Source organism: uncultured Tenacibaculum sp., from assembly GCF_947499065.1.
Lineage (GTDB): Bacteria > Bacteroidota > Bacteroidia > Flavobacteriales > Flavobacteriaceae > Polaribacter.
This window is the reverse complement of the sequence record NZ_CANMMT010000004.1, coordinates 115,344-173,014: the sequence shown is the minus strand read 5'-3', so window position 1 is coordinate 173,014 and position 57,671 is coordinate 115,344. Positions and strand designations below refer to the sequence as shown.

40 protein-coding genes (2 of these 40 cut by a window edge) are annotated in these 57,671 nt (G+C 31.2%); 19 read left to right on the top strand and 21 right to left on the bottom strand.

The window, feature by feature from the left end; genetic code table 11:
• From Q0958_RS10420 to Q0958_RS10400, 5 genes are all read right to left on the bottom strand, one after another.
• On the bottom strand, window positions 1-109 hold the 5' end (the start) of the coding sequence (locus tag Q0958_RS10420) for a MoxR family ATPase (RefSeq protein WP_299122719.1). 845 nt of this gene lie to the left of the window's left edge; the window shows 109 of its 954 coding nt (coding positions 1-109); the start codon lies at window positions 107-109; its stop codon lies off the left edge, out of view.
• Window positions 110-213: 104 nt separating this feature from the next.
• Entirely contained in the window at window positions 214-1,596 is a 1,383-nt protein-coding gene (locus Q0958_RS10415) for a peptidylprolyl isomerase (RefSeq protein WP_299122718.1), read from the bottom strand.
• Window positions 1,559-2,416, bottom strand: a complete 858-nt coding sequence (locus tag Q0958_RS10410) for a hypothetical protein (protein ID WP_299122716.1) — start codon at window positions 2,414-2,416, stop codon at window positions 1,559-1,561. Before Q0958_RS10410 ends, Q0958_RS10415 begins: the two co-directional genes overlap by 38 nt.
• 3 nt (window positions 2,417-2,419) lie before the next feature.
• Window positions 2,420-4,027, bottom strand: coding sequence for a peptidylprolyl isomerase (locus Q0958_RS10405; protein ID WP_299122713.1), 1,608 nt, complete (start codon window positions 4,025-4,027; stop codon window positions 2,420-2,422).
• 1 nt (window position 4,028) lies between these two features.
• Complete coding sequence (locus Q0958_RS10400; RefSeq protein WP_150901153.1) at window positions 4,029-4,310, bottom strand: DUF493 family protein; 282 nt, start codon at window positions 4,308-4,310, stop codon at window positions 4,029-4,031.
• Window positions 4,311-4,418: 108 nt separating this feature from the next.
• Here Q0958_RS10400 and Q0958_RS10395 point away from each other — a divergent pair, with 108 nt between their 5' ends.
• The 5 genes from Q0958_RS10395 (at window position 4,419) to Q0958_RS10375 (ending at window position 9,142) form a co-directional block, all read left to right on the top strand.
• Window positions 4,419-4,961, top strand: a complete 543-nt coding sequence (locus Q0958_RS10395) for an ATP-binding protein (RefSeq protein ID WP_299122711.1) — start codon at window positions 4,419-4,421, stop codon at window positions 4,959-4,961.
• Complete coding sequence (locus Q0958_RS10390; protein WP_299122709.1) at window positions 4,954-6,840, top strand: ATP-dependent DNA helicase RecQ; 1,887 nt, start codon at window positions 4,954-4,956, stop codon at window positions 6,838-6,840. The genes Q0958_RS10395 and Q0958_RS10390 overlap by 8 nt, the downstream gene beginning before the upstream one ends.
• Before the next feature lies 1 nt (window position 6,841).
• Window positions 6,842-7,786 (top strand): methionyl-tRNA formyltransferase, encoded by a 945-nt coding sequence (fmt, locus tag Q0958_RS10385; RefSeq protein ID WP_299122708.1) that lies wholly within the window; start codon window positions 6,842-6,844, stop codon window positions 7,784-7,786.
• 186 nt (window positions 7,787-7,972) lie between these two features.
• Window positions 7,973-8,245, top strand: coding sequence for an HU family DNA-binding protein (locus Q0958_RS10380; RefSeq protein ID WP_150901150.1), 273 nt, complete (start codon window positions 7,973-7,975; stop codon window positions 8,243-8,245).
• A 123-nt stretch (window positions 8,246-8,368) separates the two neighbouring features.
• Window positions 8,369-9,142 carry a pentapeptide repeat-containing protein gene (locus Q0958_RS10375; RefSeq protein WP_299122707.1) on the top strand — a complete coding sequence of 258 codons (774 nt, stop codon included), beginning with the start codon at window positions 8,369-8,371 and terminating at the stop codon, window positions 9,140-9,142.
• Window positions 9,143-9,189: 47 nt separating this feature from the next.
• Here Q0958_RS10375 and Q0958_RS10370 read toward each other — a convergent pair whose 3' ends face one another.
• Complete coding sequence (locus Q0958_RS10370) at window positions 9,190-10,362, bottom strand: class I SAM-dependent RNA methyltransferase (protein WP_299122705.1); 1,173 nt, start codon at window positions 10,360-10,362, stop codon at window positions 9,190-9,192.
• A 111-nt stretch (window positions 10,363-10,473) separates the two neighbouring features.
• On the opposite strand from Q0958_RS10370, the gene Q0958_RS10365 reads away from it, so the two are divergent.
• The 5 genes from Q0958_RS10365 (at window position 10,474) to Q0958_RS10345 (ending at window position 15,233) form a co-directional block, all read left to right on the top strand.
• A complete protein-coding gene (locus tag Q0958_RS10365) occupies window positions 10,474-11,199 on the top strand; it encodes a class I SAM-dependent methyltransferase (RefSeq protein WP_299122704.1) in 726 nt (241 codons plus the stop codon).
• On the top strand, window positions 11,196-11,873 hold the full coding sequence (locus Q0958_RS10360; protein WP_299122703.1) for a ZIP family metal transporter: 678 nt from the start codon (window positions 11,196-11,198) through the stop codon (window positions 11,871-11,873). The genes Q0958_RS10365 and Q0958_RS10360 overlap by 4 nt, the downstream gene beginning before the upstream one ends.
• 107 nt (window positions 11,874-11,980) lie before the next feature.
• The gene (locus tag Q0958_RS10355) at window positions 11,981-12,544 is read left to right on the top strand and encodes a hypothetical protein (protein ID WP_299122702.1); all 564 of its coding nucleotides are present in this window, start codon (window positions 11,981-11,983) and stop codon (window positions 12,542-12,544) included.
• Window positions 12,545-12,584: 40 nt separating this feature from the next.
• Complete coding sequence (locus tag Q0958_RS10350; RefSeq protein WP_299122701.1) at window positions 12,585-14,528, top strand: sensor histidine kinase; 1,944 nt, start codon at window positions 12,585-12,587, stop codon at window positions 14,526-14,528.
• Between the two features lie 63 nt (window positions 14,529-14,591).
• On the top strand, window positions 14,592-15,233 hold the full coding sequence (locus Q0958_RS10345; RefSeq protein WP_299122700.1) for a response regulator transcription factor: 642 nt from the start codon (window positions 14,592-14,594) through the stop codon (window positions 15,231-15,233).
• Here the strand turns inward: Q0958_RS10345 and Q0958_RS10340 are convergent.
• The 3 genes from Q0958_RS10340 to Q0958_RS10330 are packed head-to-tail and all read right to left on the bottom strand — an operon-like array spanning window position 15,230 to window position 17,776.
• Window positions 15,230-15,598: a cupin domain-containing protein gene (locus Q0958_RS10340; protein WP_299122699.1), complete on the bottom strand. Its 369-nt coding sequence runs from the start codon at window positions 15,596-15,598 to the stop codon at window positions 15,230-15,232. The two genes, Q0958_RS10345 and Q0958_RS10340, sit on opposite strands and share 4 nt — an antisense overlap.
• Before the next feature lie 50 nt (window positions 15,599-15,648).
• Complete coding sequence (locus Q0958_RS10335; protein ID WP_299122697.1) at window positions 15,649-16,209, bottom strand: hypothetical protein; 561 nt, start codon at window positions 16,207-16,209, stop codon at window positions 15,649-15,651.
• Between the two features lie 43 nt (window positions 16,210-16,252).
• Window positions 16,253-17,776: a helicase HerA-like domain-containing protein gene (locus Q0958_RS10330; protein ID WP_299122694.1), complete on the bottom strand. Its 1,524-nt coding sequence runs from the start codon at window positions 17,774-17,776 to the stop codon at window positions 16,253-16,255.
• 116 nt (window positions 17,777-17,892) lie between these two features.
• Between Q0958_RS10330 and Q0958_RS10325 the strand changes: the two genes are divergently transcribed.
• Complete coding sequence (locus Q0958_RS10325) at window positions 17,893-18,372, top strand: Rid family detoxifying hydrolase (RefSeq protein ID WP_299122692.1); 480 nt, start codon at window positions 17,893-17,895, stop codon at window positions 18,370-18,372.
• Window positions 18,344-18,973, top strand: a complete 630-nt coding sequence (locus Q0958_RS10320) for a 7-carboxy-7-deazaguanine synthase QueE (RefSeq protein WP_235274620.1) — start codon at window positions 18,344-18,346, stop codon at window positions 18,971-18,973. The genes Q0958_RS10325 and Q0958_RS10320 overlap by 29 nt, the downstream gene beginning before the upstream one ends.
• 128 nt (window positions 18,974-19,101) lie before the next feature.
• On the opposite strand, the gene Q0958_RS10315 is transcribed toward Q0958_RS10320, so the two are convergent.
• The 9 genes from Q0958_RS10315 to Q0958_RS10275 form a co-directional block, all read right to left on the bottom strand.
• Complete coding sequence (locus Q0958_RS10315) at window positions 19,102-20,055, bottom strand: acetyl-CoA carboxylase carboxyltransferase subunit alpha (RefSeq protein WP_150901136.1); 954 nt, start codon at window positions 20,053-20,055, stop codon at window positions 19,102-19,104.
• 100 nt (window positions 20,056-20,155) lie between these two features.
• Complete coding sequence (locus Q0958_RS10310; RefSeq protein WP_299122687.1) at window positions 20,156-21,055, bottom strand: EamA family transporter; 900 nt, start codon at window positions 21,053-21,055, stop codon at window positions 20,156-20,158.
• Entirely contained in the window at window positions 21,042-22,127 is a 1,086-nt protein-coding gene (locus Q0958_RS10305) for an LptF/LptG family permease (protein ID WP_299122685.1), read from the bottom strand. The genes Q0958_RS10310 and Q0958_RS10305 overlap by 14 nt, the downstream gene beginning before the upstream one ends.
• Before the next feature lie 15 nt (window positions 22,128-22,142).
• The gene (gene tgt / locus Q0958_RS10300) at window positions 22,143-23,273 is read right to left on the bottom strand and encodes a tRNA guanosine(34) transglycosylase Tgt (RefSeq protein ID WP_299122683.1); all 1,131 of its coding nucleotides are present in this window, start codon (window positions 23,271-23,273) and stop codon (window positions 22,143-22,145) included.
• Between the two features lie 56 nt (window positions 23,274-23,329).
• Window positions 23,330-24,217: a 23S rRNA pseudouridine(2604) synthase RluF gene (rluF, locus tag Q0958_RS10295; RefSeq protein ID WP_299122681.1), complete on the bottom strand. Its 888-nt coding sequence runs from the start codon at window positions 24,215-24,217 to the stop codon at window positions 23,330-23,332.
• A gap of 66 nt (window positions 24,218-24,283) precedes the next feature.
• Window positions 24,284-25,231 carry a type IX secretion system membrane protein PorP/SprF gene (locus Q0958_RS10290; RefSeq protein ID WP_299122678.1) on the bottom strand — a complete coding sequence of 316 codons (948 nt, stop codon included), beginning with the start codon at window positions 25,229-25,231 and terminating at the stop codon, window positions 24,284-24,286.
• A gap of 2 nt (window positions 25,232-25,233) precedes the next feature.
• Window positions 25,234-43,191 (bottom strand): T9SS type B sorting domain-containing protein, encoded by a 17,958-nt coding sequence (locus Q0958_RS10285; protein ID WP_299122675.1) that lies wholly within the window; start codon window positions 43,189-43,191, stop codon window positions 25,234-25,236.
• Between the two features lie 49 nt (window positions 43,192-43,240).
• A complete protein-coding gene (locus Q0958_RS10280; protein WP_299122673.1) occupies window positions 43,241-45,070 on the bottom strand; it encodes a PorP/SprF family type IX secretion system membrane protein in 1,830 nt (609 codons plus the stop codon).
• A gap of 11 nt (window positions 45,071-45,081) precedes the next feature.
• Window positions 45,082-47,352 carry a gliding motility-associated C-terminal domain-containing protein gene (locus Q0958_RS10275; protein ID WP_299122671.1) on the bottom strand — a complete coding sequence of 757 codons (2,271 nt, stop codon included), beginning with the start codon at window positions 47,350-47,352 and terminating at the stop codon, window positions 45,082-45,084.
• Between the two features lie 236 nt (window positions 47,353-47,588).
• Here Q0958_RS10275 and cmk point away from each other — a divergent pair, with 236 nt between their 5' ends.
• Window positions 47,589-48,278: a (d)CMP kinase gene (gene cmk, locus Q0958_RS10270; protein ID WP_299122669.1), complete on the top strand. Its 690-nt coding sequence runs from the start codon at window positions 47,589-47,591 to the stop codon at window positions 48,276-48,278.
• A gap of 66 nt (window positions 48,279-48,344) precedes the next feature.
• Here the strand turns inward: cmk and Q0958_RS10265 are convergent, their stop codons facing one another.
• Together Q0958_RS10265 and Q0958_RS10260 are read right to left on the bottom strand one after the other, a co-directional pair.
• A complete protein-coding gene (locus Q0958_RS10265; protein ID WP_299122667.1) occupies window positions 48,345-49,382 on the bottom strand; it encodes an RluA family pseudouridine synthase in 1,038 nt (345 codons plus the stop codon).
• Window positions 49,383-49,398: 16 nt separating this feature from the next.
• Entirely contained in the window at window positions 49,399-49,980 is a 582-nt protein-coding gene (locus tag Q0958_RS10260; RefSeq protein WP_299122665.1) for a PASTA domain-containing protein, read from the bottom strand.
• Between the two features lie 153 nt (window positions 49,981-50,133).
• On the opposite strand from Q0958_RS10260, the gene Q0958_RS10255 reads away from it, so the two are divergent.
• From Q0958_RS10255 to Q0958_RS10230, 6 genes are all read left to right on the top strand, one after another.
• The gene (locus tag Q0958_RS10255; protein WP_299122663.1) at window positions 50,134-51,111 is read left to right on the top strand and encodes a D-alanine--D-alanine ligase; all 978 of its coding nucleotides are present in this window, start codon (window positions 50,134-50,136) and stop codon (window positions 51,109-51,111) included.
• A gap of 4 nt (window positions 51,112-51,115) precedes the next feature.
• Window positions 51,116-51,568, top strand: a complete 453-nt coding sequence (coaD, locus tag Q0958_RS10250; RefSeq protein ID WP_150901402.1) for a pantetheine-phosphate adenylyltransferase — start codon at window positions 51,116-51,118, stop codon at window positions 51,566-51,568.
• Window positions 51,569-51,572: 4 nt separating this feature from the next.
• Window positions 51,573-53,318 carry a M14 family metallopeptidase gene (locus Q0958_RS10245; RefSeq protein ID WP_299122659.1) on the top strand — a complete coding sequence of 582 codons (1,746 nt, stop codon included), beginning with the start codon at window positions 51,573-51,575 and terminating at the stop codon, window positions 53,316-53,318.
• A gap of 68 nt (window positions 53,319-53,386) precedes the next feature.
• Window positions 53,387-53,905, top strand: coding sequence for an RNA polymerase sigma factor (locus tag Q0958_RS10240; protein WP_299122657.1), 519 nt, complete (start codon window positions 53,387-53,389; stop codon window positions 53,903-53,905).
• Window positions 53,906-53,975: 70 nt separating this feature from the next.
• The gene (locus Q0958_RS10235; protein WP_299122655.1) at window positions 53,976-54,902 is read left to right on the top strand and encodes a FecR family protein; all 927 of its coding nucleotides are present in this window, start codon (window positions 53,976-53,978) and stop codon (window positions 54,900-54,902) included.
• A 38-nt stretch (window positions 54,903-54,940) separates the two neighbouring features.
• Window positions 54,941-57,280, top strand: a complete 2,340-nt coding sequence (locus tag Q0958_RS10230) for a TonB-dependent receptor plug domain-containing protein (RefSeq protein WP_299122653.1) — start codon at window positions 54,941-54,943, stop codon at window positions 57,278-57,280.
• A 33-nt stretch (window positions 57,281-57,313) separates the two neighbouring features.
• Here the strand turns inward: Q0958_RS10230 and Q0958_RS10225 are convergent, their stop codons facing one another.
• Window positions 57,314-57,671, bottom strand: partial view of a GlmU family protein gene (locus Q0958_RS10225; protein WP_299122651.1) — the 3' end only. It continues 818 nt past the right edge of the window; the window shows 358 of its 1,176 coding nt (coding positions 819-1,176); the start codon falls outside the window, past its right edge; its stop codon occupies window positions 57,314-57,316.

Here is a 57,671-nt window from a genome sequence, read left to right as displayed (position 1 = left end):
ATAAAGTATAATCAACGGCTTCTTGTTGTCCTATTATTACTTTTCCTATTTCTTGTTGCAATTGAGAATATTTTTGAACCAAATTGTTTACCGCAGTTACATCAGACATAAATTATCTTTTATTTTTAATACAATATTTTTTACAAACTTTTATAAAATGAGATTCCCGCTTTCGCGGGAATGACAATATAAGTATAATAAAATTATTATTTTTTATTTATTTCCTTTTTTCCAATCTTTTTTAAAGGTACAAGACTTATAATTATTTCCTAATTTTATATAAGTTTCTTGGATTTTATCTTTAGACCATTTAACAACCTCTTCTTCTTTCTTTTTTGCTAAAGCAAACTGTTGCATTCTTACATAATCTTTTACAAGATCAGCTTTATGTGTTTCAGTTTTATTCTTTAAAAAGATTAACTTATACATCTTTTCACCTTCACGTGTTTCATCATAAAATATATCTGAAAGATCTCCTTTTTTAAGCTCACTAATTCTTCCAAATAAATCTGGTGGCATTCTTGTTAATTCAAAAGTAGACTCGTTTGTATAAGGGTTAATTATTAAACCACCATTGTTCTTCGTATCTTTATCTTCAGAATATTTTTTGACAGCTTCTTCAAAAGTTATTTTTTCTTCTTCTAAATCTTTTTTAATTTTTTCTATTTGCTCCTTAGTTTCTTTTAATTTTTCATCAGCAATTTCTGGTTGCAATAAAATATGAGAAACATCTCTTCCTTTTCCTTTTATTTTATTTAGTAAAATAATATGAAATCCAAAAGGAGATACAAATGGTTCTGAAACTTCTCCCTCTTCTAAAGAAAAAGCAACTTCTTTAAATTCTTTAACAAAGTTTGTTTCTTTAGTAATAACTCCCATATTACCTCCATTTTGAGCAACACTAGGATCATCAGAATTAATAATAGCTTTTAATTTAAAGCTTGCTCCTCCTTCTACCTGCTTTTTAATTTCATTAAGCTTTTTTATGATACGCTCGTTTTCCTCTTTTGTAGGCTCTGCTTTTAATACTAATTGAGCTATTTCTACTTCAGCTGGTATTTCTGGCAACTCATTTTTATCTTTTAAACCTTTAAAATAAACACGAACTTCTTCTGGAGTTACATCTACTTTTTCAGTTATTTTTTGTTGCTCTTTCTCAATTAATGCATTTTCTTTTTGGACTCTCCCTAACTCTCTCTTAAAATCTTGCAAATCGTTAAATCCATAAGCTTTATAAGCTTTTTCTTCATCTCCATATTGATTAACAAAAAAAGCCACACTCCTTTGAACTCTAGAGTCAATATCTGCCTGTGAAACTACAACACTATCTATTACTGCATGATGGGCTAATAATTTTTGCTGCATTAATTCCTCTAGCATTTCGCAATCGGAAAATTTCACTTTCCCTTCGCTTCTTGCTTCAACTTCTTGTTTGAATTTATCTATATCAGAATCTAAAACAATATTTTTACCTATTACTACAGCTACTCCATCAATTTTTTTAGCTTGTTGAGCATTTACAACTCCTAAACTAGCTAAAAAAAAGGTGAATAAAATACTAGTATTCTTTAAAGTTTTTGTTTTGAATTGCATCATTTATCAGCGTTTTTTCTATCTCTCTTATTAATTCTAATTTTCTTTTGTGTAAAATAATTTGCTTAATCCTTGAACTAACAAACGTTAAAGGGGCCGTAGCATTTCTTGGTAACATATTTTTTACAGCGACCAAATATACTCCTAAACTATCTTCTTTTTGTATGAATTTGGATATTTTTAACAAATTTTCCTTAGATTCTTTCTGAAAAGGAGCAATACTTTTCTTTAGATAATCAATTGTAACCCAAGTTGAGTCTTGTAATCGGTAGGATTTAAAGTTTAATAAATAACTTTCCAAATCTTCTTTATCTTCTTCTTTATTGGACTTAAACTTTTTTACCGTTTCATCCTTATCTAAAAAATCTTTACCAAAATGAATATATTCAAACTGTAATAACTCTTCGTTTAGCTTGAAGTTTTCTTTATTTTTCTGATAATACGAATCTATTTCTTCTTCTGTTACAATGGTATCTAATTGCTGCTTTATAAGACGTTCTTTATAACCATTGATATATAGACTTTTTTTGTAATCGTTTACTAAGCTTTCTATTTTCTCACTATTTACTTCAGAAATATTTTCTTCCGCTTTAGCTAATAATAATTGCTGTTTTGCCCATGAATTTATTAAACCTTTTACAATAACTAAACTATCTTTTGCTGTTATTCCCTTTGGTAATAAATCCTCTATATCTTTTTTGTATAAATTTTTATTATATACAGTTGCAATAGGCTTGTCCTCCCTAAATTTTTCCCTCTTAATACTAATTAAATCACAAGAGACTATAAGTAGTAATGTTATAAAAAAGAATCCCCTCTTCATTTTTTATTGATTAAATATTTTTTTAAACTTCTTTAACTCCCTTTCTTTTACTATAATTTTATTATTTTCTCTTAAATTTTCAACCCATTCTTTTTCTAGCTTCTTTTGATAGTCATTCATAATATGACCTCTAACTTCTTCAAACTTTTTATTCTTATATTTCGTTTTATTTAACTCATACATCTTCTTTAGCTCTAAGGTATCTTTAGATGCTCTATTCCAAATCTTTTTCTGCATTAAATCAAACAATAACAATCCTTCTTTATACTCTAACAATACATTTCTGTATTCTGGTTCTTTATGAACTAAATCATCTTTAAAATAGGTTATAATTTCAGCATCTTTAAATTTTTCATACAAATCTTTCACATTATGACTATGCCTATGACCAATGAAGTTCATAAAATCCTTTTGTAAAATCTTTTTATCCTTATTTATTGTAAATAAAACCTCTTTTAAATCTTGAGTTTCTAAAACATGTGTATTAGTATTTAAAAAAACTTTTAAAGCATTTTTATTCTCTTTTATTTTATACTCTCTTTTAAGTTTATTTAATACCGCTTGTTTTGATAAACCTGCTCTATTGGATTTTTTCATTTTTCTAGTCAATTCACTTTTAATCTCTTCAAATGAACCCACCGGATATTTTTTCAATAATTTTACAATATGCCATCCATATCTAGTTTTGAATGGTTTACTATAACTTCCTTCTTCATTTAGTCCTCTTACTGCATTCTCAAAACTTTCTACCATCTTTCCTGTACCGAACTTTGGTAGTTTTCCTCCTAAAGTTGCTGTTCCTTTATCTTCTGAATACTTTTCAGCTACATTCTCAAAAGACTCTCCTGATTTTAACTTTTTATAAATTGAGTTAATTTTCTCCTTGTCTCCTTCAGAAGCTTTTATTAAAATATGAGCAACTTCAAATTCTCCTTTGGATTCTCTCTTTCCTGTAGTTTTTAAAATATGATATCCAAACCTTGTTTTAAACGGTTTAGAAACTTCTCCTACTTTTGTTTTATAAGCAGTTTCTTCAAAAGGGTATACCATAGTAAAAGCTTTAAAATATCCCAAATCTCCACCATTAATTTTGGCAGAAGGATCTTCAGATACTTCCTTCGCCACTTTTTCAAAAGATTCACCAGACAAAATTCTATTTCTTATGTCTGATATCTTCTTGTAAAGAACTAGTGAATCTTTTTCTTCCATCTTCTTTGGATACTTAATTAAAATATGACTAGCTCTTACTTCATTCTTAGTTCTATCGTAAGCTTCTTTTATTAATTTTTTTAAATAATCATTATCCTGTAAATAAGGAGCTATTAATTGGTTTTTGTAACCTTCTAACTCTCTTTTATAAGTCTTTAAAGTATCTAATTTTAATTTATAAGCTTCTTTTACTTTTAATTTATAATTTATGTACAGTTCAAGATAGTTATCAATATCTTTAGATGCTTCATCTTCTAAAACAGCTAAATTTTTCTCATATACTTGTTTAAATTCCGAAACCATAACTGGTTCATTATTTATTCTAAATAGCTCTTTATCTTTTTGAGCAAAAGACATTGAACTTACAAAACATACAAAAAAATATAAAAACTGTTTTCTCATCTTATAACGATATTATTCCTTTAATAGCTTCGGCTTTTTTATAGTACGATATTACTTCATCAGCCCCTTTCACCTTAATATGTATAGAAACACTAACATACTTTCCCGTTCTTGATTTTTTGGTATCAATAACAGCTCCTCCTGCATTAAATAACTCTTTTACTTCCTCTACTTGATTACCATCTGTTGGCACTATAAATTTATATAAATATTTGGCTGGAAACTTGGTAGTATCCTCTAATTGTGCTTTTAACTTAATATAAAACGCTTCTCTATCTGACATATTTTTATTCTTTTAAAAATTTTCCATCATAAATTGTCTTAAAAAATGATGGAGAACAAAATTACACTATTTATTACATTTATAAATTGAAACTTTTATTTTTGCAAAATGCAACAAAAAATAGTAATTATAGGAGGTCCAGGTACTGGAAAGTCTTCAATTTTAAGAGAGCTTATAAAACGTGGTTACGAATGTATGCCAGAAATATCAAGAGAAGTAACCCTAAAAGCTCAAAAAGAAGGTATAGATCAATTATTCTTAGAACAACCTTTATTATTTAGTCAACTATTATTAGAAGGAAGAGAACAACAATATTTAGATGCTCAAAAAAGTGATAGTTCAATTATCTTTTTTGATAGAGGAATTCCTGATGTTCATGCGTATATGAATTATTTAGGTAACGACTACCCTCCTATTTATAAAGAAAAAAGTAATAAACACTTATACAACAAGGTGTATATGTGCGCTCCTTGGGAAGCCATATACAAATCTGACAATGAACGCTACGAAACCTATGAGCAATCTGTAAAAATTGATACTTTTTTAAAGGAAGCTTATGAAGAAATAGGTTACGAAATTATCAACGTTCCTTTTGGAACTGTAAATGAACGATGCGATTTTATTTTACACTCGTTAAAAAACGATGTATGATGAAGCTTTAAAAATATTAAAACATTATTGGGGATATTCTTCTTTTAGAACTCCCCAACAAGAAATAATTTCTTCTGTTTTAGAAGGCAAAGATACTATTGCTTTATTACCTACTGGTGGTGGTAAATCTATTTGTTTTCAAATACCAGCCTTATTAAAAGAAGGTGTTTGTATAGTGATTTCTCCATTGGTTGCTTTAATGCAAGATCAGGTAAGCAATTTAAATGATAAAGGTATAAAAGCTACTATTATTCCTTCTGGAAGTTCTCAAGACGATATTATTACTTTGTTTGATAATATTAAATTTGGAAGAACCAAGTTTTTATATCTATCACCTGAAAGACTTCAGTCCCGTTTTATTCAAGAAAAAATTAAGCAACTTCATGTTAACTTAATTGCTATAGATGAAGCTCATTGTATTTCTGAATGGGGGCACGATTTTCGGCCTTCATATCAAAACATTAAAGTACTAAAAGAACTACAGCCTGAAACTAATATCATAGCCTTAACAGCTACTGCTACTAACAAGGTTATTAATGATATTATTACTTCTCTTGCAATAGAATCTTCACAAGTATTTAAAAAATCTTTTTATAGAGAAAATTTAGCATATCAAATTTTTAAAACTGATGATAAGCTTGGAAAGCTTCGTAAAATTTTTACTAAAACAAAAGCGCCCGCTATTGTTTATGTAAATTCAAGAGCAAAAACTAAAGAGATTAGTGCTTATTTAAATGCAAATAACTTTAAAAGTTCTTTTTATCATGGAGGTTTAACAGCTCTCGAGAAAAAGATAGCTTTTGATAATTGGATGAGTGAAAAAACTCCAATTATTGTAGCTACAAATGCCTTTGGAATGGGAATAGACAAACCAAATGTACGCGTAGTTATACATTTGAATTTACCTTCTTCTATAGAAAATTATATTCAGGAAGCTGGACGTGGTGGAAGAAACGGAAACAAAGCTTTTTCTGTAGTATTAACTAATGAAAGTGATATAAAACTTAGTAAAGAGTTATTAAAAAAATCTTTACCAACTATTGATGATATTAAAATCGTTCATCAAAAACTATATCAACATTTTCAAATAGCTAAAGGAGAACTTATAGAAACTAGTTTTAACTTTAATCTTTTAGAGTTTTCTAATAAATATAAATTAGCTCCTAACAAAACATATAATGCGTTACAAATTCTAAATAGTAATGGGATTATTGAATTAAATAATAATTTTAATCAAAAATCTACTGTTCAATTTATTGTTTCGAATAATCAAGTATTATTGCATTATAAACAAAATTCTACTTCCAAAAATTTTATACAAAGTTTATTACGATTGTATGGTGGTATTTTTGAAACTCAAATAAAAATTGATGAGTTTTATATTGCAAAAAAAACAGGCGTTACTTCTTGGTTTGTTATTCAAGAATTAGAACGTATGGCTGAGAATGGTTTTATTGAATACAATAAAGCTACCAACGATTCCGAATTATTTTTTCTTCATCCTAGGGAAGATGATAGGACAATTAATAATGTATCAAAAAGTATTAAGATTTATTTAGCTCAGAAAGAACAAAAAATTAAAGACTTAATTTTCTTTATCAAAAACAATACTATTTGTAGAAGTCAACAATTACTATCTTATTTTGGTGAAGACTTTGGTACAGAATGTGGTATTTGTGATGTTTGTTTAAACAAAAACAATAAAATTTCTATAATAACAAATGAAATTATTGCTTTACTAAAGAAGAAAAAAGAACTAACCGTTCAGGAAATGTCTTTATTGTTAAATCAAAAAGAAGCAAACATTTTAATACTTTTGCGCGAATTGTTATCGGAAGAAAAAATTAGTAGTTCAAACAATAAATATTTTTTAATATAAAATGAAAGATTTACGCATCGTTTTTATGGGTACGCCAGAGTTTGCTGTTACCATATTAAAGCACTTAGTTGAAAATGATTATAATGTAGTTGGAGTAATTACTGCGGTTGATAAACCAGCTGGTAGAGGTCGTAAACTAAATCAATCGGCAGTAAAAAAGTATGCTCTTTCACAAAACCTACCTATTCTTCAACCTAAAAACTTGAAAAGTGAAGAATTCCAAGAAGAATTAAAAAAGTGGAATGCTAATTTACAAGTTGTAGTAGCCTTTAGAATGCTTCCTAAAGCCGTTTGGGCTATGCCAACTTACGGAACGTTTAACTTACATGCTTCATTACTTCCTGAATATCGAGGTGCAGCTCCGATTAATTGGGCTATTATGAATGGAGAAACTAAAACAGGAGTTACAACTTTCTTTATAGATGATAAAATAGATACTGGAGAAATCATCTTACAAAAAGAAGTTTCAATTGAAAATGATGAAATTTTAGGTCAGTTACATGATAAACTAATGTATTTAGGAGCTGGTTTAGTAGCAGAAACTGTTGATTTAATTGCTAAAGGTGATGTAAACACCACAAAACAACCAGAATTGGAAGAAAAATCAGCACCAAAACTTTATCCGCATAATTGTAAAATTGATTGGTCTAAATCTTTAGATGAAATATACAATCATATACGTGGATTAAATCCGTATCCTGCTGCTTGGACAACTATATTAAATGGAGAAGATGAAATTTCGGCTAAAATATATGGTATTTCTAAAGAAATTGTTGCTCATGAAGTAGAATATGGTACAATTGTTACTTCAAAAAAAGAACTAAAAGTAGCAACGAAAGATGGTTACCTTATTATAGATCAAATAAAAATTTCAGGTAAAAAATTAATGGATTCTAAGAGTTTATTAAACGGTTTTCAGTTTGAAGAAAATTCAAAAGCGCTGTAGCCCTTTATTTATAGGCTTTTAGCTTTTTCGGTAAAAAACAACTGGGGTTATTAACAATTACCCCCTATTTATTAACAAAACTTTGTTTTTTTGGTATGATTTCTTGCACAATCCCGCATTCCGTCTATATTTGTTGAGCTATTAAGCAATAAAACATTAATTAATTTTTTAAAACTTATTAAAATTATGAACAAATCAGATTTAATCGATGCTATGGCTGCTGACGCAGGAATTTCAAAAGCTGCTGCTAAAGCTGCATTAGATTCTTTAACTTCTAACGTAACTAAGTCTTTAAAGGAAGGAAACAAAGTTGCATTAGTAGGATGGGGAACTTGGTCTGTTTCTGAGAGAGCTGCTAGAACTGGTAGAAACCCTCAAACTGGAAAAGAAATTCAAATCGCTGCTAAAAATGTAGTTAAGTTTAAAGCTGGAGCTGGTTTAGCTGACTCTGTAAACTAAGACTTATTTCTAAACATATTAAAAACAGCATTTAGGTAACTAAATGCTGTTTTTCTATATAAAAGTGTCACAAAATAGTTTTAACTGTTGTCTATTAGGTATAAACATAAAAAAACTCTTAAAATGAAAAATATAATAACGTTAGTCGCTTTTCTATTTTGCTTAACAAGTTTTGCTCAAACAAAAATAAATGCTTCAGATATTATTAGAGATGTAAAAAATGGTAAAGCAGTTAATATTTCAAACGCAACTATTACAGGTGTTTTAGACTTTACTTTTATGAATGAAGCCTTACCTAAATTACCTAAAAGAAAACGTTGGTGGAATAACGGTGGTTCTAATACCATTGAAAAACAAATTACTAATAAAGTTTCTTTTGTTAACTGTACTTTTACTGATGATGTATTGGCATATATTCCTCACGAAAAAAGCGGATACACTTTTATTGCAAACTTTGAAGATGTGGTAACTTTTAGAGATTGTGTTTTTAAACAAAAAGCAATGTTTAAATACTCTGACTTTGAAAGTAATACTGATTTTTCTAATACAAAATTCAATAACGACTCTACTTTCAAGTATGCGAAATTTGATAGAGACATAACTTTTGAAAATACTTTTTTTGACGAACCAGCTACTTTCAAATATGCAGAATTTAAACAATTTGTGAGCTTTGCCAACTCTACTTTTAATGAAAGTGCTACTTTTAAATACTCTGAATTTAATGATGGTGTTTCTTTTAGAAATGTAAAGTTCCAAGAAGATTTAAATATTAAATACACCAAGGTTCGTGGTCAATTTGATATAACCAATATGGAAGTTGCTTATGAAATTGATTCTAAATACACTAAAATAAATGGAAGAAGCTTTAGTAAGCACTTGTTAAAAAGTAAGAATTAATTAAGAAAACATACAAAAAAGCCGTTGAACATATCAACGGCTTTTTTTTATTCTTCAATTTGAAATTGTTTTTTCATTTTTTTACTTCCTTCATACAATTCATATTTTACAAAACGACAATCTAAATCGGCATTTTTAATAGGAATTCTTTTTGAAGTACGTAAACCAACATGTTTTAATGCTTGAATATCTGAAGTAATTAACCAAGCTATTGAATTAGGGTAGCTATGCTTTAAGGTATCTCCAATTTTTCTATAAAACTCTTCTACATTAATATTTAAACGCTCTCCATAAGGTGGATTAAACAAAATTGTTGTCTTACCAAACACCTCTTTTTTAGAGTTAAAGAAATTTACATGATGAACCCCTATAAACTCTTCTAAATTAGCATTAACAATGTTCTGTTTTGCTTTATTTACTGCTGATGGTGCTTTATCAAATCCCATTATTTTAAAATGAGAACTTGTTATCTTTTTTAATAAAGAATCCTGAATTACAAAATATAAATCTTCATCGTAATCTCTCCAGTTTTCAAAAGCAAAATGTTTACGATTTATATTTGCTGGAATCTTATTAGCAATCATAGCCGCTTCAATCAATATAGTTCCGGAACCACACATAGGATCAATAAAGTTTTCTTCTCCTTTATATCCTGACAATAACACCAAACCTGCTGCTAAAACCTCGTTAATTGGCGCAATATTCGTTGCGCTTCTATATCCTCTTTTATGTAAAGAATCTCCTGAAGAATCTAAAGAAATAGTTAACCACTCCTTATGAATGTGAATATGAACCTTAACATCAGGATACTTTAAATCTACATTTGGACGCTTATTATATTTATGCATAAAATAATCTGCAATAGCATCTTTAGACTTTAAACTAATGTAGTGTGAGTTTGTTGTAAAGTTTCTAGAATTTACAACTGCTCCAATAGCAAAAGTTCCTTCTACATCTAAAAAACGTTCCCACTTTACACGTTGAATTGCTTCATATAAATCTTCTTCATCAAAAATTTTACTTCTTTTAATTGGCTTTAAAATACGAATTGCTGTACGCAAAGCAATATTTGCCTTATACATAAATCCTTTATCGCCTCTAAAGGAAACACTACGTATTCCTTCTTTAACATCTTGAGCTCCAAGCTGTCTTAACTCATCTGCTAATACTCCTTCTAAACCAGCCATTGTTATGGCTGTCATTTTAAAATCGTTTTCCATCTAAATGTAAAATTTCACTGCAAAAATACAGTTAATTTTCTCTTAGCGAGAATCTTTTTTTTTTCATCATAAAAAACGTAAGATTTATGTATTTTTGCAGACCTTATAGTTATGAATACAACAGACTGGTTTACTTCTTGGTTCGATACACCATACTACCATATATTATACAAGCATAGAAATGATGCCGATGCTCAATTCTTTATGCGAAATATTACCTCTTTTTTAAACTTGCCTAAATCAAGCCATATAGCTGATTTACCTTGTGGAAAAGGACGTCATTCAGTTTATTTAAATTCTTTAGGGTATAAAGTTACTGGTGGCGATTTAAGTAGTAATAGTATAAAACATGCTAAACAATTTGAAAATGATACTCTTCATTTTGAAGTTTGGGATATGCGTACTCCTCTAGAAAATAAGTATGATGCCGTTTTTAACCTATTTACAAGCTTTGGTTATTTTGATGACGATGAAGAAGACATCACTATTTTAAAAAGTTTAAAAAATGGTTTAAAAGAAAATGGTGTACTAGTTCTTGACTTTCTAAATGTTGAGAAAGTAAAAAATTCTTTAGTTAAAGAAGAAACTAAAACTATAGATGGCATTGAATTCAATATAAAAAAGGAAATTAAAGATGGTTTTATATTAAAACATATTTCTTTTTCTGACAATGACAAACAACACTCTTATACTGAACAGGTAAAATTTTTAACTTTAGACAAAATGCAATCGTATTTTGAAAAAGCTGGGTTAAAAATAAAACACGTATTTGGTGATTATAGTTTAAATAAGTTTAACCCTACCACTTCTGATAGATTAATTTTAGTTGCTGAATGAGTTATATTTCTTTAATATTTTCTGTTATCATTGGTTCATTACTTGTACTAGTTTTAAAACCAAATAATAAAATTGTTCGCTTATTGCTAGCATTTAGTGGTGCCTATTTATTATCGGTAACTATTTTACATTTATTACCCGAAGTATATGGTCATTCACATGACGCAAAAAATATTGGAGTTTTAATATTAGTAGGAATTATCATTCAGTCTATTTTAGAATCATTCTCTAAAGGTGCTGAACACGGACATATTCACTTACATTCAGACAAATCTAAATTCCCTTGGTTATTATTTGTTAGTTTATGTATCCATGCTTTTTCAGAAGGCTTACCTATACACCATACAAGTGATAATTTATTATGGGCTGTAATTGTTCATAAAATACCTATTGCTATCGTATTAACTACATTTTTAATAAATACAAAATATAGTAAGCAAGCTATTATTTCTTTTTTAAGTTTCTTTGCTTTAATGAGCCCCTTAGGAGTACTTGTTTCTGATAAAGTAACTTTTTTTAATCTGTATCACACAGAGATTACTGCTCTTATTATTGGAGTTTTTCTTCACATCTCTACTATCATTCTTTTTGAAAGTTCTGAAAACCATAAATTTAATTTACAAAAGTTCATCGCTATTCTTTTAGGGGTTTTATTAACTGTTTTTACTTTGTAATAGTTTTACCTATATTTAGGTAGTTTAAAATACCTAATTATAGGTACTTACATTAATTTTCTTTTTTTCAAATTTGGAAATGAAAATTAATCTTAAAACCTAATATTATGTCTAAAGAACTTACAGGCTATGTAAAAATCAAAGAAAAAGAAAAGTATCAATTTATTTATGCCAGTAAATGTTATGATACATTTTTCTCTGTATACGCTAAGTTTACAGAAGAAGGTGAAAAAATTAAAGAAATAGAATTATTTATTGTAAACTATGATGGTAACTTAAATCTTGGGTTTATTACTAATAATCTAAATCCAAAATATGTTTTTACTATAGAAACTTCTCTTTTTGTCCCAATTCCAATTAGTGCTGATAACAAATATGATATTATGAAAATTGACTTAAGTAATAGCAATATTTCAACTACAAACTTTAGTAACTTTTTTTTCCTAAGGTTTTTATTTCCTTCTTTATTTAATAACACTTTGTTTGATTCCGAATTTTATACTAGACAGAGAGATTCAAGAGAGCCTCAAAGAAATAATCTTGAATTTGGAAAAGTTGCCGATATGGTTGATTTCGATGCCAGAATTAATGAAATAGAATCTCATGTTATTAATCATAAAGCAATAGGATACAACTGTGTTACTTCTTTGATTGAGAAAATTGATAATTAATTTTTTAATCGACATAAACCTTTAATTAAAATAAAGGTTTATGTCTAAACTATTAGCAGACTTGATTTATCAGAAAAATACATTTATAAGTTTCTTATTTCTCTTTATAGGAACAACTAATCTTTTTTCTCAAAAAAAAAATGACTCTATTGACATTTTTTTTTATAATATTATTAATCTTAAACTAGAAAAAACTAAAATTCAACTCAAAAATAAAAGCATAAATTATCATAAAGCTTTAGATTCTTTACATTTACTTCTAATCCAAAAAAAAGAAGCTAATTTTAAAAGTTTAAATCATGAGAATATTTTTTTTAAAAATCAAAATGATACATATACAAAGATATTAAGTTTACTAATAAAAGGCTATTCTAAACTATATATCCAAAATTCTATTGATCAAGCTTTTAATTTTTTTTCTAAAACTATTCCGTTATATAAAAAAACTTCTTCTAATGAGTTAAAAAAATTTTGTTTAATATCTCTATTAGAAACATTAGTTAAACAGAATATTCAAGCTAATAAAAGCTATGAAAAATTTTTAAATCAGTATAAAATTATTTGTAAATCTGAAGTGGATTGGCTTCTTTTTTATACCTATAAATTTTCTCTTTTAGCTCAAACAGAAACATTCAATGTAAAAGAATCTAAGAATAAACATGAATTTAATATTATATTCAAAAAGCTTGACTCAATAGCTAAAAATATTGATAATAATCAAAAAATAAAGTATAAATATTATTTTAATAAGGGTGATTATTTAATAAGAGAAAAACCAGATTCAGCTTTAACAAATTATAAAAAATGTTATAATCTAATCTACAAAAATGATTATTTTAAATCTGTAAAAAAAATCATTTACCTTAGATTTTATAGAGTTTACATCGCAAAAAAAGAATACTCTAGAGCCTTATATTACCTCTATAAAAGTCAAGAATTTATGCAAAAAGACAATCACGTTGACTTATTTGTCTTAAACTCGTATAAAGCCAATACTTTTAAAAAAATGAATATTTTAGACTCAGCTATTTATTATGAAAATAAGGCTAAATACAATCAAATAAATTGGGATTTACAAAAACAAAATATGGAAATCTCAAGAATGAAAGTAAAACTAAATACTGATGAAAAAGAAGAAGCTATAGTTCAACAAAAACAACAAATTGTAATTAGTGAATCCAAAAGAAAACAAAGTCAAAACTTTCTTTATATCTCTTTAGCTTTTTTAGTTTTAAGCGGTACTATTGGGCTTCTAACTCTAAAAAACTCTCGTAAAAAAAGGTTGTTAGCTGAACAACAAAAAGAATTAGAAAAACAAAAAAGTTTAACTCTTATAAAAGAACACGAAATCAATACCATTAATGCTATGATAGATGGTCAAGAAAAAGAACGTATTCGAATTGCAGAAGATCTTCACGATAATATTGGTAGCGTATTAGCTACTTTGAAATTACACTTTGAAAATTTAAAATTAAACAGAGAAAAAGAACATTTCAATCAATACGAACTTTATGCAAAAACAGAAAAACTAATAGATGAAACCTACTTAAAAGTTCGAAGTATTGCGCATGCTAAAAATGCTGGTGTTATTGCTAACAAAGGTTTACTAGTTGCAGTAAAACTAATGGCTGAAAAAATATCTGATGCCAATAAAATTACCATTCATGTCTTAGATTTTGGATTAGACAAAAGACTTGACAATCAGCTAGAGATTACTGTTTTTAGAATTATTCAAGAGCTCATTACCAATATAATTAAGCATGCCAATGCTACTGAAGCAACCATTAATATTTCTCTTTTTGATAAAAACTTAAATATTATTATTGAAGATAATGGACAAGGCTTCAATTATGATAAGATTAATTTAAAAGAAGGAATTGGAATTAGTTCCATCAAAACTAGAATAAATCACTTAAAAGGCACTTTTGAAGTAGATTCAACTATAAATAAAGGTACTTCTATTATAATAAACCTTCCAGTATAATACTTATATATAGGGATATATTTCAATATCACATTTATTATCTTTGGTAAAAACACATAGAATATGATAACTATTGCTATGGCTGAAGACCATCAAATGCTGATAGATGGAGTTAAATCTTTTTTTGAATATGACGAAAACATCCATATTATTGGCACCGTCAATAATGGAGAAGATTTAGTAAAACTCGTTAGTTTAAAACAACCCAGATTAGTAATTACTGATATTCGAATGCCAAGGATGGATGGAATAAAAGCAACTAAGTTAATAAAGGAAAGATTTCCTCACATCAACATACTTGCTTTAACCATGTTTGATCAACCAGAAGCTATTAAACAGATGTTAGATTCAGGTGCTTCTGGATATTTACTTAAAAATTCTGGAATCAAAATGCTTTCCAAAGCTATTGTTACTGTAGCTAATGGTGAAACTTTTTTTGATCCTAATGTAGCTTTTAACTTTATGAATGATTACATAAATGAAAATGTTACCATAGGTAAATCTGAAAAAATTGTTTTATCAAATAGAGAAAAGGAAATATTACAACTAATTGCTAACGGAAATACCTCTAAGGAGATCGCTGAAGCATTATTTATAGCTAAAACTACAGTTGACACTCACAGGAAAAATATGATCCGTAAACTTAATTTAAAAGGCGGTAATGAATTAGTTAAATATGCTATTGATAAAAAGTATCGGTTTTAATCACTCTCTCTATTTACTAAATCAATAGAAAACGCTGGTAAACAGACAGCCAAATATTCGCATGCTTCTTCAAAAGGATTAGAATATTGAATACGAACGTTTTTTTCAATTTTAATAGATTCTCCTGCGCTTAACACAATAATATCTCCATCTATATTAAATTGTTTCTTTCCTTTTATTATATATGTATACTCTTCAAATTCTGGAGTTTGAAAAGGCTCACTCCATCCAGGAGGCGCAATCATATGTGCTATACTTACTTTTGAATTATGATCTGAAGCATTACCAAAATGCTCTTCTATTAATTTACCATCTGTTGTTGGTACTACAAATGGACTTTTTTGAATCGTGTATTTTTTACTCATTTTATAAAAATAAAAAAACCGAGACAATTTGTCTCGGTTTTTAGTTTCTTTTAATTAAACCAAATTGTAAATGATTTTATTTTTGCCAAATCTGGTATTTGTTCTTTTGTTACCTTTTGGATACTAAATTCTTTTAAACCTAAATCTTCTTTATCTATAGCTATTGTCGCGTTTAAATCGTCTATAAACAATGTTGCTGAAGAAAGTGACGATTCTACTTTATTTACAGTATTATTAGCATTTATTTCTTGAAAAGTTGAACTAATATTTAAACCTGATTTTGTTTTAAATCTACTATCAAAAAACTCTATACTTTTGATTGTTGAAGTTGAATCTAATTGCTCTTGAGGGATAATAGTTAATAAATGTTTTCCTCCTTTTTCATAAACCATATACTTATCATCTTCATTAAACATATTATTTCCCTTTGCTCCTTCACTCAATACTTTTACTACAGAATCATTTTCAAAAATTTTCTCAACTTCCTGCATTGTAGTTTTTGTTGTTAACTTACCTACTTTACCTTTTGAAATATCATATTTACTATTTCCACATTGAATAAATAGTATTGACATTAAAGCGATGATAAGTGGTTTGATCTGGTTCTTCATTTGTTTCTTTTTTATTAAAACGTCTAATTTTATTATTTGTTTTCTACTTCAATACTTTTTTTAATATCCCAAATACGCTTCTTATAAACGTAGCACTAGTTAATACTTTTACTATTGGGTTTTGTCTTGTACTTCTAGCTCCTGTTGATCTGGATCTATTTCTTGTTTTTTCTTCTTCCTTTCTTCTAGCTTCCTCTGTTTTCTCCTTATTTATCTCTTCAATCTTTTCATTTAGCATTTCATAAGCACTTTCTCTATCAAGTGTCTCATTGTACTTTGGAACTAACTTAGAGTTATCTATAACTTGTTTAATTTCTTTCTCCGTAAGCACATCCATTCTACTCATAGGTGCACGCAACATTGTTCTTGCTAAAGGGGTTGGTATTCCTTTTTCATTTAATACTGAAACTAAAGCTTCACCAATTCCTAATTGAGTTAATACCTCTTTGGTATCGTAATATTCTGAATCTGGATAGTTTTCTGCCGCTAATTTAATCGCTTTTCTATCTTTAGCAGTAAAAGCTCTTAAAGCATGTTGTACTTTCATTCCTAACTGTGCCAAAACATCTTCTGGTACATCTTTAGGATTTTGCGTTACAAAATACAATCCTACTCCTTTCGATCTAATTAATTTAACGATACTTTCTATTTGGCTTAATAATGCCTTAGATGCCTCATCAAATACCAAATGTGCTTCATCTATAAAAATTATCAATTCTGGTCTACCGCTATCACCTTGCTCTGGAAATGTTTCATATACTTCAGCAAGTAACTGTAACATAAAAGTTGAAAATAACTTAGGCCTGTCTTGAATATCCGTTAATCGTAAAACAGAAATTACTCCTCTACCATTTTCATCAATTCTAGTTAAATCGCCAATATCAAAAGACTTCTCTCCAAAGAAAAGGTTTCCTCCTTGTTGTTCAATTTCTACTATTTTTCTTAAAATAGCTCCAGTACTAGCAGTAGAAATTCGTCCATATTCTTCTTGAATTTCTTTTTTCCCTTCATTAGTTATAAATTGAAGTATTTTCTTAAAGTCTTTTAAATCTAATAAAGGTAATTGGTTATCGTCACAATACTTAAAAATAATTGCTACAATTCCAGACTGTGTCTCAGTTAAATCTAATATTCTAGATAATAAAACCGGACCAAATTCAGAAACAGTTGCTCTTAAACGTACTCCTTCTTGTTCAGAGATTGATAAAATTTCGATTGGAAATTTTGTTGCATTAAAAGGGATACCTATTTTTTCGTGTCGCTCATCTATTTTTACATGTCCTGGGCTAGGCTGTGCTAATCCACTTAAATCACCTTTAACATCCATTAATAAAACTGGAATACCTTTTTCCGACATATTTTCTGCCAGTACTTGTAAAGTTTTCGTCTTACCAGTACCTGTTGCTCCTGCAATTAATCCGTGACGGTTTAAAGTTTTTAAAGGAATATTAACCAAAGCATTGGTTACTGTTTCTTCCCCCAGCATACCAGCTCCTAATGTAATAAAGTCGCCTTTACATTTATAACCTTCGTTTATGTAATCAAAAAAAGTTTCTTTATTGCCCATTATTTTGTAAAATTTCGATAAAAATACTATTAAAATTAGCATTTCAAAAACTCGTTAACTCTTATTTGTTAAGTATTTTGTTAACTTTACCATAAACCCTAGTTAAACAACTAATTATGAAGTCTTATTATTTTATTTATTGTATACTATTTTCATTATTTATTTCTTGTAATAACTCTGAAAAAAAAGCTGATTTAGTCTTTTATAAATCGAAATTAGAGCGTAAGAAAAATGCTCCTTTCTCTGATGCTGTTCAAGCTGGTAATACTTTATATTTAGCAGGTCAAGTTGGTATTAATCCTGAATCTAATAAGTTGGCTGAAGGTGGTATCTCCAAACAAACTGTTCAAACCTTAGAAAATATTAAAAATGTATTGGAACTTCATGGTTCTGACCTTGAACATGTAGTAAAATGCACTGTAATTTTAGCAGATATTAATGATTTTAACGACTTTAATGCAATTTTTCGTAAATATTTTCCTAAAAATAAGCCTGCAAGAACTACCTTTGCAGCCGATTTATTAGTAGGTGCAAAGATTGAAATTGACGTAATAGCTGTAAAAGTAGATGGATTTAAAGACGCAAGAGTTAATTGACAAAGGTGAAATGCTTCCTTTAATGGAAGAATTTTATACAATACAAGGAGAAGGTTCTCATACAGGAACTGCTGCTTATTTTATTAGAATTGGTGGTTGTGATGTTGGTTGTCATTGGTGTGATGTTAAAGAAAGTTGGAATGCTAAACTTCATCCTCCAACAAAAACCGACATTATTGTAGAGAATGCTAAAAAATATGCTAAAACTGTTGTTATTACAGGTGGTGAGCCTTTAATGTGGAGTTTAGATTATATTACTAAAGAACTTCAGGATAAAGGAATGAAAACTCATATTGAAACTTCTGGAGCTTATGATTTTTCTGGACAATGGGATTGGTTTTGCTTGTCTCCTAAAAAAACAAAGCTACCTACAAAGAGATGTTATAAAGAGGCAGATGAATTAAAAATGATTATTCACAATAAAAGTGATTTTAAATTTGCTGAAGAACAAGCTGAAAAGGTAGGTAAGAAATGTCAGCTTTTTTTACAACCTGAATGGAGTAAAAAAGAAAAAATGACACCTTTAATAGTAGATTATGTAATGAATAACCCTAAGTGGCGTGTTTCTTTACAAACTCATAAATATTTAAATATACCTTAATAAAAAAGCAACCAAACTGGTTGCTTTTTTATTATAGAAGAATTTATAAATTATCTTTTCACAGAAAATAAAAAACTCGCTACAATAGTATTGAAGCGAGTTTTTATTATAAATTTCAAGAAGTTCTATTATTCTTTGTAAACTCCCATATTTGCATATTTGTCCATACGTTGAGCTACTAAATCTACATCATTTAAATCTTTCAACTCAGCAAAAGCTTTTAAAATTTGCTCTTGTACTGCTTTAAATGCTCCTTCTCTATCTGTATGTGCTCCTCCGATTGGTTCTTCAATGATTCCGTCAATTAACTTTAACTTCTTCATATCTTCTCCTGTTAATTTTAAAGCTTCAGCTGCTTGTTCTTTATACTCCCAGCTACGCCATAAAATAGATGAACATGATTCTGGTGAAATCACTGTATACCATGTATTTTCCATCATGTATACTTTATCACCTACTCCAATTCCTAATGCTCCTCCAGAAGCTCCTTCACCAATAACTATGGTAATAATAGGAGTTTTTAAACGAGTCATTTCTAAAATATTACGAGCAATAGCTTCACCTTGTCCACGCTCTTCTGCCTCTAATCCTGGATAAGCTCCTGGTGTATCTAATAAGGTAACTACAGGAATACCAAATTTTTCTGCCATGCGCATTAAACGTAAAGCTTTACGGTATCCTTCTGGATTAGCCATACCAAAATTACGATATTGACGTGTTTTAGTGTTGTATCCTTTTTGTTGACCTATGAACATAAACGACTGATCGCCTATTTTTCCTAAACCACCAATCATAGCCTTATCATCTTTTACGCTACGATCTCCGTGTAATTCCATAAAAGAATCTCCACAAATGGCCTTGATATAATCTAATGTATAAGGTCTATTTGGGTGACGTGATAATTGTACACGTTGCCATGGAGTTAAGTTTTTATATATATCTTTTCTTGCTTTTTCTAATTTTTGCTCAATTTTCTTGCAAGTTTCTGTTACGTCTACGTCGCTTTCTTTTCCTATATCAAAACATTTTGCCAATTGATCCTCTAGTTCTTTTATTGGCATTTCAAAATCTAAATATTCCATTGTGTATATAGTTTGATTTTCTATTTTTATAGTTAGTCGTTTGTAAAGGCAAACATACTAAAAAAATGTACAGTTTACCTTGGTACTTTTTTTAAAAATTCTATTTTTTTCTAATTTTCTTTTTTATCGATGCTGAATTCTTAAGAACTCCATTAAGTAATACTACCAGTAACACTATTAATGCTCCATAATAAAACTCTGTATTCATTTGTTCTTTTTCTCCAAACACAATTAATGCTAATATAATTGCATAAATTGGTTCTAAGTTAATTGTTAACATTACCGTATATGGAGTTAAATACTTCATTACTTGTACAGAAGCTATAAATGCATATGCAGTACAAATACTACTTAAAATCATTAAATACAGCCAATCATTTGTAGATAGAGTAAAGAACTCCATCGAAAACTTTTGTGTTACTAATAAATATAAGGTTACTCCTAAAACTCCAAATAATAACTGATAAAAGGATATAACATTTGCATTGTGTTTCTTTATAAACAAGCCATTTAAAACAGCAAACAAGGCTGATAAAAAAGCTGATATCAATGCATAAACAATTCCTAATGTATATTGACTTTCAAAATTAAAAATAATGTATAATCCTACGATTACTAATAATCCTAGTAGAATTTCAATTGATTTTATTTTTCTTTTGAAAAAGAACGGTTCTATCAACGAAGCGAAAAAAGCTCCCGTACTCATAGTTACTAAAGCAACTGAAACGTTTGATACTTTTATTGCTTTAAAAAAAGTTATCCAATGTACTGCGATAATAACACCAGAGATTGCAAATTTTAGTAAAGCTTTTTTATCAACTTTAAATGATATCTTTCGCATCAAAAAATAAACAGCTATAAAGCCCACAGCTAATAACATTCTATACCAAACTAATGGAACTGCATCAATAGATATTAAAGCTCCTAAAATTGCTGTAAACCCCCAAATAAAGACAATAAAATGTAAGTGGAGGTAGTTTTTAAGTTTATTTCCTTGCATTTAAGTATAAATAGATAGCATACAAACCAAAAACAATATTAGGAATCCAAACATTTAACAAGGCATTGGCTCCTGCTACTGCTCCTAAAACTTCAGCTACTTTTAAAAAGAATACATAAGCAAACATTATTGATATACCTAATGCTAAATTTAAACCTATACCTCCTCTACGTTTCTTATGAGCTAAAGCTACTGCTATTAAAGATAGGATATAACTTGCTATAGGTAAGCTAGTACGTTTGTATAATTCAACTAAGTAGGCATTTAAATTTTTAATACCTCTTTTCTTAGAAATTTCTATAAATTTTATAAGCTCTGGTGACCCCATTTCTTGAGCCATTACATTTTTATAATTAAAGTCCTTTGGAGTAAAAGCAAATGCAGTATCTAAACTATTTCCTGAAAATATACTATCTCGATCTTTATATATCTTCCTCTTTTTCCATCTGTATAACTTAAATATGCTATCTTTCTCTATCCAATTAATATTTTCTGCTGTTAGCTTTTCTTTTAACTGAATTCCATCATAAATCTCTGTAGAAAAATAATAGCCTGAATTTCTTTTTAAATCGAAACTTTGAGCAAAAACATAAGTACTATCATTCAGCTGTAAACTAAATTCTCGTACAGTAGTATCTACATATCTTTTTTTCTTTAAATATTCTTTTTCAAAGGCTTTTCTTGTTTTACTACTTGATGGTACAAAAAAGTGATTCATTAATAGTGCTATAATACATACAATAGTAGCTCCTATAAAATATGGATATAAAAAGCGTGTAAATGATATTTGTGCTCCATTAATAGCTACAATTTCTGTATTATTAGCTAATCTTGAAGTAAATAAAATTACTGCTATGAATAATGCCAAAGGCATGAATGTATTGGCATAATAAATAATAAAGTTTACATAATAATCGTCAACAACCTGAAAAAAGGTTAGATTTTCATGTTGTAAAAACTTATCAATTTTCTCTGCAATATCTATAGCTACTGCAATAGGAATTAATATTAGTAACGTAAAAAGAAAAGTTACTAAGTATCGTTTTAATATGTACCAATCAAGTTTTTTCAAAAGCTTTACCTAGTTTTATAAACGCTTATCCATTTGTTTTACCATTTTATCTTTCCACTCAGCAAAGTCTCCTGCTAAAATATGCTTTCTAGCTTCTCTAGTTAACCACAAATAGAATCCTAAATTATGGATAGAAGCTATTTGTTTTCCTAACATTTCTTTTGCTGCAAATAAATGACGTAAATAGGCTTTTGAATACATTGTATCTACGTAAGTAATCCCCATTTCATCTATTGGAGAAAAGTCGTTTTCCCACTTCTTATTCTTTATGTTGATAGTACCATGAGCCGTAAACAACATTCCGTTACGTGCATTACGAGTTGGCATTACACAATCGAACATATCTACTCCTAAAGCAATATTTTCTAAAATATTAATTGGAGTTCCAACCCCCATTAAGTAACGTGGTTTATCTTCTGGTAAGATTTCTGTTACAATCTCTGTCATTGCATATAGTTCCTCTGCTGGTTCTCCTACAGAAAGTCCTCCAATTGCATTTCCATCTGCTTCCACAGAAGCTATAAACTCTGCTGATTGTTTTCTTAAATCTTTATAAGTACTTCCTTGAACAATTGGAAAAAGTGTTTGCTCGTATCCGTATTTATAAGGTAATTTTTCTAAATGATTTACACAACGCTTTAACCACCTATGTGTCATATGCATTGAACGTTTTGCATAGTTATAATCACATGGATAAGGTGTACACTCATCAAAAGCCATAATAATATCAGCTCCAATGGTACGCTGGGTTTCCATTACATTTTCTGGAGTAAAAAAGTGCATTGAACCATCAATATGACTTTTAAATTTAACTCCTTCTTCATTAATTTTTCTTCTTCCAGAAAGTGAATATACTTGATACCCTCCACTATCTGTTAGAATATTTCGATCCCAATTCATAAACTTATGTAAACCTCCAGCGGCTTCTAATGTTTCTAATTTAGGTCGTAAGTATAAGTGATATGTATTCCCTAAAATAATATCAGGGTTAATTTCATTTTTTAATTCTGATTGATGAACTCCTTTTACTGTTCCTACCGTACCTACTGGCATGAATATAGGAGTTTCTATTGTTCCGTGATCTGTTGTAACAACACCTGCGCGGGCTTTACTTTTTGGATCTTTTGTTTTTAAATCAAATTGCATAAGTGGCAAAGATACGCTTATTTAATAATTGAAAAATTAAAAGAATTATAAAGTTTTTACCTTCTCTTTCTTCTATTTGATTGTTTTGAATTTCTTCTTGACGCAGATGATTTTTTTCTAAATGCAGCACTTTTTTTATTGAAGTTTGTCACTTTTACATCTTCCTTTTTCTTGGGCTGTTTTGGTTTCTTTTTTTCAACATCTATCGAAGCTTCTTCTGTTTTAGATGAAGTCGCAATCATTTTATTGATTTCTTTCATCTCATCTGAAGTTAATTCTCTCCAATCTCCTACTTTCAAATTTCCTAAGGAAACATTCATAATACGTTCTCTTTTCAATTTAGTTACTTCGTAATCTAAATATTCACACATTCGACGTATTTGTCTATTCAATCCTTGTGTTAAAATAATTTGAAAAGTAAAATCACCTAACTTTTTTACTTTACATTTTTGAGTTATGGTTCCTAAAATTGGAATTCCATTGCTCATTTTTGTTATAAAATCATCAGTTATTTTTTTATTTACTGAAACAATATATTCTTTTTCGTGATTGTTCCCTGCTCTTAATATTTTATTTACAATATCTCCATCATTTGTTAAAAATATTAATCCTTGCGATGGTTTATCTAAACGTCCTATTGGAAATAATCTTTCTGGATGTCCTACAAACTTTACAATGTTTTTTTTCTCTTTACTATCGGTAGTACATACTATCCCTACAGGCTTATTTAAGGCTATATACAACGTTTTTGGCTTTGCTTGTAGTAATCGTCCATCCACTCGAACTTCATCGCCCTCAAATACTCTATTTCCTAGTTGAGCTACCTTTTTATTTATAGTTACTCTACCAGCTACAATAAACTTTTCTGCATCTCTACGTGAGCAAATACCTGTACTGCTTATAAATTTATTAAGGTTTGTTGAATTTTGATTCTTATTTTCCATTAATGCAAAGAAAAAGAAAATCCTCAAGTTTTAGCTTGAGGATTTCTATTATATTATTAGAATTCTTTAAAATATAATCATTTTTTGAGTACATCTTGCCAAACTTGGTCTTCTGTCATAATCAAAACCTAATGTAATCATATGCGTACCGTAGTTAAAATCTTGTGTTTTATTAACGTTTATACTAAATCCATATGACATATATAAGTTGTTCTTTTTAAGACCGAATAAAGGCGCAATTGCATTTGGTTGAAAGAATTGATCGTTTAAGAAAGTATAACTTACCCCTGCCCAAACATATCCATCTCTTATTCCTTTTCTTGCCTTAACATTCAAATCTGTTCTAGACCTTTTATCTGCTTCATAATATTCTACAAGTACAGAAGGTTCTAATTCAAATCGATTACTAATTCTAGCCATTACAAAAGATGAATAAATTGTATATCGTCTTAATGTCTTAGGCTCATCTAATGTAAAATTATCTATTTTCTTTTCTAATAAATTATTCACATTAGCACTAAAACTAAAACGTTCGTAACGATAAAGTAATCCAACATCAAAATTTGAATTCGTTATTGATCTATTTGGCAATGTTTGATTTGTATTATTTTGAGAAGTATCTATCCCAAACTGAACAAAATTATAACTCAATGCAAATGATAAAAAACTATCATGGAAATTACTTAATGTTAAGTGACTTGCAAATGATATTTTAGCTCCTTGTTGAGTTGTAAAACCATTTTTATCATTAAAAATGGTTAACCCCCCACCAAATCTATCTGCTAATCTTGCTTCAACAGTTATAGACTGTGTATCAGGAGCTCCTTTTACACCAATCCATTGACTAACTCCATTCAATCTAACCTGTAACCCCGCACCAATACCTGCAAAGGTTGGTGAGATTAAAAAGGGGTTATCTGCCATATGATTTATGTACTGAGGTAAATTTACCTCCTGAGCAACTAATTTTACACTAGAAATTACGATGCTTACAATTATTAATATTTTTCTCATTCTTATCTATATAGTGTAAAGTGACCCATTATTTTCTTCTCTTCACCTGATAATTCATTATAATAAATAGTATACCAGTAATCTCCAGATGGTAAAGGTTTTCCTTCATATAAACCATCCCATCCTTGTTGAACTCCTTGGAAGTTTTGAATCTTTCTCGCATACCTATCATAAATAAATACTCTTAAGTTATGATAATCTTCTACTTCTAAAGGATACCAATAATCATTTACTCCATCTCCGTCTGGTGTAAATATATTAGGAACTTTTATTGTAACATATACTCCTCTAACTGTTAATGTTAATTCACATCCTCTAGCATCTCTTACTGTAATAGTATAATCTTTAGTTTGTAAGATTGTAAATTCATTATCACTTCCCTTATCTACCCCATCAACGGTAAAGTTATATGGTGGTAAACCAAAGTTTACATTAGCTATCAACTTGTTCTTTTGAGAATCATCAATAGTCATAGTCAAGGCTTGTATATCTTGAATATCTATTGGATTACTTGTTGAATTCTCAGAACATGCTGTTGCTGTATGAGTTGCCGTTACTGTGTATCCATTACCAGCTGCAACATCTATAAACTCTCCAGTTGTATTTGTTGTAACTGCGGCTCCACTTCCGTCATATAACGTATAAGACATCGAATTCTTATACTTATCATCAACAATTGCTTTGATAATATTTCCTGAAGGACATGTATACTCAAAATCAACTGTTAACCTTAAGTCTACAGGTTCAGCTGTAGTTAAAGGCGATAATGATTTTGGAGCACATCCTCCTCCACTATCTCTTACACTTATTACATAAAGTGTATTTCCTACAATTCCTTCTGCACTACCTAATGTAATTTGGTTTTGAGAAAATGGTGTCGCAATCTCAACATTATTTATACTAATAAAATAAGGCTGTGTTCCTCCTTGAACATCTACTGTAATTGTAGGTGTTGGATCATTTAAACATGTTTGCTCTGTTACATTAACCAATCCTATATTTAATTCTGTTGGTTCGGTAATTATAACTTGTATTGGAGCTAATGGACATCCTATTACATCTTTAATAGTTATCATATATACTCCAGCAGATAAGTTTTCAAATACATTATTCTTCACGTACTTATCAGCAGGGAATTCTGGTCTATCTGGTACAGCTGTAATATTGTACTCATAATCTCCATTTCCATCAAAAGCGTTAACAGTAATAGATCCTGTATTACCACCAAAACACGTTACATGAGTTGGAATTGCATTACCACTTAATGGTAATGGTTCAGTTATTTGATGCTCTGCAGTTTCTGTTGTACAAACATCTCCTGCTGCATTTGTACTTCTTACTGCTATCTTATAGATACCAACATTTAATCCTCCAAATGAGTTTGATTGTTGCCATCCACTTATTACTGCGTTTGCATTATCTAATAACTGATATTCATAATTACCTAAACCTCCAGTAACATTTGCAGATAATACGGCATTACTATCTCCGTTACATGTTATGATTGCTGCACTTGTATCTAAATTAGCAACTAATGCTACATAAGGATCAATAGTTATTGTAGTTGGATCAGAAATACATAATTGATTATCTCTTACATAGAACTGATGCTCTCCTGATCCTACATTAAATATTGGATTGTTAACGAAGTTAATACCATCATTACTATACATATATGGACCATTACCTCCAGATCCTGTTACTTCAACAGAAGCTTGTGGTCTGTTACAAGTAATATCTGCTGTAATATTAGCTGTTGCTGTTGCTTCAGTTGGATCAACGATATTAATTGGTCCTACTCTTCCATCACAAGAATAACCATCTGATATAATCACCGAGTATCCATTACCTGCAGGTAAATTATTGAATATTGGTGATGTCTGACTTGTTGTTCTTGTACCATCTGGTAACTCTAATACATAAGTATATGTTAACGGTGCCGCTTGTAATTGACCTCCTGCTACACCTGTTACCTCAATTGTCGCTGTACTTTCTCCACTACAATTATTAGGAGTAACTGTAAATGCACCCGTAATTGTTGTTCCTGCATCTAATTGGAACGTTACTACTTCTGTACAATTGTTAGCATCTCTAACTGTTGCTTGATAATTACCTGCTGTTAAACCTGTAATAGCATCATTATTATTGTATGCTTGAACTGTTGCTCCAGTTGTTAAATTAACTAACTCATATTCATAAACTCCCCAACCTCCTTGTGCTGTTAATTTAACTTCACCTGAATCAGCTTGGTTACACTTTAAGTATGTCAACGCATGTGCTAATGTTAAATCATTTGCTGGCTGATCTATTGTAAAGTTCGCCGATCTAGCAGAACAGAAAGGTGAATTTGGCATAGTTATAACCGCATAGTAATTACCTGCTGGTAAATTATTAATTGTTGTGGTTACATTTCCTGTTCCATTTCCTGTTATTCCTGTTGTTGCTCCACCTGCTACATTAAATATTTCATAAGTATATATATCTGCATATGGTGTTACTGGGTTGAAACTCAAGTCAACACTTCCATTTCCTCCGAAACACGCTCTTTGGATATTATCTACAATCAATTCAAACTTTGGTGCATCTCCAACTATATGAGCTGTTGATAATATACATCCTGTTACTGGGTGAGTAATAGTTATTGTATAATTACCTGATGCTAATCCTGTAAATATTGCTGGATTTGTTGCTAATGGTACTACTTGTGTTGCTGTAAATCCTGTAGCTGCTCCTGTTATTGTATAACTTGCATTTGCTATATCTGGATTTATCTTAACTGTTATATCTTCTCCTGTATTACAATCGATAGCTTTTGTTACTGTGATTGTTGCATCAACTAATTTCTCAAATGGTTGTATTGTTCTAGTTACCGTAGCAATACATCCCTTGTCGTCAAAAATTGTTATTGACACACTACCTCCTGCTTCATTGGTAACTCCAAAACTAAATGATGTACTGTCTTGTGTTATATCATCAGTTGCATCTCCTGGCGTTCCATTATCGTATACAAATATTGCTCTTACATAATTTCCTGTTCCTCCAGTAATATTTCCTTTGTTAACAGTTACAGTTGCATTGTTCGTCGTGTTTCCTGTTGTACAGGCAAATTCTACTACTCCAACTGCTAATGAAAGATCTATCGTTGCATTCTCCGATATTGTTACTGTTCTTACTGTTTGACAACTATTGGTTCCTGTTCCTGTTATTGTATAAACAGCTGCAGGTAAATTTTCAAAAGTTTGACTCGCTGCATTAAGTGTTACTCCAGTCGCTGCTGCTGCAGGCACCGAACTTATCGTATATGTTAATGGTAATATTCCATTATCTGTTGCTGATAATTGGATTACTCCTGTTGCATCTCCATTACAAATATTATTCGTTGTTGCTACCGCTGTAAATGTTGGCTGCAATGCTGGCTGAATTACAATTGTTTTGCTTATTGAACAATCTGGGTTTGCCCCCGTATCTGTTATTGTTACTGTATAAGTATCAGCTACAGTTGGGTTAAATACTAATGGATTAACTCCACCTGTTGTTGTTTGAGCAACTAAGGTTCCACTTGCTGCTCCTACTACTTCATATTCATAAGTTCCTGAACCAGATAATATATTTAAGCTTACCGCTGCTGCTGGTGTTCCTGAACAATCTAACTTTTTAGTCTCTATTAATGAGAAATCTAAGTTTGGTGATATTGTTACATTCGTTGGTGTTCCTGCATCACAACTATTAGAATCTTTTACATTTACTACATATAAATCTCCACCTAGGTTAGTAAATGTATGTGTAGCTGATGTTGATGTGTGGGTAGCCACTACTGTTCCTCCAACTGTTAAACTATATACATAAGTTCCTGTTCCTCCTGTAGCATTTATAGTAATGCTTCCACCTGTACTTGAATCACAAACATTGTCATTATCTGTTACTCCAAAAGTTACTGGTGTTGGCACAGGTACGTTCACTGTAGCTTCGTTTAAACATCCATTCGCGTCTCTTACTCTAATTCTATAATCTCCTGATGCTAATCCTGTAAACACATTATTATTACTATATGTATAAGTACCTACAACTCCTCCTGCTAAGAATTCTAATTGGTAATCATAACTTCCCCAACCATTAGTACCTGTTGCTGTGATAGTTCCATCTGACCCTCCATTACAACTTACTGGTGGATTAACTACTCCGCTAACTCCTAATGCTCCTGCTGGTCCTTGAATTTCAAAGTTTGGAGATTGTACTGGACAGAATGGACTATCGGTCATCGTTACTGAAACATAATAGTTTCCTGCTCCTAATCCAGTTAATGACTCTACTACATTTCCTACTCCATTTCCTGTTATACCTGTTGTTACTCCTCCTACATTGAAAATTTCATATGTATAATTTCCTGTATATGGAGTACTTGTACTAAAGATTAACTCTGAACTTCCTGAAGTCGTTCCAAAACATGTTACATTTTGAATATTATCAATATCTAATGTAAATGTAGGTGCAGCTTCTACTATATGAGCTGTTGATAAGATACATCTTGTTACTGGGTGAGTAATAGTTATTGTATAGTTATCAGTTGCCAATCCTGTAAATGTTGCTGCATCTGTTGCTGTTGGTACTACTTGTGTTGCAGTAAATCCTGTACCTGCTCCTGTTATGGTATAACTTGCATTTGCTATATCTGGATTTATCTTAACTGTAATATTTTCTCCTGTAGCACAATCAATTGCTTTAGTCACTGTGATTGTTGCATCTATTAATCTTTCAAATGGTTGAATAGTTGCTCCTACTGTTCCTAAACATCCTTTGTCATCATATACATTTATTGTATAGTTTCCTCCTGCTTCATTTGTTGATGTATAAACGAAACTTCCACTATCTTGAAGAACTGTTCCTGTTCCTGCATCAATAAACACTGCTCTCACATAATTTGTTGTACCTCCTGTAATATTTCCTTTGTTGATAGTTATCGTTGCATTGTTTGTCGTATTTCCTGTTGTACATCCAAACTCTGCTACTGTTACTGCTCCTGAAACATCAATTATAGCATTATCCGATATCGTTACTGTTCTTACAGTTGGACAACTATTGGTTCCTGTTCCTGTTATTGTATAAACAGCTGCAGGTAAATTTTCAAAAGTTTGACTCGCTGCATTAAGTGTTACTCCAGTCGCTGCTGCTGCAGGCACCGAACTTATCGTATATGTTAATGGTAATATTCCATTATCTGTTGCTGTTAACTGAATTACTCCTGTTGCATCTCCATTACAAATATTATTTGTCGTTGCTACTGCTGTAAAATCTGGTCGTAACTCTGGTTGAACTACAATTGTTTTACTTATTGAACAATCTGGATTCGCTCCTGTATCAGTAACTGTTACTGTATAAGTATCTGCTACTGTTGGATTAAATACTAATGGGTTAACTCCACCTGTTGATGTTTGTGCTACTAACGTTCCACTTATTAACCCGACAACTTCATAGTCGTAAGTTCCTGAACCTGATAATATATTTAAACTTACAGATGCTGCTGGTGTTCCTGAACAATCTAACTTCTTAGTTTCTGTTAATGAGAAATCTAAGTTTGGTGATATTGTAACATTTGTTGGTGTTCCTGCATCACAACTATTAGAATCTTTTACATTAACTATATATAATGCATCTCCTAAGTTAGTAAATGTATGTGTAGCTGATGTTGATGTGTGAGTAGCTACAACTGTTGTACCAACTGTTAAACTATATACATAAGTTCCTGTTCCTCCTGTAGCATTTATAGTAATGCTTCCACCTGTACTTGAATCACAAACATTGTCATTATCTGTTACTCCAAAAGTTACTGGTGCAGGGGTTGGTATATTAATATCTTGAGATCTTGGACAACCATTTCCATCAGTAACTCTAATTCTATAGTCTCCTGGAGCTAAGCCTGTAAATACATTGTTATTACTATATGTATAACCTCCAATTACATTATTAGCTAAATCTTCTAATTGATATTGGTAACTTCCCCAACCTCCTGTTGCACTAGCTGTAATTGTTCCATCTGATCCGCCATTACAACTTACTGGTGGGTTTACTACTCCATTTACTAATAATGGATTTGCTGGCTCTTCAATTGTAAAGTTTGCTGACCTTGCTGTACAGAAAGGTGCTCCTGTTGAAGTTAATGTAGCAATTACATAATATTCTCCTGCTGCTAAATTAGCTATTGAAGAATTTCCTGTTAATCCATTAACCGTTCTTTCAATTGCATTTGTGGCTGCATGATATACTGTATAATTGTAATTTCCTGCATATGGTGTGGCTGGGTTAAAATCTAACAAAGCACTACCATCATCATTCATTTTACAGGTTTCATTAGTTACATCAGATATTAATATATCAAATTGTGGCGCTACTCCAACGGTATGGAAAGTTTCTAACTGACATCCTGTTGTAAGAGGAGGAGCTGCAATAGTTATTTTATAATCTCCTGTTGGTAAGTTATTAAAAATTCCTGTTGTGTTTGTTACTGCAGCATATACATTTCCATTAATTCCTTCAATAGTAATATTTGCAGCCATTGCCGCTACTGAGGTATAAGTAACTGTAATATCTTCACCTACTCCTGTATTACAAGGAATATCATTATCTACTGTTACTACTGGTGCACTAATTGCATTAAACTCTGTTATTGCTGTATTCACTATTGCTGAAGAACATCCTTTATCATCATATACGACAATAGTAACAGGTCCTCCAGAAGTGTTTGTAGTTGAAAAACTTAAACTAGCACTATCTTGAGTTTCTACCGCTCCTGTTGCTGGCGTATATGTAAATACTACTCTAGTGTATGTACCTGTTCCACCTGTTGTTCCACCTGGCAATGTTACTGTAGCTGTATTCACAACATTTCCTGTTGTACAAGCAAACTGAGTTACAACTGGTGCTGGTGGCACAATTGGATTTAAATCTCTAATTTCTACCGCAATAGACCTAGGGCAGCTATTTACAGTTGATGTACCCGTTATTGTATAATTACCTGCTGGTAAATTACTAAATACAACTCCTGCTGCTGAAGAAATTGTTCCTGCTGCTGCTGGATCTGGAGTAATAGTATAGTTTAATGGTAAAATTCCATTATCTATAGTAGTTACTGTAATTTCTCCTGTACTTGCTCCATCACAAATATCATTTACTGTAGGCGTTGCTGTAAAGTTAGGTTCTACTCTTGCTGCAATGTCTATTGTTTTTGTTACTGAACAATTTGGAGTTTCAGCTGTGTCATGTATTGTTACCGTATATGTTCCTGCTGTTGTTGGATTGAAAGTTAAAGGATTAGTTCCTAAAGCTGTTCTTGCAACTACTGCACTTGGCCCTGCTATTTCATATTCATAATTAGCTAATGCTGAACCTGAAGTTACATTAATTTCTACTGCTGCTTCTGGTGTACCAGAACAATCAATATTTTTAGTTTGAACTAATGTAAAATCTAATGGTGCTTGTATAGTTCTTACTACTGTAGGACTTGTACAACCATTCGCATCTTTTACTATTACATTATAACTTGCAGGAGTTAATCCTTCTGCTAAATATGTTGTATTAGTTGTAGGAGTACTATATGTTGTACCTCCATCTGTAGAGTATTGGTATGGTGGTGTTCCACTTCCTGCTGTAATTGTAATTGTTTTATTAGCATCACAACTATTAGGTACCGCTGCTACTGTAGGTGAAGGACTTAAGGTTATTGTTACAGGTCCTAAATTAGTAGTACATCCACTGCTATCTGTAACTAATACTTCTACATCTACTGAAGTTGCTCCAGCTGTATTAGCAGCTGTATTACTAACAGTAATTGTATTACCAGTTAATGTATGTGCAACTGCATTTCCTGCATTTCCTGTTTCATAAACAGTTGCTGCATAAGTATAACCTCCAAAACCTCCTAAAATATTTTCAATTCTAACAAGACCGTCAACATCACAAGTAATATTGTTAACAGCATTTAAAGTACCAGATATTGGTAAACCTTCATCAATTGTTACATCTAAACTTCCAAACTCACATACTGGTGGTCCTCCTGTTGTATTAGTTAATTGTATATAATAATCTCCTGCATCTAGCCCTCCTGTTGTAATAGTTAAACTTGTTTCTCCTACATTATTAGTCACTGCTGCACCAATATTCGTAACTGGATTTCTTTTATATAAAGTCCAATTAAAAGGAAGAATTAAATCTCCAGAAGTATTATCTATTGTAAAAGTTATTTCTCCGTTACTAGCTCCATTACATTGATTATTATTTACTGTACTTGAAATAGGTACAGATGGTGCAAATACATCGTAAATATTTTCTATGTTCTGCTTAATACAATCATCTGAAGGATCTCCAACCACTGCTCCTGCTGCATTCTCATTTAAATCAACAACATAGAAATCATAATTTAAACCAGGTATTAAACCTGTAAAAGTTCTTGTTCTATCTTGAGCTGGTGGTGTTGGACTTGTTGTATCAGGCGGTAACCATGCTCCAACTGGTACTGTTGGGTCATTTAGAATAAACCTAAAAGGACCAACTCCTCCTATTGCTTCAACGGTTACACTGAAACCTCCTACACAAGTTCCTGGATTAGTAACTGGATTAACTATCAGTCCTTCAACAGTGTATGGAACTTCATAAGCTCCAAGGCTTTCTATACAACGAACTGTTACTCCATCAGTATCTAATACTCTAATAACAGGATTTACTGTTGTACCTGAATTAATTCCTGTAAAACTATCTGAAGTTTGCCAAGTTGCTCCACCATCATCACTAAATTCTAATGTATATGGCGCTACAACTGGATACCCTGTAAATTGGAATCCAAAAAGCGCTTCATTTCCTGCAAAAGGTGTTCCACAAGTAGGCAATATTGGTGTTAGAGTTGCTGTTAATGCTGGTGGATTAGTTAATGTTACTGTTTCAGTATCAGAACATCCCAATGCATCAGTTATGGTGATTGTATAAGTTTCAGCTACTAAATTATTGAAACTCGTACTTGTTCCCGTGAAATTATTAACTGTAGTTACCGGACCTAAACCATTTGTTACAACTATTGTATGTGGTCCTTGTCCATTATTTATTTGTAAATCAATACTTCCTGTATCTCCATTACATGTAGGCTGATTCACAGTAACAGGTCTTACTATAGCTACATTTGGTATTTGATTTACTACGACATCTTCTATTATAAATTGACAATACGGAGCTGTTCCATTATTATCTCTTACATATACATCATATGTACCGTTTCCAGTTGCTATTGGATTTGTATTATTGAATGTTCCATCAGCTGGTTGTGCCGCATTTGCTGCTACTAAAGAAAACACATAACTACCTGCTCCTCCTGTAGGATTCACCAATATCTGTCCTGTATTACAACTTGCATCTGTAACTGTTGTTGTTGCTAATAATTGAGGGTTTATAATATGGTTATTGGTTGTTGTTGTACACCCTAAACCATCTTGTACAGTTACACTATAAGTTCCGTTTGTTAAACCTGTAAATGTATAAGTGTTAGTTGTCGATCCTTGTAAAGGTCCACCATTTAAACTAAACTGATAGTTACCTCCTCCTGAAGTAACTGTAACTACCAACTCTCCATTAGTTCCATTATAACATACTTGTGGTACAACATCGAACGCTACTGTTGATGGTGAATTTACGGTTACTGTTGTTGAAGACGTACAATTATTAGCGTCTTCTATATTAATAGTATAGGCTGTTCCACTTGCTGCAACTCCTGTAAAGACAGGTGATATTTGCCAAGCTCCTCCATTTATATTATATCTATATGGTGCTGTTCCTCCGGTTGGTGTAGCTTCAATTGTTGCTCCTGTTGGTGCTGCACAACTCGCTTCTTTTGTAATTGCTGCTGTAACTGATAAAACTGTAGGGTCTGCTAAAATTACAGTTCCTATTGTTCTAGTACATGCTGCTGGCGAACTATTATCTGGCCTTACCATTACAGTTTGACTTCCTGCTGATAAACCTGTTATTGTAAATGGGTTTGAAGTTGTAGTATTCCAGTTAGTTCCTCCATCTGTTGAATAATCAAAATTACCTGTAACGTTGATTGCTTCAATTGTAATTGTTCCATCATTTGAAGCATTACAATTATTTCCTGTACTAGCAGTAATTGTAGCATCAAAAGCATTATTTGGTTCTACATTTACTAAAACATCTGTTGTACAAGCACTTCCATAACCTACTGTTATTGTATGTGGACCTACTGCAACATTATTAAAAGTAGCGGTTGCTTGTGGAGCTCCACCGTCTAAACTATAAGTATAAGCTCCTGCTGGTGTTGGGATAATGGTTACATTTCCTGTTCCGTCACAATTATATACAATAGTTGGTATTCCAAAAGTTGGTGCAGTTGGTAATGGATCTATAACAACATTATTCAAGTCTAAGAAACAACCGTTTGCATCCACTACTCTTGTATTATAAGTACCTGCTGCTAAATTAGATACTGAAGTTCCTGTTACTTGTATGAATGGGTTTGGTAAAGGTGCTCCATTTACTCTATAAAAATACGTATATGCAGGAGTTCCTCCAGTTGGTGCTGTAAAAGTTATTCCTCCTAATATTGTACCTCCTGTTGCATTACATGCTAAATCTGTTTCAGCTGCCAATCCTCCTGCTAATGCAGTTGGTACAGTAATTATTTCTGTTGGGTATGGCATAGGAATATTACATCCATTTGCATCAGTTACAACAATCTCATAAGTACCTGAATTTAAACCTGTAAATGATACATTATTAGTATTTAAACCTGGTTGTGTTACCGTATATGTTCCTGTTGTACTATTGATTGTTGCACTAAATGGTGCTGTTCCATTTGATATAACAACATTTACTGTTCCAGTTTCACCATTACAATTTGGTTGAACCGCAGATGTAGTAATTGTTGGATCTGCAATCCTTTGAATTGTTACAGTTTCCATTACTTGACAAAAATCTGTTCCTCCATTTTTATCTTGTACATAAACATCCCATGTTCCTGCAGCAACATTTACAGGATTCGTTGTATTGAAATCTCCTGTCGTTACTGGTGTTCCACTTGTTACTACTGCAAATCTATAATTTGTATCTCCTCCTGTTGGGTTGATTGTAATTCGTCCTGTATTACAAGTCTCATCTACTAAGGTAGTTGTTAAACCTAATTGATCATTTAATATATGACTTGTTTGAGTCGATACACACCCTGATCCATCTCGTACATCTACTGTATATGTTTTTGGAGTTAATCCCGAGAATGTATAAGTTGTTGCTGTTGATGGAGTTGGTGTTTGCCATGGTCCTCCATCTAAACTAAATTGGTAATTACCATTTCCTTGTGCAACATTAACAATAATTTGTCCATTACTTCCATTATAACATTGCGTTACTGTAGCTGTATGCATAACAGTATCCGGTGCATTTACAGTAATTGTTGCATTACTAGTTGAAGCACAGTTTCTACTATCTCTTGCTGTAATAGTATAAGCTGTTCCACTTGCTGCTATTGCGGTGAACACTCCTGATGCTTGCCATGTGGTTCCTCCATCAATACTATATTCATACGGTGCTGTTCCTCCTGTAGCTACTGCTTCTATAGTTGCTCCTGTTGGTGCAGCACATGTTGCTGGTTTTGTAATTGTAGCTGTTACTCCTACTGCTGCTGGTTCTGAAATTGTTACTGTTCCTAAATTTAATGGACATGTTAACAATCCTACAGTAGCTCGTACTCGAATATCATGCGTAATATTATCTAATCCTGTAATTGTTACTGGGTTCACTGTTGTATTTACCCAGTTTGCTCCGCCGTCAATACTGTAATCATACGATGCTCCTCCATAATTTGAAGCATTTATAGTAATTGTTCCATTATCAGCATTATTACACGTACTATCTGTATTTCCTGTAATACTTGCTGTAAACTCTTGGCCTGCTGCTACATTTACAATAATATCTTCAGTACATGAGCTTCCATAATTTACTGTAAATGTATGTGAACCTACTGATACATTATTAAATACATTGCTCGCTTGCGCTGCTCCGCCATCTAAACTATAAGTATACGTTCCTACATTTGGTGTAATTGTTACATTTCCTGTCCCATCACAGTTGTATGCAATCAAACTTCCTAATGATGGTATCGCTGGTAATGGTACTATTGTGATACTTGGTAAAGTAAACTCACAATTATTTGCATCTCTTATTACTAATGCATAGGTAGCGTCAGTTAAGTTTGGTTTTATAGGATTATTAGAAAATACTCCATTGATTCCATATGTATATGGTGCTGTTCCTCCTGTTGGTGTTCCAAATGTTATAACTCCCTGTTGTACACATGTATAAGGTTGTGTTATACTTGCTGTTCCTGATAACGCATTTGGCGCTGCAACTATTACTGTTGGATATGGAGTAGGAATGTCACATCCATTGGCATCAGTTACAACAACCTGATAAGTATCTGAAGCTAATCCTGTAAAAGATACATTATTAGTGTTTAAACCTGCTTGTGTTGCTGTATATGCTCCTGTTGTACTATTGATTGTTGCACTAAATGGTGCTGTCCCATTTGATATAACAACATTTACTGTTCCAGTTTCACCATTACAATTTGGCTGAACAACAGATGTAGTAATTGTTGGATCTGCAATCCTTTGAATTGTTACAGTTTCCATTACTTGACAAAAATCTGTTCCTCCATTTTTATCTTGTACATAAACATCCCATGTTCCTGCAGCAACATTTACAGGATTCGTTGTATTGAAATCTCCTGACGTTACTGCTGTTCCACTTGTTACTACTGCAAATCGATAATTTGTATCTCCTCCTGTTGGATTAATTGTAATTCGGCCTGTATTACAAGTCTCATCTACTAAAGTAGTTGTTAAACCTAATTGATTATTTAATATATGACTTGTTTGAGTTGATACACAGCCTGCCCCATCTCGTACATCAACCGTATAAGTCTTAGGCGTTAATCCTGAGAATGTATAAGTTGTTGCTGTTGATGGTGTAGGTGTTTGCCATGGTCCTCCATCTAAGCTAAATTGGTAATCTCCATTTCCTTGTGTAACATTTACAACAATTTGTCCATTACTTCCATCATAACATTGCGTTACAGTACCTGTATGTGTTACCGTTTGCGGAGGATCTACTGTTACGCTTACTGGTACACAACTATTTTTTGCTATTGTTATTTGTACATTGTCAATTAAGTTACCTACACTTAAATTTCCTGTTGCTGTAGACACTGCTTCAAAAGCAATAATTGTAGTAGATTGCCCAGCTGGTACTATATATGTTCCAGAATATACTCCCCATGCAGAAGTACCATCTTTCATTGTTTCAACAATTGGTGCTGTAGCTAAATCTCCTCCAATTCTAACAGAAGCTTCATCTTCTCCAACTCTACCTCTATGTGCTACTGACCAATTAATTACATCTCCTGGTTCAGTACAATACTCTTGATATAAAGCTCCTGCATTTTTGGCATTTAATTCAGCTAAAGCAACTCCATCATGTGGTGTTACTCCTAAGAAATTATTATACCAAATTTCAATTCTATTTGAAGGATCTGTAGTATCCCATCCAGGTACATCATCTTCATTTCTCTGACGAAAGCCTTGAGTTGCTAATGCAGGTGATTCAAAACTACCATTCTCAAATAAGTTAGCTGTACAACCACACTCATTACAACTTCTACTATCACGTACCATTACAATGTAATCTGTTGCACTAGGTGCTACATTAGTAAATACCGGTGAGCTTTGCCAAGTGGCACCTCCATCTATACTAAATGTATAAGGTGGTGTTCCTCCTCCATTTGTTACAGCCGTAATTGTTGCTCCTGTACTTGCTCCTGTACAAACTGCAGCTTGTGTTACTGATGCAGATAATGTTAATTCTGGCGGTTCAGAAATTGTAACTGTACCTAAATCAACATCACAGTTTAACGCACCAGATGTTTCTCTTACAAATACATGATAAGTATCAGCTGCTAATCCAACAATTCTATATGGATTGTCTGCAGTAGATGACCATGTTGTTCCTCCATCTATAGAATAATCATAACTACCTCCTGTAAAATTATTTGCTGAAATTGTTATTGTTCCATTATCAGAACCATTACACTCACTATCTGTACTTCCAACTATACTTCCTGTAAATGCTTGACCTGAAGCAACATTCACTACGATATCTTCTGTACATGCACTTCCATAACTCACTGTAAATGTATGTGCTCCTACAGCTACATTATTAAACACATTACTCGATTGAGCTGTTCCTCCATCTAAACTATAGGTATAAGTTCCTACATTTGGTGTAATTGTTACATTGGCTGTTCCATCACAATTATAAACAATAGAACTAGCTAAAGTAGGTGCTGCTGGTAATGGAGCAATGACTACATCATTTAAATCTCTTGAACAACCATTAGCATCTTCTACTCTAGTATTATATATTCCTGCTGGCAAATTAGAAACTGTAGTTCCTGCTGCTGCATTAAAAGTAGCCGCACCAGCTAATCTATAATAATATGTATAAGCTCCTGTACCTCCTGAAGGTGCTGTAAATGTTAACGTTCCTAATACTGTAGCACCAGCAGTATTACAAGAAAGATCTGTTCCTGCTACACTTCCTCCAGCTAAAGCTGTTGGTTCATTAATAGCAATATTTGTAATTTCATAATTACACTGGTAACTTGTTTTTGAAGCTCTTATTCTTACTGTATAATTCGCATTTGCTGCCAAGTTATTGAAAACACCTGTGGTATTCCAATTAGTACCTCCGTCTAAACTATACTCAATTGGATTAAAACCTAAGTCACTTCCTACAACATTAACTTCTATTCTACCATCTGTTAAACCATTACATGAAATGTTTGTTGCCGTATGTGTAAACTGTAATGGTGCTTCTACATTTATAGTTACTGGCCCAGAAATTGTGGAACAGTTATTACTATCAACTACAAGGAAAGTATAAGTTCCTTCTTGACCATTTACAACATTATAAGTAGTATTTGTAAAATAATCTGTAGAAGGTATAGCTGCAATATTTGCATGTAAATTTACTCCATCTTTAGACCATACTGCAAATGAATAAGTATCTCCTGTGTTTAAAGTTCCTCCTGTAGCATTTAATGTTATAATTCCATCCGATGATCCATTTAAACATGAAATATCTTTGGTAGCTACTGCATTTAAATTAAGCTCTGCTGGTTCTACTATTGTTACCATCTGTGTAGCAGTACAATCAGCTGTTGAAACAGTAACTGTATAAACTCCTCCATCAGTTACATTAAATGTATGATCATTGGTAGCTACAGGTCCAAAAGTAGCTACTGTTGCTCCACCTTGTGTTAAGGTATACGTATAATCTCCTGGTACATTATTCGCTTGAATTCTTATCTGTGCTTGTTCATTAGCACACTGCATATTCGTTGTAATAACATCTAAATCTATAGTCTCTTCCTGAATATTTATTGCTGGGAATGTATATGTACAAGCTGCGGCAGAAGAACCTGCTAAACGGATAGATAAATTATAATCTCCAGGTTGTGTTACTGTAAATGTATTACCAGCTTGGAAAGGAGCATTAAATCCTCCAGGCCCCGTTAAACTATACTCGTATCCAACAGGAATGTTATTAATCGTAATATCAGCCGAAGCCCCACAAAGAATATCTTCTTTTACTATAGTAGGGTTTAAAGTAGCTTTGTATACATTGAAATAATAAGTTGTTGGACATAACCCATCGTATAATACTTCTAATTTATACTCACCTGCATCACTAAAAGTTCTTGATAAATCTGTTCCTAAATCATTCCAAGTACATGCTGAATTTACGTTTGCACATCCAGCAACTGTTTGGTCTGGACATGAGCTTTCATCTAATTGAAACCAACGTACTGTAGTTGCAGAACTAGATGTAAAAGGTAAATTTATTTGTCGTGTACTTCCATCTCCACATAAGTATATTTCTGCTAAAGGAAAACTATTACTCGGACATGAAGTTAAAATTTGATCTGCTGAAGCAGCTAATGGATTTGGTTGATTATTAAAAGCAACTACATTAATTGTTTCTGTACTATCAATACAACCTACTGGTGCTGTTTTCGTTACAACATAGGTACCAGCTTGAGTAACTGTTAATGTTTGACTTGTTCCTATCACTACTCCTGGATTATTTGCATTTACCCATGAATAAGAAGCAAAACCATTACCTGCAACTAAATCTAAATTACCCCCACATAAAACTTGATCTCTTTCAAAAGTACAACCAGAAGTATCTACTAAGAAATTTGAAGTTCCCACAATTCCAAAATTACAGGCATCAATTCCAGCAAAACTTGGTTCATTTATAACTCTTGGTGTTCCTCCTTCATCACTATCATAATTAGCAAAAGCCTGATTTTCTATCCTATTAGAACAAACATCTCTTAAATCGTTACAATTTGAAACTACCTGTACTTTTATTTTTATTTCATAAGCAGGATCTCCTTCTTCAACCATATTATCAGGTATGTTGAAACGTAATTCTCCTCTAAATCCGTTTCCTGCTGCTGGTGGTGTATATGTATAATTCGCTGCGGTTATCCCTGCAGGTAAAATTAAATCTGACTCTAATAAATCAACGTTTTTAGGTAATAAATCAACAATTTCTGTATTCAATGCATTATCGGTTCCTACATTTTGAAATCTTATTGTATAAAATAATTCATTACCTAAGCCTACTGGCGCACCTGAAATGTCATTTCCTGCTGCATCTTCAATAGTTTTAATCATTTGTATTTTAGGCTCAATAATTTCAACCGATAAAGCATTTAAAAAAGGCCAATATACATCTCCACTAGTAGTAAATCGTAAATTTGCACTGGTTTGATTATTTCCTATTAATACATTATTGTTATTCCTTACACTGTATAAATCAACATCAAAACCTAGTGTATTCTCACTATCAGGTGTTCTATCTGTTAAAAAGGCATCATTCTCACTTATAGAACCATTGAAAAAATTATATCTCCAATTCCCAGGACTTCCTGTTCTTGGATTTATGTTTGGTGTAAATTGATTAATGTACCAGCCGTTCGTATTTTGAATTTGAAAACTATCACCTGAAATACTTCTATCTCCTTCCAAAGCTCCCACTAAAACTTTTGCTCTTACTGGTCCTACAGGAATTGTTTTAAATCCAGAATATGAAATAGTTGCATTATTTGTTCCATCAATAGTAGAAAACCCATCAAAAATCGAAATATTTTTACTTGATACATTTTCATTTTCGTAAACAACTACTAAAGTCCAACCAGCAGCTCCACCTAAACCAAAAGGATCATCTCCTACTACCGCCTTTATATCTGCAGCATAATAATCTCCATTTGGATTTGTCCCTAAACCAGCAAGTAAACTTGTAACATCACTAACACAAACATATGGTCTTTGCGTAGTAGTTCCTTGGTCATAAATTCTTTGTCCTGTAATATTTCTATAATTTACATCCCCAGGTATTTTAAATTTAATTTGATCAAAATCATCATCTCTTGTTTCAAAACCAGACCATGTCTTATATGGATACACTCCACCCCAGTATAAATATGCATGCACTACTTTAGAACAAGCTGGTAAATTTAACCCTGCTCTTGAAGAAGAAAAAGTAGAAGGATCACCATCAATATCAATATAATCCATAAATAAACTTCCGTTAGAAGAATATCCATCATAAGATACGTTTGGTGTATTTGATCCAGACGATCTGCTTAATATATTATTAGCTATAAATGTAATATCACCTCTCAAATTGACACCACCAGTACCTAAACGATTTGTAAAGGTAACATCTGGTCTTGCGTTAAATTCTGTTGAAGTTCTATCTTCTTGATAATTTATTTTTTCTTGTGAAAACAGTAAACCTGTTTGCCAAAATATTATTATAATTAATAGTAATCTTTTCATCATAATAGGGGGAATTTAATTATTGGGGATAATTAGTGTACCTAAACTTTTATTATTTTACGTTTATTATAGATTTTCTATCATAAAAAGCGCCGTCTAAATTGCTTTCATACAATCGTATTGCTTCTTTTCGATCTTGGGTCTTCGCTATATATATATGCATATATCCTGTTGCTGGATTTATAAAATAACCAGCATCTATATTATCATTTCTTAATTCGTCTACATTTCTATCTGCCAACGATTTTTTAGAATTTACATAAACAACTATGTAATAACCAGGTTCTACACCTTTCATTTTAGCCATTGTACGTACTCTTGCTGGTGGTTGCTTTTTAGGTTCTTTATAACTATCTCCTTCTTTTCCAATAGTTAATTTCCTAATATATACACCATCCTTGCTATTCTTTTTTACCTTGATAGAAGATTCGTCATTCTTATCATTGTTTTTCTCAAAGAATCTTGTTCCTCCACCAAACTCTTTTTCTAATTTCTCTTCTGCATCTTCTTCTTTCGCAAATCGATCTAAGTAGACCCAATATATTTTTGATTTTGGGTCAAATATAGATTTCGCCTCATAACCTAATCTTGCCCATTTATCTATTAATGGTTGCACTCGTTCTTCATTTTTATACCTATCTGCAATAATGTAATACATCGTTCCTCCTCCACCTACGTGGGTTATTGTGCTTTGTCTCCATGGTTTATTAGACCTTCTTCTTAAAGAAGTGTCTTTTGCATCTGTTTTCTTAACTTGAGTTGGTGTATTAACTTTCACAGGTTCAGGCTGATTCTTCAATAAACGTAGAATTTGATCTACTTTTTTATTTAAAATATCTATAGAATCTTGTGCCTTTTGAATTTCATCCGATAAATCGTTGTGCTCTGGATTGTCATATTCTTGCTTTTTTGTACCTCTATTAGGTAAAGTAACTTTAACATTACCTCCTCTTCTGGTTGGACGATCTCTTCTAAAGTATTTTTTACCAAAATTGTATATCAATCCAATTTCATTAGTTGCGGCAAAATCACTCTTTTCATAAGTAAAACCGATAGCTAAACTTTCTGAAATATTTACTCCAACTCCTGCTGAAATACCGTATGTTTTATCATAACCAGCTTTTATCCATCCTGCTTTAGGTAAATCTAAAATAGCATTACCTCCAGCACTAAAGGTTCCTTCTCCTGGTTTTCTTGCTATTGCTAACACTCTTAAATCAGCTCCTTCGAAAATACCAGAAGCATAGGTAAATTCATGAGAATACATTGCATGGGCTGAATATGTTTTTTCACCAAAAGAAGTAGCCATCTCGCTACTTTTTAAATTAAAATCTACTAAGTTTTCAAAAAAGACACCTACATCAAATTTACCAAACGATAAGGTTACCGCTGGTTGGAAATTAACAATTGGTATATCTTGAAAATTTGCTACTTGCTTATCTGGCACAGCTGAATTTACTTTTAAAGCATTAGCACTTCTACGGCTATATAAAAAGTTAAATCCAAAAGTTAAATCCATATTATCGTTCAATTGTAAACGATGTGCATAATTTGCTAAGGCCCCAAAATCTTTAAAAACTCCTACTTCTTGTTGATAAATAGCTAATCCAGCTCCTACGTTCTCACGCATTTTACCAGAATAGGTCCCTAAATACAATCTTGGATTATCTTCAAAAGCTATATTACTATTTCGTACTATAGCTGTAATTGATGTTTTATTTTCTCTTAAAGCTGAAAAGGTAGGAACCGTTAAAAAACGATTAAACTTCATGAAATTTCTTGAAGTAAAACTATTGTATTCTTGCGCACTATTAGACATCTGCGCTTCTAACGAAAACGTAGTTACTAATATTAACGTGTATACTATGTATTTTTTAATCATCCCCATATACTTTAATCTAATACCGATATTGTACCTGCTTTAATTAGAACATCATCTCTAATTATTTTGTAATAAAAAACGCGCTGATTCCCCAAACTTTCAGTTGGCCAATTATTTTGGTAATCGGTTGTATTTAAAATTTCTTTCCCGTTTGAATTATACAACTGTATGGTTACAGTTGGTTGAAATGCATATCTATTAGATATTTGCCAAGTATCATTTACTCCGTCTTGATTTGGCGTTACAATATTTGGCACTATAATTTGGTCGTCTTGTTCTACGACTTCTATTGTTTTAACAACGCTACAACTTCCTACACTTACTACTACTGTATAAAAACCAAGTGCATTTACATCTAATGTTTCGTTTGTTGACAATACAGTTCCCGTATCATCTTGTCCTTCATGCCACACATAACTTTCTCCTCCAGATGCTGTTACCGTTACCGTTTGTCCTTGATTTAATACTACTTTTACAGATGGTGTTACTTCTATTGCCGACTCATCAAACAATACTACATTAATAGGGGCTATAGATCTTTCACACCCAAAACCTGTCATTTTAAGTACATACTCACCTATTTCGGTTACAGCAAAATCTACTACATTAGTAGCCACCGCTGTTGTCCCTCCATCTTTAAACCACTCATAGGTAAAGCCAGGCAATAAGCCTCCTCCTATTTTATAAGTTATTGTACCTCCTGGGCATAAAGAATTAGAATTAGGCATAGAAGTTATAGTTGGTAATGGCGCAGCCAATTTCACACTCGTTTTTGCTGACTTACCATTTTGAGTTCCTAGTATACATGACTTTACCTCTAATTCATATTCTCCATTATCTAAATATGAATTAATATCAAGTTCTTTTCCTGTACCTCCAGTTGTTATAGGGTTTCCGTCTTTATGCCATTGATATCTTATTAACACAGGAGATGTCTCATTAAGCTGATCATCTGTTAAATCATATTCATTTGCATTTTCTTCAACTGACGCTTTAACTCCTATAATAACTAATTTAGCTGTAGTAGATTCACATTCAGTATAATTCGTATCCTGAGTTCTAATATCAACTATAAATTTTTTTAAAGTAAAAACAGAATATGTTTCTGATTTAACTGTTGCTGGACATGAAGAAGATGAAGTTGGATCTGTAACAATTGCATAATATTCTCCTGGTGAAGTAATATTAAACTCAAATAAATTTTGACCTGTGAGGGCTATATCGTTTCTATACCATTGTACTGTTGCTCCAGATGGTGCACCAGTAACTTCTGCCTTCTTGGTTTCACAAGGCAACATTACACTTTCTCCTGAATTTACTGTAGTAATACTAAAGCTTGCAGATGATTTTTGCTTCAATTCAACTTCATTGGAAGTTGTTGTACAATCTCCAGTATCTATATCTAACCTATATTTACCAAACTGACCTTCTGCAGGTATTATGTAAGTATTAGAGTTTGAAGATTGTTTTTCTACTCCATTATAATACCATTTATATGTATAAGAAGAATTATTTATTGAGGCTTTAAGCTCATAATCTTTAGTACTACATATTTCTTCTATAGCACTTACATTAGCTATTTGTGCATCAGCATTACTAATTCCAGTAACAAGAATCCTTACCGACTCTGCATTTTTACATATTCCATAATCTACAACAACGTAATAAAGCCCAGGCGCTGTAATTGTATACTTTGGATCCTGTGTGGTTGCTACCAATATATCTACAGCTCCATTTTCTCTATACCATTGATATTGACCAACTGCTGTGGTACTTAAAAAAACTTCTAAATCCTGACCTGGACACAATGTAGGTTTATTATTACCACTAGCATCTTGTATACTTAATCCTCCATCTACAAACATATTATAATAAGCTTCAAAAGAACTAGATTCTACACTCGTTACAACAGGAGATGTCGTACGAATACGTATTTTATAGTTCTTTCCAAAAGTACCAGGAGGTAATGTAAAACCTACATTATCTATTTTAAACTTATTATTTGGAATAGGAGTATTCACTTCGGTAAGTTTCACAGCTGGTGATCCAAAATTACCATCTGCATCAGATAATTCTACAATAAATTTGTTATCATCATTAAATAAACTACCTGAATAACTTATGTCTATTAGAAAATTTTTATCCCCAACAGGAGCATCATCACAAGCACTTGCTCCAAAATGTAGTGTAGGTGGAAGCAGGGTTTGTGCAACCGTAGTGTAGTGAATACAAAAGAGAAATACACCTAAAAGTATTTGTATGCTTCTAGTTATTTTGTTCATTTAAAGGGATCCTAAGGGACGATAAAAATACACTTTTTTTTAAATAAAGGTATTAACACGCTATAATATTATTAGGAAATATATAAAAAGTAAGTCACTTTAACAATTTATAAAACAAAAATCGCACTATAACCCACTAAAAAACAAGGTATTTCCCCTTTATTATTTTTAATAAAATTAACATTAAAAAAACAACAAAAATCTACCGTATATTTGTGGTCCATTTTTAAGTATTCATGACAGAAAAAATCACCATTGCCATAGACGGTTTTTCATCAACCGGAAAAAGTACCATTGCTAAGCAATTAGCTAAAGAATTAGGATATATTTATGTAGATACAGGCGCTATGTACAGAGCTGTTACATTATATGCTATGCAACAAAATTATATCTCTGATACGCATTTTAACCCAGAAGATTTAATTGTTAACCTAGACAAAATTTCACTTTCTTTTTCTTTTAATAAAGATTTAGGTTTTGCTGAAATGATATTAAACAGCACTAATGTTGAAAAAGACATTAGAACTATTGAAGTTTCTAGACTAGTAAGTAAAATTGCTACAATTTCTGAGGTTCGTAAGAAATTAGTGAGCGAGCAACAAGAAATGGGTAAAAACAAAGGTATTGTAATGGATGGTAGAGACATTGGTACTGTTGTTTTCCCTGATGCTGAATTGAAATTATTTATGACTGCTTCTGCTGACAAACGTGCAACGAGACGTTATAAAGAATTATTAGATCGTGGTGATGATGTAAATTATGAAGAAATTTTACACAATGTTCAAGAACGTGATAGAATTGATTCAACACGAGAAGACTCTCCTTTAGTAATGGCAGATGACGCTGTAGAATTTGATAATTCTGATATGGGACTCAAAGAACAGTTTGAACGCATTATGAGTTTAGTAAATAGAAACTTACAGTAACTCATCACTATATAAAATAAAAAGCCAGCTCTAAGGAGCTGGCTTTTTAGTATTTCAAAAATATTTTTAATTTTCTTCAAATTTTGAATTCTCAGAGTAGGTACGCCACTTTGCTAAACATGCTTCTATATCAGCTGGAACTTCAGAATTAAATTGCATAAACTCTCCTGTTTTAGGATGCGTAAATCCTAATGTTTTGGCATGTAATGCTTGTCTAGACAATACTTTAAAACAATTATCTACAAACTGTTTGTATTTTGTAAATGTTGTTCCTTTTAATATTGCATCACCTCCATAACGCTCATCATTAAAAAGTGTATGTCCAATATGTTTAAAGTGTGCTCTAATTTGATGCGTTCTACCTGTTTCTAATTTACACTGCACTAACGTAACATAGGTTAAACGTTCTAAAACTTTAAAATGTGTTACCGCGTGTTTTCCATGTTCTCCATCAGGAAAAACATCCATTTGCAAACGATTTTTAAAACTACGTCCAATGTTTCCTTCTATAGTACCTTTATCTTCTTCAATATGCCCCCAAACTAATGCATAATACAAACGCTCTGTAGTTCTATCAAAAAATTGCTTTGATAAATGCGCCATGGCAAACTCAGTCTTCGCAACTACTAATAATCCACTCGTATCTTTATCAATACGATGTACTAAACCTGGACGTTCATTAGAATTTGTTGGTAAATTTTCTACATGGTGTATTAATCCATTTACTAAAGTTCCTGAATAATTTCCATGACCTGGATGCACCACCATTCCTGCTGGTTTGTTTACAACAATAACTTCATCATCTTCATAAACAATATCAATAGGAATATCTTCAGCTACTAATAAATTTTCTGCTGGTGGGTATGATAAAACGATACGAACTACATCTTTTGGCTTTACCTTATAATTAGGTTTTACCACTACATCGTTTACCAAAACATTTCCTGCTTTAGCTGCTTGTTGAATTTTATTTCGAGTAGCATTTTCAATAAAATTCATTAAAAACTTATCTACTCTTAAAGGCTCCTGTCCGTCTGTTGCTACAAATCTATGGTGCTCGTATAAATCGTCACTTTCCATTCCTGGAGTTGTATCTTCCTGCATAAATCAATAATAAAAATTAGTTACCGTTACCGTCTCCTAAAATAAGTTCAATGGTAGATTTCTTTGGTAATTTTGTTCCTGGTTCAATTTTACTTCCTTTATATATTAAACCTCTTACTACATTCTTTCCTATGTCTCTTACCCACGTAATATCTTTCCCTACATTAAACCCTATAGAACGTAAATGTGTTGATGCTTGCCTCTGAGTTCTTCCATTTAAATCTGGAATTTCAACATCTCTATATTTTGATGGATTTAACGTCAAATATATTTTACGTTTTTCTTTTACAAAATCGCCAGTTTCAGGATTTTGCTCTATAACCGATTTTTTTGGATACTCTGGATTATAACTAGCACTGTCTATTACTATAAACTCCAAATTTAGTTCATCTAATTTTTTCTCAACAGCATCCAAAGACATTTTATGCAAGTTTGGTACTTGTATTTTCTGATTATGATTTGTTGTTACTCCCAACCACCATTGTAACACAAAAACAAATACTAAAATAGAAACCACAGCTATTCCTATTTGTATAAAGAAACTTTTGCTCTTTATAAACTGAAACAAATTTTTAAAATTTTCTGAAAATTTACTCATATCGATTTTTTGTAAAGTGGCACAAATTTACAGTAAAAATATTACTATTTTTAATTCATTAACTCTTAAACGAGTTTTTTTGGTAAGTTTGTATAATTATGCTGTAATCTATTTTACAAATAAGCAATCAAAAAATAATTCAAATACAAAAAAGTGAAAAAAAATATAGCTGTAATTATGGGAGGTTATTCCTCTGAAGTAGAAATTTCTATAAAAAGTGGAAACGTAGTTTACAAGCATCTTAACAAGGAAAAATACAATCCTTATAAAGTTCATATTTTAAAAGACAAATGGGTTTTAGTTGATGATAACGATATTGAATACCCTATTAATAAACACGATTTTTCAGCTGTAATAAACAATGAAAAAATTTCATTCGATTGTGTTTTCAATGCTATTCATGGAACTCCGGGTGAAAACGGAATTATTTTGGCTTATTTTGATTTAATTGGATTAAAGCACACCTCTGCTCCTTTTTACCAAATGGCTTTAACTTTTAACAAAAGAGACACTTTGAGTGTTGTTAAAGAATACGGAATTCCAACAGCTACATCAGTATATCTGAATCAAGGAGATGAGATAAACACAACGCAAATTATTGAGAAAATTGGTTTACCCTGTTTTGTAAAGCCTAACAATGCTGGTTCTAGTTTTGGTATTTCAAAAGTACATACTGAAGAAGAATTAATTCCTGCTTTAGACAAGGCATATGAAGAAGATTCTGAAATATTAATAGAAAGCTTCCTTGACGGAACTGAAGTTTCTGTTGGTGTTATTGAATATAAAGGAGAAGTTACAGTATTACCTATTACTGAAATAGTTTCTGAAAATGACTTTTTTGATTACGAAGCTAAATATGAAGGGAAATCGCAAGAAATTACACCTGCCCGTTTAACTAAAGAACAAGAAAAAAGAGTTTCAGAAGTTGCCAAACGTGTATACCAAATTTTAAATATGAGTGGTTTTTCTCGTTCTGAATATATATTTGTGAATAACGAACCTCATTTCTTAGAAATGAATACTGTACCAGGTATAACTGAAGCTAGTATTTTACCACAGCAAGCAAATTGTGCGGGTATTTCGTTAACTGAATTATGTGGAAACGCTATTGAAATGGCACTAAAAAATTAACACAATGAAAAAAGCAATATTTCCAGGGTCTTTCGACCCTATTACCTTAGGCCATTTAGATATTATTGAACGTGGTGTTACTTTATTTGACGAATTAGTAATTGCTATTGGTATTAATTCCGACAAAAAATATATGTTTTCTTTAGAAGAACGCAAACGTTTTATTGAAGAAACATTTAAGCACGAACCTAAAATAAAAGTAGTTACTTACAGCGGTTTAACTGTAAATTTCTGTAAAGAACAGAACGCTCAATTTATTCTTAGAGGTTTGAGAAATCCTGCCGACTTTGAATTTGAAAAAGCTATTGCGCATACCAACCGAAAACTTTCAGAAATTGAAACTGTATTCTTATTAACATCTTCTGGAAAAAGTTATATCTCGTCTTCAATAGTTCGCGATGTTATTAGAAATAATGGAGATTATACCGGTTTAGTTCCAGATGCTGTAAGAATTTAATAAAATGAAAAAATTATACTTTATATTCCTGCTTAGCTTTCTTGCTTGCAAACAAAATTCTACAAAAGCAGCAAAAGATTTTACAACACTTTTCGAAAAATCAAACGGAACAGAAACTCCTGAATATAAAGAGGTAATTTCTTTTTATAAAGATTTAGCCAATACATATAATGAGATATCATTATTTGAAATTGGTGAAACTGATTCTGGTAACCCTTTACATTTGGCTATTTTTAATGCTAATGGAAAAACTGACTTAACAAAAATTAAAAATTCTTCAAAAAATAGAATTTTAATTAATAATGGAATTCATCCAGGAGAATCTGATGGTATTGATGCTTCCATGCTACTTTTACGTGATATTGTTCAAAACGATTCGTTAAAAAAAGCTTATGCAAACTCATTAATATGTGTTATTCCTGTTTATAATATTGGAGGCGCTTTAAATAGAAATTCTCATACAAGAGCAAATCAAAACGGTCCTAAAGAATACGGTTTTAGAGGTAATGCTCGTAATTATGACTTAAATCGTGATTTCATAAAACAAGATACCAAAAATGCGGCTGCTTTTGCTGAAATTTTCCATATCGTTAGCCCAGACATTTTTATTGACAATCATGTAAGTAATGGAGCTGACTACCAATATGCTATCACACACTTATTCACACAACATAATAAGTTAGGTGGTAAGTTAGGACACTTTTTAGAAAATGAAATGCGTCCATATGTAGAAAAGTCTTTAGCTCAAAAAGAAGTTGCTATTACACCTTATGTAAATGTTTGGGGAAGTACTCCAGATAAAGGATGGTCACAGTTTTTTGATTCTCCAAGATATTCTACAGGTTACACTACCCTATTCAATACACTTGGATTAATGGTAGAAACTCATATGCTTAAGCCATATAAAATTAGAGTAAATCAAACTTATGACTTGTTATTTTCTAGCCTAGATTTTTCAGAAAAATATTCTTCAGAAATTAAAGATTTACGAAATAAAGCTTTTGAAGAAGTAATATCCCTAAAAACATATCCAATTTCATTTAAGGTTGATAATACAAATCCTAGTGAGTTTAACTTTATGGGATACGAAGGAACTTATATTGATAGCGAAGTTACTAACGGTAAGCGTTTATTTTACGACAGAACTAAACCTTACACTAAAAACATTCCTTATTACAATAATTTCCTTGCTACTAAAGAAGTTAAAATACCAGAAGCCTATATTTTACAACAAGGTTGGCATAAAATAATAGATAGATTAACAACTAATAAAATTGAGTTTACTCGTTTTAAAAACGATACAACTTTAATCGCAGAAATACAGCATATAACTGACTTCAAATCTAGAAAACAGCCATACGAAGGACATTACTTACATTACAACACACAAACTAAAAAGACTTTAAAGCCAGTAATGTTTAAAAAAGGTGATTTATATATTCCTACAAAACAAAAAGGTATTCGTTATTTAATTGAAACTTTAGAAGCCGAAGCAACTGATTCTTTCTTTAATTGGAATTTTTTCGATACTATTTTACAGCAAAAAGAAGGCTTTTCTTCCTATGTTTTTGAGGATATTGCTGCTGAATATTTGAAAAACAACCCAGATTTTAAACAGAAGTTTGAGGAAAAACTAAGTACAGATAAAGAGTTTGCTAAAAGCGCTTATGCCCAATTACTATACATATACAAGGCGACTCCTCATTATGAAAAATCGCATATGATGCTTCCTGTTTTTAAAAAATATTAAACTAATGTTAATTTTTTTATAGAATTCTTAGTTTCATTTTCATATTTTTGGAAAATTAGAATATACTAATGAATAACGAACCTTTAAAATCAGTTTGTGAACAGAAAAATTTCGAGAAAATTTTCAATCAACATTCACAATCTTTACGAAACTACATTTATTACAAATGTGGAGATACTCAGCAAGCAGAAGATATCGTTCAAGAGGCCTATATAAAACTCTGGGATAATTGCGCAAAAGTTATATTTGAAAAAGCTAAATCTTTTTTATACACTGTTGCCAACAATAAGTTTTTAAATGAAGTTGCTCATAAAAAAGTAGTTCTAGAGCACCAAAAGAAAAATATTGTTCCAGATAGAACCAATGAGACTCCTGAATTTCTTATAGAAGAAGAAGAATTTTATATAAAACTAAAAAGAGTAATTGCTAACTTACCAGAAAAACAACGGGAAGTTTTTTTACTAAGCAGAATTGATAAAAAAAAGTACACTGAAATAGCGGAGATAGTAGGAATTTCTGTAAAAGCAGTAGAAAAAAGAATGAGTAAAGCTTTACTAACATTAAAGGAACAAATTGGTAAAGTTTAAAAAACTATATTTATAGTAGGGTAAATAATATTTTAAATGTTCTAATACAAATAGCAAGAATACACAGGAAATGGAACAAGAATATAAAGATGAAACTTTTTTAGCTCGTTGGATAGCCAATGAACTGACTCCAGAAGAGCTAAAACAATTTCAAAGCTCTGAGGATTACCATCATTTTAAAGCTATAAATGATGCTTCACAGCAACTAAAAGCACCAGCTTATGATAAAACTGCTGCTTTAAATAATCTAATAGGGGAAACATTAGAGAAAAAGAAAGAAACTACTACCAAAATAAGGAGGTTAACTCCAGCATGGTTATATGGTGCTGTAGCCTCTATAGCTTTGATAGTTAGCTTTTTTTATTTTAATGCAAACAATACCAATAGTATTTCTACAAGTTTCGGGGAGCAAATTACTATTTCGTTACCTGACAACTCTAAAGTTCACCTTTCTCCAAATTCTAAATTAGAATATGTTGAAAAAGATTGGAATACTAATAGAAGTTTGTCATTAGAAGGAGAAGCTTATTTTGAAGTTGAAAAAGGTAAAACTTTTACAGTTAATACAACAGAGGGGAATGTTACTGTTTTAGGAACTAAGTTTACTGTTAACTCTTCAAAAAACTTTTTTGAAACTCAGTGCTTTGAAGGAAAAGTTAGGGTTACTCCAAAAAATAATAATGAGGTTATTTTAACTAAAGGTAAGGCTCATAGAATATTTAATGATGGTAGTGAAAGTTGGAATTTTGACCAAAAATCTCCATCGTGGATACATGGTGAAAGTAGCTTCACTAACGCACCTATTAGTCAAGTAATTACAGCTTTAGAAAAACAATACAAAATTAAGTTTGACACGACTAGCATTGACGTAAATAAGCGATTTACAGGTACATTTACTCACAAAAATATTAATGTTGCTTTGAAAACAGTTTTTGCTCCAATGAAAATTTCTTTTACATTAGCAAAAAATAGTCCGATTGTATTGAGATATAATTAATGAAGCAAAAAATAAGTATACTTTTGATGTGCTTGACAATGTCTATTTTTTCTCAAGAAAAAATAGACATTGCTTTTTTAAATGCGCCTATATTAGATGTTTTAAAACATACAGAATCTAATTATAAGGTGAAGTTTTCTTATGACTCAAATATAATTAAAGAAGTATACTTTACTTTTAACAAAAAAAAATGCCATTTAGAGGAATTACTTACCGAAATAGAAACTCAAGTATCATTACAATTTAATAAAGTTGATGACCGATACTATTACATATCCGTTTTTAAAGAATCTAAGTTTAATAATTATAATTTATTAAAAGAAGTTCAAATAAGCAATTATGTAACTCTTGGTATTAATAAAAATAAAAATGGTTCTATTTCTATTTTACCTCAACAGTTAGGCGTGCTACCAGGTTTAACAGAGCCTGATGTTTTAGAAAGCTTAAAGATTATTCCTGGAGTTCAAAGTCCAAATGAAACTGCATCTGGTATTTATATCAGAGGAGGAACTCCCGATCAAAATTTAATTTATTGGGACGGTATTAAAATGTACTACTCAGGACATTTTTTTGGTACGCTCTCTGCCTTCAATCCATATACAACTAAAAAAATAACTTTATCAAAAAGCGGAACACAAGCCCGTTATGGAAATAGAATTTCTGGTGTTATAGATATTAAAACTCAAGAAAACATCCCTTCAAAAGTTACTGGTGGTTTTGGGTTTAACATGACTCACTTTGATGCCTTTTTAAAAATTCCTTTATCAAAAAAAGTGGCTTTTACAACGTCTTTTAGACGTTCTTTTGCCGATTTAATTAACACCTTTACTTTTGATAAATTATCTAAACGAGTATTTCAAACATTTGATGCTAATCAAGAAAGAAGAATAATTAATAAAAGTGTACCTTTTGAAAGAGATAATCGCTTCTATTTTGCAGATTATACTGCTAAATTAGTTATTAAACCTTCAGATAACGAATCCTTATCTTTTAACTTTTTATACACAAAAAATAAACTTACAAACAACTTTAAAATACCATCTTATCAAGATGATTATCTAGATGATTTGAATATCACCAATAGAGGTTTAAGCTTTCTTTGGAATAAAAAATTATCTACCAATTTGACTCAGAATTTTAAAGCTTATTATTCTAACTTTAGATTAAACTATACAGGAAAATATAACTACATTAATAATTATTTAATACGTCACTCTATAAAAAATAACTCTGTTAGAGATTTAGGTTTTTCTTATAATATTAACTATAGTCTTAATTCAAAAACAAACTTTCTTTTCGGGTATGATTTCTTATCTAATGAGACATCTTATAAATTAAATTACAAAGCAGATATTAATTCTGACAATGTAATAAACACCTTACAAGAAGATTCTGGCACTAATAATACGCATTCATTTTTCACTGAATATTTGTACGATAATAATGATTGGAGGATTAATTCTGGAATTAGGTTAAATTATTTTGATAAAATTAATAAAACAGTAATTGAGCCTAGATTATATATTGAAAAGAAAATTAATAATGGCTTTAGCGTTAAAACTTCTTTAGAACAAAAACATCAAACACTAAGTCAGATTATTGAGTTTCAAACATCCAGTTTAGGTTTTGATTTGGAAAATCAAGTTTGGGCCCAAGTTAACGACAATAATATACCTCTTCAAAAAAGTTTTCAATTCTCACTAGGTACGGTTTACAATAGAGATGGTTGGAAAATTGATTTCGAACCATACTTAAAATATATTAGCGGTATGACTTCTCAAACTAGAGGTTATAATGATCAGACTACCGATTTTTCAAATGGAAAAGGTGAAATTTTTGGTATTGATGTACTTATTAATAAAAAAATTGGTAATTATAGAACATGGATTAATTACTCGTATACTAAAAATAAATTTAAATTTATCGACTTAGAAAACAAGTTCTTTCCTGCAAACCATGATATTACAAATTATTTTTCATGGTCTCATGCCTTTAAATTTAATAATTTTGAATTTTCTTTTGGTTGGAAACATAGAACAGGGAATCCATATACAGATGTTCGCCAATTTATAATTAACCCTAGCAGTGGAACACCTACTATAGTACTTAATACTGATAATATAAATGCTAAACGGCTACCAAAATATCATCGATTAGACACCTCTGTTACTTATTCTTTTAACTTTTCTAAACGATGGAAAGCTAAGTTAGGTTTTTCAATTTTAAACATTTACAATCGTAAAAATATTCTAAGAAGAACTTTTACAGCTATCCCTGTGGTTAACAACGATAATAATCAAGTGATTTATCAATTAGGTAAAATTGATAAACTTTCATTAGGAACCACTCCTAATTTAGTTCTTAGAATAAGTTTCTAATAAAAAACCCCGCCAAATAGCGAGGTTTATATTTTAATAATTTCTATATTTTTTAGTCTCTTCAAAAACATATTCTAGAATTTTTTTCTCTTTATCGTCAAATTCTATATTACGTCTTTTCATTACCACATCTGCTACCTCAAATACTTTATTTGTTTTATACTCTGTAAATCCAGAAGCTCCTCCCCAACTAAACGATGGCACAAAGTTTCTTGGGAACCCACTTCCAAAAATGTTTGCAGAAACTCCTATAACAGTTCCCGTATTAAACATTGTATTGATTCCACATTTAGAATGATCTCCCATCATTAAACCACAAAATTGTAATCCTGTTTTTGCAAACCTACCAGTTTCATAGTTCCATAATTTTACCTCAGCATAATTATTTTTA

Coding starts and splice junctions, on each gene's coding strand:
- coaD (WP_150901402.1), top strand. CDS start 51,116: ATGAAAAAAGCAATATTTCCAGGGTCTTTCGACCCTATTACCTTAGGC.
- Q0958_RS10310 (WP_299122687.1), bottom strand. CDS start 21,055: ATGCAAGGAAATAAACTTAAAAACTACCTCCACTTACATTTTATTGTC.
- Q0958_RS10355 (WP_299122702.1), top strand. CDS start 11,981: ATGTCTAAAGAACTTACAGGCTATGTAAAAATCAAAGAAAAAGAAAAG.
- Q0958_RS10415 (WP_299122718.1), bottom strand. CDS start 1,596: ATGATGCAATTCAAAACAAAAACTTTAAAGAATACTAGTATTTTATTC.
- Q0958_RS10365 (WP_299122704.1), top strand. CDS start 10,474: ATGAATACAACAGACTGGTTTACTTCTTGGTTCGATACACCATACTAC.
- Q0958_RS10325 (WP_299122692.1), top strand. CDS start 17,893: ATGAAGTCTTATTATTTTATTTATTGTATACTATTTTCATTATTTATT.
- Q0958_RS10235 (WP_299122655.1), top strand. CDS start 53,976: ATGGAACAAGAATATAAAGATGAAACTTTTTTAGCTCGTTGGATAGCC.
- Q0958_RS10370 (WP_299122705.1), bottom strand. CDS start 10,362: ATGGAAAACGATTTTAAAATGACAGCCATAACAATGGCTGGTTTAGAA.
- Q0958_RS10350 (WP_299122701.1), top strand. CDS start 12,585: ATGTCTAAACTATTAGCAGACTTGATTTATCAGAAAAATACATTTATA.
- fmt (WP_299122708.1), top strand. CDS start 6,842: ATGAAAGATTTACGCATCGTTTTTATGGGTACGCCAGAGTTTGCTGTT.
- Q0958_RS10245 (WP_299122659.1), top strand. CDS start 51,573: ATGAAAAAATTATACTTTATATTCCTGCTTAGCTTTCTTGCTTGCAAA.
- Q0958_RS10340 (WP_299122699.1), bottom strand. CDS start 15,598: ATGAGTAAAAAATACACGATTCAAAAAAGTCCATTTGTAGTACCAACA.
- Q0958_RS10230 (WP_299122653.1), top strand. CDS start 54,941: ATGTCTATTTTTTCTCAAGAAAAAATAGACATTGCTTTTTTAAATGCG.
- Q0958_RS10280 (WP_299122673.1), bottom strand. CDS start 45,070: ATGATTAAAAAATACATAGTATACACGTTAATATTAGTAACTACGTTT.
- tgt (WP_299122683.1), bottom strand. CDS start 23,273: ATGCAATTTGATTTAAAAACAAAAGATCCAAAAAGTAAAGCCCGCGCA.
- Q0958_RS10380 (WP_150901150.1), top strand. CDS start 7,973: ATGAACAAATCAGATTTAATCGATGCTATGGCTGCTGACGCAGGAATT.
- Q0958_RS10285 (WP_299122675.1), bottom strand. CDS start 43,191: ATGATGAAAAGATTACTATTAATTATAATAATATTTTGGCAAACAGGT.
- Q0958_RS10290 (WP_299122678.1), bottom strand. CDS start 25,231: ATGAGAAAAATATTAATAATTGTAAGCATCGTAATTTCTAGTGTAAAA.
- Q0958_RS10405 (WP_299122713.1), bottom strand. CDS start 4,027: ATGAGAAAACAGTTTTTATATTTTTTTGTATGTTTTGTAAGTTCAATG.
- rluF (WP_299122681.1), bottom strand. CDS start 24,217: ATGGAAAATAAGAATCAAAATTCAACAAACCTTAATAAATTTATAAGC.
- Q0958_RS10315 (WP_150901136.1), bottom strand. CDS start 20,055: ATGGAATATTTAGATTTTGAAATGCCAATAAAAGAACTAGAGGATCAA.
- Q0958_RS10410 (WP_299122716.1), bottom strand. CDS start 2,416: ATGAAGAGGGGATTCTTTTTTATAACATTACTACTTATAGTCTCTTGT.
- Q0958_RS10320 (WP_235274620.1), top strand. CDS start 18,344: ATGGATTTAAAGACGCAAGAGTTAATTGACAAAGGTGAAATGCTTCCT.
- Q0958_RS10400 (WP_150901153.1), bottom strand. CDS start 4,310: ATGTCAGATAGAGAAGCGTTTTATATTAAGTTAAAAGCACAATTAGAG.
- cmk (WP_299122669.1), top strand. CDS start 47,589: ATGACAGAAAAAATCACCATTGCCATAGACGGTTTTTCATCAACCGGA.
- Q0958_RS10345 (WP_299122700.1), top strand. CDS start 14,592: ATGATAACTATTGCTATGGCTGAAGACCATCAAATGCTGATAGATGGA.
- Q0958_RS10390 (WP_299122709.1), top strand. CDS start 4,954: ATGTATGATGAAGCTTTAAAAATATTAAAACATTATTGGGGATATTCT.
- Q0958_RS10275 (WP_299122671.1), bottom strand. CDS start 47,352: ATGAACAAAATAACTAGAAGCATACAAATACTTTTAGGTGTATTTCTC.
- Q0958_RS10260 (WP_299122665.1), bottom strand. CDS start 49,980: ATGAGTAAATTTTCAGAAAATTTTAAAAATTTGTTTCAGTTTATAAAG.
- Q0958_RS10395 (WP_299122711.1), top strand. CDS start 4,419: ATGCAACAAAAAATAGTAATTATAGGAGGTCCAGGTACTGGAAAGTCT.
- Q0958_RS10375 (WP_299122707.1), top strand. CDS start 8,369: ATGAAAAATATAATAACGTTAGTCGCTTTTCTATTTTGCTTAACAAGT.
- Q0958_RS10335 (WP_299122697.1), bottom strand. CDS start 16,209: ATGAAGAACCAGATCAAACCACTTATCATCGCTTTAATGTCAATACTA.
- Q0958_RS10240 (WP_299122657.1), top strand. CDS start 53,387: ATGAATAACGAACCTTTAAAATCAGTTTGTGAACAGAAAAATTTCGAG.
- Q0958_RS10265 (WP_299122667.1), bottom strand. CDS start 49,382: ATGCAGGAAGATACAACTCCAGGAATGGAAAGTGACGATTTATACGAG.
- Q0958_RS10330 (WP_299122694.1), bottom strand. CDS start 17,776: ATGGGCAATAAAGAAACTTTTTTTGATTACATAAACGAAGGTTATAAA.
- Q0958_RS10360 (WP_299122703.1), top strand. CDS start 11,196: ATGAGTTATATTTCTTTAATATTTTCTGTTATCATTGGTTCATTACTT.